The organism is Streptomyces sp. NPDC004111 (genome assembly GCF_042874215.1).
In the GTDB taxonomy this organism is placed as follows: domain Bacteria; phylum Actinomycetota; class Actinomycetes; order Streptomycetales; family Streptomycetaceae; genus Streptomyces.
The window spans coordinates 223,816-280,548 of record NZ_JBIAMU010000011.1; the positions used below are offsets into that span (position 1 = coordinate 223,816).

At 72.3% G+C, this 56,733-nt stretch carries 47 protein-coding genes, 1 tRNA gene and 1 other RNA gene (2 of these 49 cut by a window edge); 13 read left to right on the plus strand and 36 right to left on the minus strand.

Going from position 1 to position 56,733, the window contains the following annotated elements; translation table 11 throughout:
- On the plus strand, window positions 1-906 hold the 3' portion of the coding sequence (locus ACFYVL_RS22650) for a tetratricopeptide repeat protein (protein ID WP_389247514.1). The gene continues 702 nt to the left of window position 1, outside the view; the window shows 906 of its 1,608 coding nt (coding positions 703-1,608); the start codon falls outside the window, past its left edge; its stop codon occupies window positions 904-906.
- Here ACFYVL_RS22650 and ACFYVL_RS22655 read toward each other — a convergent pair.
- The gene (locus tag ACFYVL_RS22655; protein ID WP_389247516.1) at window positions 869-2,509 is read right to left on the minus strand and encodes a benzoate/H(+) symporter BenE family transporter; all 1,641 of its coding nucleotides are present in this window, start codon (window positions 2,507-2,509) and stop codon (window positions 869-871) included. The two genes, ACFYVL_RS22650 and ACFYVL_RS22655, sit on opposite strands and share 38 nt — an antisense overlap.
- 87 nt (window positions 2,510-2,596) lie before the next feature.
- On the opposite strand from ACFYVL_RS22655, the gene ACFYVL_RS22660 reads away from it, so the two are divergent.
- Window positions 2,597-3,193, plus strand: coding sequence for a helix-turn-helix domain-containing protein (locus ACFYVL_RS22660; RefSeq protein ID WP_389247518.1), 597 nt, complete (start codon window positions 2,597-2,599; stop codon window positions 3,191-3,193).
- Window positions 3,194-3,350: 157 nt separating this feature from the next.
- On the opposite strand, the gene ACFYVL_RS22665 is transcribed toward ACFYVL_RS22660, so the two are convergent.
- On the minus strand, window positions 3,351-3,881 hold the full coding sequence (locus tag ACFYVL_RS22665; RefSeq protein WP_389247520.1) for a MarR family winged helix-turn-helix transcriptional regulator: 531 nt from the start codon (window positions 3,879-3,881) through the stop codon (window positions 3,351-3,353).
- Between the two features lie 141 nt (window positions 3,882-4,022).
- On the opposite strand from ACFYVL_RS22665, the gene ACFYVL_RS22670 reads away from it, so the two are divergent.
- Entirely contained in the window at window positions 4,023-4,796 is a 774-nt protein-coding gene (locus ACFYVL_RS22670; RefSeq protein WP_389247522.1) for an SDR family NAD(P)-dependent oxidoreductase, read from the plus strand.
- A 133-nt stretch (window positions 4,797-4,929) separates the two neighbouring features.
- Here the strand turns inward: ACFYVL_RS22670 and hppD are convergent, their stop codons facing one another.
- A complete protein-coding gene (gene hppD / locus ACFYVL_RS22675; protein WP_389247524.1) occupies window positions 4,930-6,078 on the minus strand; it encodes a 4-hydroxyphenylpyruvate dioxygenase in 1,149 nt (382 codons plus the stop codon).
- 125 nt (window positions 6,079-6,203) lie between these two features.
- On the opposite strand from hppD, the gene ACFYVL_RS22680 reads away from it, so the two are divergent.
- The 4 genes from ACFYVL_RS22680 (at window position 6,204) to ACFYVL_RS22695 (ending at window position 9,481) form a co-directional block, all read left to right on the plus strand.
- On the plus strand, window positions 6,204-6,674 hold the full coding sequence (locus ACFYVL_RS22680) for an Lrp/AsnC family transcriptional regulator (protein ID WP_389247526.1): 471 nt from the start codon (window positions 6,204-6,206) through the stop codon (window positions 6,672-6,674).
- Between the two features lie 427 nt (window positions 6,675-7,101).
- A complete protein-coding gene (locus tag ACFYVL_RS22685) occupies window positions 7,102-7,632 on the plus strand; it encodes an ArsR/SmtB family transcription factor (protein WP_389247696.1) in 531 nt (176 codons plus the stop codon).
- 257 nt (window positions 7,633-7,889) lie between these two features.
- Window positions 7,890-8,111, plus strand: a complete 222-nt coding sequence (locus tag ACFYVL_RS22690) for a hypothetical protein (RefSeq protein ID WP_389247528.1) — start codon at window positions 7,890-7,892, stop codon at window positions 8,109-8,111.
- Entirely contained in the window at window positions 8,108-9,481 is a 1,374-nt protein-coding gene (locus ACFYVL_RS22695; protein WP_389247530.1) for an MFS transporter, read from the plus strand. Before ACFYVL_RS22690 ends, ACFYVL_RS22695 begins: the two co-directional genes overlap by 4 nt.
- On the opposite strand, the gene ACFYVL_RS22700 is transcribed toward ACFYVL_RS22695, so the two are convergent.
- The 4 genes from ACFYVL_RS22700 to ACFYVL_RS22715 all read right to left on the minus strand — a co-directional run bounded on the left by ACFYVL_RS22700 (window position 9,432) and on the right by ACFYVL_RS22715 (window position 15,128).
- Complete coding sequence (locus ACFYVL_RS22700) at window positions 9,432-10,241, minus strand: hypothetical protein (protein WP_389247532.1); 810 nt, start codon at window positions 10,239-10,241, stop codon at window positions 9,432-9,434. The genes ACFYVL_RS22695 and ACFYVL_RS22700 overlap by 50 nt on opposite strands.
- A 35-nt stretch (window positions 10,242-10,276) precedes the next feature.
- A complete protein-coding gene (locus ACFYVL_RS22705) occupies window positions 10,277-10,918 on the minus strand; it encodes an IclR family transcriptional regulator (RefSeq protein WP_389247534.1) in 642 nt (213 codons plus the stop codon).
- 568 nt (window positions 10,919-11,486) lie between these two features.
- Entirely contained in the window at window positions 11,487-13,268 is a 1,782-nt protein-coding gene (locus ACFYVL_RS22710) for a DEAD/DEAH box helicase (protein WP_389247536.1), read from the minus strand.
- A gap of 249 nt (window positions 13,269-13,517) precedes the next feature.
- Window positions 13,518-15,128, minus strand: a complete 1,611-nt coding sequence (locus tag ACFYVL_RS22715) for an MFS transporter (protein ID WP_389247538.1) — start codon at window positions 15,126-15,128, stop codon at window positions 13,518-13,520.
- A gap of 158 nt (window positions 15,129-15,286) precedes the next feature.
- Here ACFYVL_RS22715 and ACFYVL_RS22720 point away from each other — a divergent pair, with 158 nt between their 5' ends.
- The gene (locus ACFYVL_RS22720; protein WP_389247540.1) at window positions 15,287-16,150 is read left to right on the plus strand and encodes an alpha/beta fold hydrolase; all 864 of its coding nucleotides are present in this window, start codon (window positions 15,287-15,289) and stop codon (window positions 16,148-16,150) included.
- Between the two features lie 252 nt (window positions 16,151-16,402).
- Window positions 16,403-16,474 (plus strand) — tRNA-Cys (locus ACFYVL_RS22725).
- Between the two features lie 195 nt (window positions 16,475-16,669).
- Here ACFYVL_RS22725 and ACFYVL_RS22730 read toward each other — a convergent pair.
- The 11 genes from ACFYVL_RS22730 to ACFYVL_RS22780 form a co-directional block, all read right to left on the minus strand.
- Window positions 16,670-17,944 carry a beta-propeller fold lactonase family protein gene (locus ACFYVL_RS22730; protein WP_389247542.1) on the minus strand — a complete coding sequence of 425 codons (1,275 nt, stop codon included), beginning with the start codon at window positions 17,942-17,944 and terminating at the stop codon, window positions 16,670-16,672.
- A 372-nt stretch (window positions 17,945-18,316) separates the two neighbouring features.
- Window positions 18,317-18,871: an AAA family ATPase gene (locus ACFYVL_RS22735; protein WP_389247544.1), complete on the minus strand. Its 555-nt coding sequence runs from the start codon at window positions 18,869-18,871 to the stop codon at window positions 18,317-18,319.
- A gap of 323 nt (window positions 18,872-19,194) precedes the next feature.
- On the minus strand, window positions 19,195-21,498 hold the full coding sequence (locus ACFYVL_RS22740; RefSeq protein WP_389247546.1) for a xanthine dehydrogenase family protein molybdopterin-binding subunit: 2,304 nt from the start codon (window positions 21,496-21,498) through the stop codon (window positions 19,195-19,197).
- Window positions 21,495-23,555: a 2Fe-2S iron-sulfur cluster-binding protein gene (locus ACFYVL_RS22745; protein WP_389247698.1), complete on the minus strand. Its 2,061-nt coding sequence runs from the start codon at window positions 23,553-23,555 to the stop codon at window positions 21,495-21,497. The genes ACFYVL_RS22740 and ACFYVL_RS22745 overlap by 4 nt, the downstream gene beginning before the upstream one ends.
- 332 nt (window positions 23,556-23,887) lie before the next feature.
- On the minus strand, window positions 23,888-24,781 hold the full coding sequence (locus ACFYVL_RS22750) for an FAD binding domain-containing protein (RefSeq protein ID WP_389247548.1): 894 nt from the start codon (window positions 24,779-24,781) through the stop codon (window positions 23,888-23,890).
- 485 nt (window positions 24,782-25,266) lie between these two features.
- Entirely contained in the window at window positions 25,267-26,904 is a 1,638-nt protein-coding gene (locus ACFYVL_RS22755) for a beta-N-acetylhexosaminidase (RefSeq protein ID WP_389247550.1), read from the minus strand.
- Window positions 26,905-27,086: 182 nt separating this feature from the next.
- Window positions 27,087-27,947: a carbohydrate ABC transporter permease gene (locus ACFYVL_RS22760; protein WP_389247552.1), complete on the minus strand. Its 861-nt coding sequence runs from the start codon at window positions 27,945-27,947 to the stop codon at window positions 27,087-27,089.
- A complete protein-coding gene (locus ACFYVL_RS22765; protein ID WP_389247554.1) occupies window positions 27,944-28,903 on the minus strand; it encodes a carbohydrate ABC transporter permease in 960 nt (319 codons plus the stop codon). The genes ACFYVL_RS22760 and ACFYVL_RS22765 overlap by 4 nt, the downstream gene beginning before the upstream one ends.
- Before the next feature lie 8 nt (window positions 28,904-28,911).
- Complete coding sequence (locus tag ACFYVL_RS22770; protein ID WP_389247556.1) at window positions 28,912-30,222, minus strand: extracellular solute-binding protein; 1,311 nt, start codon at window positions 30,220-30,222, stop codon at window positions 28,912-28,914.
- Window positions 30,223-30,537: 315 nt separating this feature from the next.
- On the minus strand, window positions 30,538-30,837 hold the full coding sequence (locus tag ACFYVL_RS22775; protein WP_185031735.1) for a DUF3039 domain-containing protein: 300 nt from the start codon (window positions 30,835-30,837) through the stop codon (window positions 30,538-30,540).
- A 30-nt stretch (window positions 30,838-30,867) separates the two neighbouring features.
- Window positions 30,868-31,485: a YqgE/AlgH family protein gene (locus ACFYVL_RS22780; RefSeq protein WP_389247558.1), complete on the minus strand. Its 618-nt coding sequence runs from the start codon at window positions 31,483-31,485 to the stop codon at window positions 30,868-30,870.
- Window positions 31,486-31,750: 265 nt separating this feature from the next.
- On the opposite strand from ACFYVL_RS22780, the gene murA reads away from it, so the two are divergent.
- Window positions 31,751-33,091: a UDP-N-acetylglucosamine 1-carboxyvinyltransferase gene (murA, locus tag ACFYVL_RS22785; RefSeq protein WP_389247560.1), complete on the plus strand. Its 1,341-nt coding sequence runs from the start codon at window positions 31,751-31,753 to the stop codon at window positions 33,089-33,091.
- A 75-nt stretch (window positions 33,092-33,166) separates the two neighbouring features.
- Here the strand turns inward: murA and ACFYVL_RS22790 are convergent, their stop codons facing one another.
- Entirely contained in the window at window positions 33,167-34,723 is a 1,557-nt protein-coding gene (locus ACFYVL_RS22790) for a hypothetical protein (protein ID WP_389247562.1), read from the minus strand.
- 1,433 nt (window positions 34,724-36,156) lie between these two features.
- Between ACFYVL_RS22790 and ACFYVL_RS22795 the strand changes: the two genes are divergently transcribed.
- Entirely contained in the window at window positions 36,157-36,792 is a 636-nt protein-coding gene (locus ACFYVL_RS22795) for an HAD family hydrolase (RefSeq protein ID WP_389247564.1), read from the plus strand.
- Between the two features lie 183 nt (window positions 36,793-36,975).
- Here ACFYVL_RS22795 and ACFYVL_RS22800 read toward each other — a convergent pair whose 3' ends face one another.
- The 6 genes from ACFYVL_RS22800 to ACFYVL_RS22825 form a co-directional block, all read right to left on the minus strand.
- Window positions 36,976-37,257 (minus strand): HU family DNA-binding protein, encoded by a 282-nt coding sequence (locus ACFYVL_RS22800; protein ID WP_003954777.1) that lies wholly within the window; start codon window positions 37,255-37,257, stop codon window positions 36,976-36,978.
- A gap of 366 nt (window positions 37,258-37,623) precedes the next feature.
- Window positions 37,624-39,057, minus strand: coding sequence for an NAD-dependent malic enzyme (locus ACFYVL_RS22805; RefSeq protein ID WP_389247566.1), 1,434 nt, complete (start codon window positions 39,055-39,057; stop codon window positions 37,624-37,626).
- Between the two features lie 420 nt (window positions 39,058-39,477).
- Window positions 39,478-41,859 (minus strand): HelD family protein, encoded by a 2,382-nt coding sequence (locus tag ACFYVL_RS22810; protein WP_389247568.1) that lies wholly within the window; start codon window positions 41,857-41,859, stop codon window positions 39,478-39,480.
- A 61-nt stretch (window positions 41,860-41,920) separates the two neighbouring features.
- Window positions 41,921-42,709 (minus strand): zf-HC2 domain-containing protein, encoded by a 789-nt coding sequence (locus tag ACFYVL_RS22815; protein ID WP_389247570.1) that lies wholly within the window; start codon window positions 42,707-42,709, stop codon window positions 41,921-41,923.
- Window positions 42,706-43,329 (minus strand): sigma-70 family RNA polymerase sigma factor, encoded by a 624-nt coding sequence (locus tag ACFYVL_RS22820; protein WP_389247572.1) that lies wholly within the window; start codon window positions 43,327-43,329, stop codon window positions 42,706-42,708. Before ACFYVL_RS22820 ends, ACFYVL_RS22815 begins: the two co-directional genes overlap by 4 nt.
- Before the next feature lie 146 nt (window positions 43,330-43,475).
- Entirely contained in the window at window positions 43,476-44,060 is a 585-nt protein-coding gene (locus ACFYVL_RS22825) for a CGNR zinc finger domain-containing protein (protein ID WP_389247700.1), read from the minus strand.
- A gap of 89 nt (window positions 44,061-44,149) precedes the next feature.
- Here ACFYVL_RS22825 and ACFYVL_RS22830 point away from each other — a divergent pair, with 89 nt between their 5' ends.
- Complete coding sequence (locus ACFYVL_RS22830; protein ID WP_389247574.1) at window positions 44,150-44,710, plus strand: GNAT family N-acetyltransferase; 561 nt, start codon at window positions 44,150-44,152, stop codon at window positions 44,708-44,710.
- Window positions 44,711-44,739: 29 nt separating this feature from the next.
- On the opposite strand, the gene ACFYVL_RS22835 is transcribed toward ACFYVL_RS22830, so the two are convergent.
- The 9 genes from ACFYVL_RS22835 to ftsE all read right to left on the minus strand — a co-directional run bounded on the left by ACFYVL_RS22835 (window position 44,740) and on the right by ftsE (window position 54,511).
- Window positions 44,740-45,279 (minus strand): GNAT family N-acetyltransferase, encoded by a 540-nt coding sequence (locus ACFYVL_RS22835; protein ID WP_389247576.1) that lies wholly within the window; start codon window positions 45,277-45,279, stop codon window positions 44,740-44,742.
- Between the two features lie 91 nt (window positions 45,280-45,370).
- Window positions 45,371-47,083: an acyltransferase gene (locus ACFYVL_RS22840; RefSeq protein ID WP_389247578.1), complete on the minus strand. Its 1,713-nt coding sequence runs from the start codon at window positions 47,081-47,083 to the stop codon at window positions 45,371-45,373.
- Entirely contained in the window at window positions 47,080-49,293 is a 2,214-nt protein-coding gene (locus tag ACFYVL_RS22845; protein WP_389247580.1) for a bifunctional polysaccharide deacetylase/glycosyltransferase family 2 protein, read from the minus strand. Before ACFYVL_RS22845 ends, ACFYVL_RS22840 begins: the two co-directional genes overlap by 4 nt.
- 16 nt (window positions 49,294-49,309) lie before the next feature.
- Complete coding sequence (locus ACFYVL_RS22850) at window positions 49,310-50,164, minus strand: hypothetical protein (protein ID WP_389247582.1); 855 nt, start codon at window positions 50,162-50,164, stop codon at window positions 49,310-49,312.
- A gap of 397 nt (window positions 50,165-50,561) precedes the next feature.
- Window positions 50,562-50,931: a transfer-messenger RNA gene (ssrA, locus tag ACFYVL_RS22855) on the minus strand.
- Window positions 50,932-51,085: 154 nt separating this feature from the next.
- A complete protein-coding gene (gene smpB, locus ACFYVL_RS22860) occupies window positions 51,086-51,577 on the minus strand; it encodes an SsrA-binding protein SmpB (RefSeq protein WP_389247584.1) in 492 nt (163 codons plus the stop codon).
- An 18-nt stretch (window positions 51,578-51,595) separates the two neighbouring features.
- A complete protein-coding gene (locus tag ACFYVL_RS22865) occupies window positions 51,596-52,792 on the minus strand; it encodes a S41 family peptidase (RefSeq protein ID WP_389247586.1) in 1,197 nt (398 codons plus the stop codon).
- A gap of 98 nt (window positions 52,793-52,890) precedes the next feature.
- A complete protein-coding gene (gene ftsX, locus ACFYVL_RS22870) occupies window positions 52,891-53,811 on the minus strand; it encodes a permease-like cell division protein FtsX (RefSeq protein ID WP_389247588.1) in 921 nt (306 codons plus the stop codon).
- 10 nt (window positions 53,812-53,821) lie between these two features.
- Window positions 53,822-54,511, minus strand: a complete 690-nt coding sequence (gene ftsE / locus ACFYVL_RS22875) for a cell division ATP-binding protein FtsE (protein ID WP_266653284.1) — start codon at window positions 54,509-54,511, stop codon at window positions 53,822-53,824.
- A 271-nt stretch (window positions 54,512-54,782) separates the two neighbouring features.
- Here ftsE and ACFYVL_RS22880 point away from each other — a divergent pair, with 271 nt between their 5' ends.
- The gene (locus tag ACFYVL_RS22880) at window positions 54,783-54,977 is read left to right on the plus strand and encodes a hypothetical protein (RefSeq protein WP_389247590.1); all 195 of its coding nucleotides are present in this window, start codon (window positions 54,783-54,785) and stop codon (window positions 54,975-54,977) included.
- Window positions 54,978-55,086: 109 nt separating this feature from the next.
- On the opposite strand, the gene ACFYVL_RS22885 is transcribed toward ACFYVL_RS22880, so the two are convergent.
- Window positions 55,087-55,881: a hypothetical protein gene (locus ACFYVL_RS22885; protein ID WP_389247592.1), complete on the minus strand. Its 795-nt coding sequence runs from the start codon at window positions 55,879-55,881 to the stop codon at window positions 55,087-55,089.
- Window positions 55,882-56,258: 377 nt separating this feature from the next.
- On the minus strand, window positions 56,259-56,733 hold the 3' end of the coding sequence (gene prfB / locus ACFYVL_RS22890; protein WP_389247594.1) for a peptide chain release factor 2. Its footprint extends 632 nt past the window's final position; only the last 475 of its 1,107 coding nucleotides appear in the window; its start codon lies beyond the right edge, outside the window; its stop codon occupies window positions 56,259-56,261.

The following is a 56,733-nucleotide window of genomic DNA, read 5'->3' on the forward strand; positions in this document are numbered from 1 at the left end:
CAGGCGGCGGTGGCGGCCGAGGAGGCCCCGGAGAAGGCCGAGCAGCTGCGGCGCTCGGCCGAACTCGCCTGGGAGCGGGGCGACTTCACCGAGTCGCTGGGTTACTTCGACGCCTCGCTCGCCCTGGACCGCAGGTCCGGCGCCGCGACGGCGGGCCGGGCCGGGGTGCTGGCCGCGGTGGGGCGTACGGCGGAGGCGGTGAAGGCGTACCGGGTGGCCCTGACGCTCGCTCCGCGGCCCGAGTACTCGCTGGAGCTGGGCGAGTTGGCGGAGGCGACCCGTGGGGAGGGTGCGGGGGCGGCGCAGTTCGGGGTGGTGCGGGCGCAGGTCGCCCACGACCGGGAGCAGGGGGTGCGCGACGACCTCGTACTGGGGCGGCTGGAGGCGGACCACGGCGACGCCGAGGAGGCCGTGGAGCTGCTGCGCGGGGAGTGGTCGCGGCGGCCGGGCGCGGAGGTGGCGGACGCGCTGGGCTGGGCGCTGCACCGCACCGGGGACAACGAGGCGGCGCAGGAGTACGCGCGGCGGGCGATGAAGGAGGGGGTGCGCAGCGCGCTGTTCCTGTTCCACCGGGGCGAGATCGAGCGCGGGCTCGGCGACTACGGGGCGGCGCGCCGCTACCTGTCGGAGGCGCTGCGGGTCAATCCGGCGTTCTCGCCGCTGTGGGCGCCGCGTGCGCGGGAGGTGCTGGACCGGCTGGGCGAGCCGCCGGAGGGCGGCCCGCGCAACGTGTGGGGCTACCGGCCGAAGGTGCGCGCGAACGCGGACTCCGGCGGGGGTTCGCGGTCGGGGAGCACCCGTGCGAGCGGCTCGCGCGGCGAGTCCCGCAGCGCGTCGTCGGCGCCGTCGGCGAGCAAGCGGGAGCCGGTCAGGAAGCAGGAGCCGACGGGCCGGAGGGGCCGCTGAACGGGGGCGGAGCGGGGGCCCCTTCCGGTGCGGGGGCGGTGGTCGCTGCCGGTGCGGGTGCGGTGGCCGCTGCCGGTTCGGGGGCGGTGGCCGCGTGCGGTGCGAGGGCAGTCGTCTCCTCGTGTACGGGGGTCGTGGTCGCTTCCGGTGCGGGAGCCGGCACGGGTGGCGTGGCCCCTTCCCGTACGGGGATCGTGGTCGCTACCCGTGCGGGAGCCGGTACGGGGGCTGGCTTCGCTTCCGGTGCCGCATTGGGCTTCCGGGGCAGCAGCAGGTGCAGGGCCAGGCCCGCGAGCAGGCCCCACAGGGCGGCGCCGATGCCGAACGGGGCGATGCCGGACGCGGTCACCACGAGGGTGAGGACCGCGGGCTCCCGGGCCGTGGCGTCCGCGACGGCGCCCTGGAGCGCGGCGGCCAGGGTGGACAGCAGGGCGAGACCTGCGACCGTTTCGATGAGCAGCGGCGGGGCCCCCGCGATGAGCGAGAGGGTCAGCCCGGTGGTGAGGCCCAGGACGAGATAGCCGACGCCCCCGGTGACGGAGGCGATCCAGCGGCGCCCGGGGTCGGGGTGCGCGTCGGGGCTCGCGGCCAGTGCGGTGGTGAGGGCGGCCAGGTTCACGGCGTGCGCGCCGAACGGGGCGCCCGCCATCGTCGCCAGCCCGGTGGAGGCGAGCGCGGGCCGCAGCGGCGCCCGGTAGCCGTAGGTGGCGAGCATGCTCATGCCCGCGACGTTCTGGGAGACCATCGTGACGATGTACAGCGGGACCGCGATGCCGACGATCGCGCCCGCGGTGAAGGTCGGCGCGGTCAGGGTGAGCGTCGGCAGCAGCGGGGCGCCCGACCCGCCGCCCGGGTGGGCGAACAGGATGACGGCCACGGTCACGGCGAGCGCCCCGGGCACCGCCCAGCGCCTGGCCAGCCGGAAGAGCACCGCCCAGCAGACGACCACGGGTGTCGCCTCGGCCGGGAACCGCACCACCGCGTGGACGGGGGCCAGGCACAGCGGCAGCAGGACGCCCGCGAGCATGGCACTGGCCAGCGGGGCGGGGATCGCCCGGAGCAGCCGTACGAGGTGCGGGGAGAGGCCGGTCAGCAGGATCAGCGCACCGGCGACCAGGAAGGCCCCCAGGGCGGCCCGGTAGTCGGGGTGCTGCGCGCCGACGGCCGCGAGGAGCGCCGCACCGGGGGTGGACCAGGCGACGCTCATGGGTATCCGGTGGCGCAGCCCGAGGCCGATGCCGACGAGTCCCATCGCCACGCACAGCACGAACAGCCCGGAGGCGGCCTGCGCCTCGCTCGCGCCGACCGCGCGCAGTCCGGCGAGGACGACGGCGAAGGAACTGGAGAAGCCGACGATCGCGAGGACGACTCCGGCGAGGACGGGCTGCAGGAGGCCGCCACGGGCACGGGCGCCGTCGGACGTCCGCCCGGCGTCGTGCCTCGGGACCACGTCGGGTCCCTGGGCCCCGTCGGGCGCCTGGGCTTGGTCGCGCGCCTGGGTGTCGTCGGGCCGTCGGCCGTCGTCGGGTGCCCGGCCGGGTGCGGCGACGTGCGGGTGGTCGGCGGCCGGCTGTCGGCCGGGCCGTGAGCTGCGGGTGTTCATGGAGCGCCCCCGTGCGTCGTTCCGTTTACGGAACGAGGATAGGCGGGCCCGTTCCGTAAAGGGAACAGCATTTCGGATACTGGACCCATGAGAGACGACCCGGCCCCGCGCCCCGCAGCGACCATCCCCGCCCGTGGTGAGGCGTCCGCCGCCCACGGCGGAGCCCATTCGGCGGCCTTCGTCACGGGCATCGGCGGGCGCATCCGCGAGCTGCGCGCCGAGCGCGGCCTGACCCTCTCGGAGCTGGCACTGCGCGCGGGCATCGGCAAGGCCACCCTCTCCGGCCTGGAGGCGGGCACCCGCAACCCGACGCTGGAGACGCTGTACGCGGTGGCCGGGCGGCTCGGCGTACCGCTGGCCGCGCTGCTGACCGGCGGGCCGCGCGAGCCGATGCACGGCGACTCGGTCACCGGCGAGCTTCTGGAGGTGTTCGCCGACCCGGCCGCCACCACCGAGCTCTACCGGCTGCGCATCCGCCCCGGCCGCCGCCAGACCTCCCCCGCGCACCCGCCGGGCACCACCGAGTACCTGACGGTGTACGAGGGGGTGGCCCGGGTCGGCCCGAAGGACGCGGCCTTCCTGGTGGCGGCCGGCGAGCACGTGAGCTGGGTGGCGGACGTTCCCCATGTGTACGAGGCGACCGGGGACGTCGAGGTGCTCGCTTCGCTGGTGATCAGGTACTGACGGCGGGCCGCCCTTCGCCTGGGAGCGGGCCGCCCTTCCGCCGGGAGCGGGTCGCCTTTCCGCCGGGAGCGGGCCGCCTCCCCGACAGGGTGCGGCCCCGCTGCCGATGCCGCTCGCCCCGCCCGCGCCCCGCCCGGCCCGCCCCGCCCGTGCCCCGTCAGGCGTCGCCCACCTGTCCCAGCCGGTCGTCGCCCAGCCGCTGCTGGACGTCCTGGAGCAGCACGCGCAGCAGCTCGGCGAGCCGGCTCTGCTGCTCGGGCGTGAGGCTGTCGATCAGTTCGGCCTCCCTGCCGAGTACCTGGTCGACCGCTTCCTCCACCAGTGCGTGGCCCGCCGCGGTGAGCGTGACCTCGACGGTGCGCGGGCGGCCCCCGCCGGGGCTGCGGGTGACCAGTCCCTCGCGCTCCGCCCTGGCCACCCGCTGGGAGACCGCGCCCGCGGTGACCAGGGAACGGACACCGAGTTCCCGGGTGCTGAGGGTGTACGGGTCCCCGCTGCGGCGCAGCACGCTCAGCAGGTCGAGGGTGGCGACGTCGATCCCGGCGCGGGCCAGCACCCGGCGGCGGTCGTCCCCCAGCAGCTTGGCCAGCCGCCAGATGGGGGTGACGATGCCGATCGACCCGACGGGGGTGCCGGGACGCTCCCGTTCCCAGGCGTCGGCGATCTCCTGCACCGGGTAACTCGGCACGCCCGAAACGGGGGTTGACTGCTCGTCACGCGCGGGGCGGTGCTCGCCTGTCGTTCTGTCGTCGCTTGCCACGGAGGGCCTCCCGAGTGCTACGTTTAGATCTAAATATAGACCTTGACGACGAGCGCAGGGAGTCACCACATGGAACGCGACATCCTCGTCACCGGCGGTGCGACCGGCATCGGCCGCGCGGTCGCCCGGCACTTCGCGGCACTCGGCGACCGCGTCGTGATCACCGGCAGGCGGCCGGGGCCGCTCAAGGAGACGGCCGAGGCCCTCGGCGTACGGGCCGAGACGTGCGACCACACGGATCCGGCGGCACTGCTGCGCCTGGTGGCCGCGCTGCCCGGCAGCATCGACGTACTGGTCAACAACGCGGGCGGGAACACGGACTTCGACGCGGTACCCCTCAAGGGCACCGAGGACGCCGGGGACGCCCCGGACTCCGATGGCACCGCCCACGCCCGTGAACTCGCCGCCTACGCCCGGGACTTCCGCGCCAATCTGGACGCCAACCTGGTGAGCGCGGCGCTGACGACCAAGGCGTTGGCGGACCGCCTCGCCGACGGCGGGGCAGTCGTGCAGATCGGCTCCATCGCCGCCGACCAGGGCGCGGGCTCCTACGGCGCGGCCAAGGCGGGCCTCGCCTCCTGGAACGTCGACCTGGCCGGCATCCTCGGCGCGCGCGGCATCACGGCGAACGTGGTCTCCCCCGGCTACATCGCCGACACGGAGTTCTTCCGCGACCGCCTGGCCGACTCCCGCCGGGAGTTCCTGATCGCCTCGACGGCCGTGGGACGGCCGGGCGTGCCGGACGACATCGCGGAGGCGGTGGCCTTCCTGGCGTCCCCGGCGGCCCGGCACATCACCGGCCAGGTGCTGAACGTCAACGGCGGTGCGTACCGCACCCGTTGACGTACGGGACGCGGGTGCGCCGCCGGACGCACCGCGACCCCACGGCCGGTCAGGTTCCGTGGGGTCGCGGTGCGTGCGGTGCCGGCGGCGACTGGGGAGGAAGGCCGCCGGCAGGCTCAGGCGGTGCGGGGGCTCACAGGTTGCCGCGCTTCTCCTGCTCGCGCTCGATGGCCTCGAAGAGGGCCTTGAAGTTGCCCTTGCCGAAGCCCATCGAGCCGTGCCGCTCGATCATCTCGAAGAAGACGGTCGGACGGTCCTGGACCGGCTTGGTGAAGATCTGCAGCAGGTAGCCGTCCTCGTCGCGGTCGACCAGGATCTTCTCCTCGCGGAGGATCTCCACGGGCACGCGGGTCTCGCCCGCCCACTCGCCGAGGGTGTCGTAGTACGAGTCGGGGGTGTCGAGGAACTGGACACCAGCAGCCCGCATCGCGCGCACCGAGGCGACGATGTCGTTCGTGGCGAGCGCGATGTGCTGGACACCGGCGCTGCCGTAGAACTCCAGGTACTCGTCGATCTGCGACTTCTTCTTCGCGATGGCGGGCTCGTTGATCGGGAACTTCACCTTGAGGGTGCCGTCCGCGACGACCTTCGACATGAGCGCGGAGTACTCGGTGGCGATGTCGTCGCCCACGAACTCCTTCATGTTGGTGAAGCCCATGACCTTGTTGTAGAAGGCCACCCACTCGTTCATCCGGCCGAGCTCGACGTTGCCCACGCAGTGGTCGATGGCCTGGAAGATGCGCTTGGCCGGCGGCTCGACGATCGGGGCGGCGGCGACGTAACCGGGCAGGTAGGGGCCCTCGTAGCCCTTGCGCTCGACGAGGGTGTGGCGGGTCTTGCCGTACGTGGCGATGGCGGCCAGCACCACGGTGCCGTGGTCGTCCTTGACCTCGTGCGGCTCGACGAGGCCGGTGGCGCCCTGCGAGGTGGCGTACTCGTACGCGGCGCGGGCGTCCGGGACCTCGATGGCGAGGTCGACGACACCGTCGCCGTGCTCGGCCACATGGGCCTCCAGGAAGCGGCCGTGGTCGGTGGTGGCCCTGATGACGGAGGTGAAGACGAAGCGGGCGGCGCCGGTCTCCAGGACGTAACTGGCGGTCTCGCGGCTGCCGTTCTCCGGTCCGGAGTAGGCGACCAGCTTCATGCCGAACGCGGTCGAGTAGAAGTGCGCGGCCTGCTTGGCGTTGCCGACGGCGAAGACGACCGCGTCCATCCCCTTCACCGGGAAGGGATCGGCCTCACGCGCGGTGGTGGGAGTGGTGTGCTCAGTGGTCTCAGTCATGGGGCGAGCGTCTCCCCGCATCGCAAGGTGCGCAATAGTTCGCGCAAAAGCTGGTCAATGTGCCCAGTGGAAGGTGAGGATGGCCGGACTATCTGTACAGGATGACCAGCCTTCGGGGAGTGCGTATGGCAGTGGACGAACTGGACGGGCGGCTGATCGTGCTGCTGGCCCGGGAGCCCCGGATCGGGGTGCTGGAGGCCTCGCGGCGGCTGGGCGTGGCGCGCGGGACGGTCCAGGCGCGGATGGACCGGCTTCAGTCGCATGGCGTCATCCGGGGGTTCGGTCCCGACGTGGATCCGGCGGCGCTCGGCTACCCGGTGACGGCGTTCGCGACGCTGGAGATCAAACAAGGTCAGGGCGCGGACGTACGGGCGCATCTGAGCGGGGTTCCCGAGGTGCTGGAGCTGCACACGACGACCGGTCACGGCGACATGCTGTGCCGGCTGGTCGCCCGGTCGAACGCCGACCTCCAACGCGTGATCGACCGGGTTGTGGGCTTTGACGGCATCGTCCGGGCCTCCACCGCGATCGTCATGGAGAACCCCGTCCCGCTGCGGATCATCCCGCTGGTGGAACAGGCGTCCGGGCTGACCTGACGGAGAAGGCGTACGGGACGGGGATTCCGGCGGCCAACCTCATCACGATGGACACCGGGGCCATCTCCACCAAGGACGTGGGCGGCGAGGATCCGCACGCGGTGGCGAAGGAGTGGCTGATGAGGGAGGGTCTCATCAAGGAGGCCCAGGGCGGGCGGGGTTGGCGCCACCGGACACGCAAAGAAGTAGTTGCAAAGAAACCCTTGCAACGTAGCCTTTGCAACTCTACGGTGAGGTCATGCCCGCACGCGACGCCTCGAACGACCCGACCCCGCCGACGGCTCCCGCGGCTCCGGCACCGCCCGTTCCGCCCACCCCGCCGACGGCACCTGTTCCACCCACCGCGCCCACTCCGCCGACCGCCCCACGGCCGGCGGACCAGGACGGGGCCGACGAGCGGACCGTGCAGCAGCTCGACGCCCGGACCATGCGCGGGCTCGCGCACCCGCTGCGGATGAACCTGCTGCGCACCCTGCGGGACTTCGGCCCCGCAACCGCCTCCCAACTGGCGGCACGGCTGGGCGAGTCGAGCGGCGCGACCAGCTACCACCTGCGCCAGCTGGCGTCGTACGGCTTCGTGGAGGACGCCCCCGAGCACGGCAAGGGCCGTGAGCGGTGGTGGCGGTCCGCCCACGACGGCACCACGTACGACGGCTCGCTCGCCGACAGCCCCGACCCGTCGGTACGCGGCGCGGCGGACCTGTTCATCCACGAGGTCGCCAACCAGCACACCCGCGACCTCGCCACCTGGATCGGCACCTTCCGCGACTGGCCCCAGGAGTGGCGCGAGACCTCCACCCTGAGCGACTTCACCATGTCCCTCACCCCGGAACTCGCCGTCGAACTCGGTTCCCGCATCGCCGAATTGATCGAGAGCTACCGCCCCCTGGGCAAGGACGCCGAGGACACCGCGAAGTACCGCTTCCACCTGCACGGCTTCCCCATGTCCAAGGACTGACCCCCTCCCGCCACCCACCACCGGAGCCCCCTCCCGGGCCCGACTCCCACCCTCGGCGCAGCACCCAGCGCCCAGCACCCAGCACCGGCGCAGCACCCAGCACCGCGCGCCGTACCTCCGGCACGTCCCCGCCTCCCGGGCACGGCCCTCCCCGGCACGTCCCCGTCTCCCGGGCACGGCCCTCCCCGCCATGCCCTCGGGCAGGCACGCCCCAGCGCGATTCCCAGGTACGACCACGACCGAGAGGAAGCACCGCCATGCACCCCGAGACCTTCCGGCACCTGCACGCCGCCCGCTCCACCGACCTCCGGCGCGAGGCCGCCGCCCACAACCGGGCCCGCGCCTGCGGCCCCGACTCCGCCCGCCGCACCCTGCGCACCCAACTGGGCTGGACCCTGGTCGAGTTGGGGCTGCGCCTCGTCCGCACCACCGGTTCCGGCACGGCCGAGACCCGGCTCCGTACGGCCGGCGCACGGTGAGCGACCGCAGGGGCCCGCACACGGGCGGACCGACGGAGCGGCCGTACGACCGGCGCCCGCTCGCCGCCGCACTGTCCGCCCAGACCATCTCCACCATCGGCAACTCGCTCACCCTGATCGGTGTCCCCTGGTTCGTGCTGGAGACGACCGGCAGTGCGAGCCGGGCGGGGGTCGTGGCGTTCTGCGCGACGCTTCCGGTGGCGGTGTCGGCGCTGGTGGGCGGGCCGCTTATCGACCGGTTCGGCCGCCGCAGGACCAGCGTCCTCACCGACCTGGTCTGCGGCGCCTCGGTCGCCGCGATCCCGCTGCTGCACTACACCGGGCTGCTGGAGTTCTGGATGCTGTGCGCCCTGATGGCGCTCGGCGGCCTGGTCGCCACTCCCGGCATGACCGCCCGGTCTGTGCTGGTCCCCGACCTCGCCGAACGGGCCGGCACCACCCTGACCCGGGCGGCGAGCCTCGCCGAGGCCGCGTCCAGCGGCGCCAGGATGGCCGGCGCTTCCCTGGCCGGCGTACTGATCGCACTGCTCGGCGCCGAGGCGGTGCTACTGCTCGACGCGGTGTCGTTCGCGCTCGCGGCGGCCCTGGTCGCGGCGGGGGTGCGCGGGGTGCGGGCCGCGGAGCCCATGAAGTCCGCGGCCCCGGTCTCCTTCGCCACGTACCGCCGCGACCTGCGCGAGGGCTACTCGTACGTGGCGGGCGGCGGACTCATCCTCGCCGTCATCCTCATGGTGATGTTCACCAACGGCCTGAACCAGTCCTGGAGCGCGGTCCTGCTGCCCGTGCACGCCCGGGAGAACCTGGGCGGCGCCACCCAACTCGGCCTCCTCAGCGCCCTGTTCGGCGGCGCGGCACTGCTCGGTGCACTGCTGTACGGAGTGGTCGGCCACCACTTCCCGCGCCGGGCGGTCTTCACCGCCGCGTTCATGATCGGCGGGATGCCGCGCTTCCTGGTCGCGGCCCTCACGGACGACACGCTGCCACTGGCGGTCACCATGGTGCTCGGCGGTCTGGCGTCCGGCACCCTGAACCCGATCCTGACCACGGTCACCTTCGAGCGCGTACCGCTGGAGCTGCGCAGCCGGGTCACCGGCATCCTCTCCGCGGGCTGCCAGCTGACCATCCCCCTCGGCGGCCTCGCCGCGGGGTTCCTGGTGGACGGAACGGGCCTGCACACCGCCCTCCTCACCGTCGGCGGCCTCTACCTCCTGGCCACCCTGAGCCCCCTGGTCTTCCCGGCCTGGCGCACCATGAACGACCCCCCGGAAGCGACACCCGAACCGGAAGCATCGACCGAGCCGACCCCGGACAGGGGCGCGGTCAGCAGCTCGGGACCTTCCCGCCCCCGCCCTTCTTCCCCAGCTCCGTAAGGGCGGACACGGCGTCGGTGAGGTTGCTGACGGGCACCAGCCGCATCCCGTCCGGCAGTCCGGACTTCGCCTGCGCGCACTCGCTCTTCGGGACGAGGAACACCGTCGCCCCGTCCGCCCGCGCCCCCTTGATCTTCAACGGCACCCCGCCGACCTGGCCCACGGTCCCGTCCTCGTCGATCGTCCCCGTACCCGCGATGTCGAGGCCGCCGGTCAGATCGCCGCCCGCGCCGTTGCCGTCGATCTTGTCGATGATGCCGAGGGTGAAGAGCAGCCCTGCGCTGGGGCCGCCGATGTCGGCGAGGTGGAGATCGACCTTGGCGCCCTTGCCCTTGTCACCGAGGTAACCGAGGGCGGCCGAGACGGCCGCGTTCTGCGACTTGACCATCTCTCCCTGGTTGTACTCGGAGACCTCCTTGTCGCCACCGCCCGTCGGGTAGACCACGTCGTGCCGCATGACGGCCCGGTCGTCCCGGAACCAGGCGTCGGCCAGCTCACCGATCCGGTGGTCGATGGTGGGACCGGTGGCGACGATCGTGGTCATCCGCAGCTTCCCCGTGGTCGGCCGGGTCGGCACCCCGGAGACGCTGATGACCGGCCGGCCCTCCTTGTCCTTGCCCAGGACGTCGGTCGCCGAGCCGGGCTGGGCCACCGCGAAGGGGAGCGGCGCGAAGGCCGCCACCCCGAGCAGCGCGACGACGGGCAGGGCCAGGACGGTGAGACGGCTGTTGCGGGAGAGCCGAGAGTAAAGAGGGAGCACGCAACCAATCTAACGGCCCACCCGCGAGCCCCTCCTCAGCGCAGCGCGTCGGCGACCTCCTTGGCCGCGTCGACCACCCGTGCCCCCACCCGGTCCGGCACCGAGTCGGACAGCATGACGACACCGACGCTGCCCTCCACCCCGGTGACCCCGATCAGCGGTGCGGCGGCCCCGCTCGCCCCTGCCTCCAGCTCCCCGTGGGTGAGGGTGTACCCGGGCTCGCTCAGTACGCTCTGCCGCGCGGCCAGTATCGCCCGCCCCGCGGCCCCGCGGTCGAGCGGATGCCGGAAGCCCGCCCGGTAGGCGACGTGGTAGTCCGTCCAGGTCGGCTCGACCACCGCGACGGCGAGGGCCTCGGCACCGTCGACCAGGGTGAGGTGGGCCGTCGCCCCGATGTCCTCGGCGAGCGACCTGAGCGCGGGCAGCGCCGCCTCCCGCACCAGGGGGTGGACCTGTCGCCCCAGCCGCAGCACCCCGAGCCCGACCCGGGCGCGGCCACCCAGGTCCCGGCGTACGAGCGCGTGCTGTTCCAGCGTGGCGAGCAGCCGGTAGACCACTGTCCTGTTCACGCCGAGCTTGTTGGACAGCTCGGTGACGGTGAGGCCGTGGTCGGTATCGGCGAGCAGCTTGAGGACGCGCAGTCCTCTGTCGAGCGTCTGGGAAGTCTCCGCGGTCACGACGCCCACTCCTCCGTGGTGAGTGCGGGCGGTCCTCCTGCGCATCGTGCACATCACCGGTCCCGTCGGCGACGCGCGCAGAGGCCGCCGGCATGTCCTAACACCGGCTGCGCTCCGAGGCGACGCTGCCACGGCGCGTATGCGTTGCCGGAAAGGTAGCGATCCACTCCGCTCAGCGGAAGACCTCGTCCAGAATCCGGGCGCAGGAAGGAAGTTGATCTCCGCGTCCGCCCCGCGCACCCTTCGGGGACCAAAGCCTCGAAGGGGCGGGACTTTTGGGCATATACCCGCGCTGACCAGCGCAATAATCTGGCAGACACGCCGAGGGCCGACCGTGGGGGCCGTCCTTCGGACGTGATCCGTCCTCGCGGGACGGCGGGGCGGGACCCGGGCCGCACGGTCCCGGATCCCGCCCTGATGCGTTCCCGGCCCCACCCTGCGCATCAACTCCGCACGCGGGAAGGGGAATTGCCGCTCCCAACCCCTGACATCACGCGCGGACAGCGGTCAGGACTCCTGCCCCCGGACATCACGCTCGATCAGCCGGGCATCGTGCGCGATCACCCGGTCACCGCATCCGGGTCGCCCACTCCTGCACCTTCTTGATCCGCTCCTTGAGCTGCCCGGCGGTCGCCTCCGCGCTCGGCGGGCCGCCGCAGACCCGGCGCAGTTCGGTGTGGATGACGCCGTGCGGCTTGCCGCTCTGGTGGACGTACGCCCCGACCATCGTGTTCAGCGACTTCCGCAGCTCCAGGAGCTGCTTGTGGGTGACGACCGGCCGGGCCTCGGCGGCCTTCTCCAGCAGGTCGGCCTCGGCGGCCGGCTTCTGGCGGCTGTGCGCGATCTGCCGGGTCTGCCGCTTCTGGAGGAGCAGCTGCACCTGGTCGGGCTCCAGCAGCCCGGGAATGCCCAGGTAGTCCTGCTCCTCCTCGCTGCCCGGGTGGGCCTGCATCCCGAACTCGGCACCGTCGTAGAGCACCCGGTCGAAGACCGCGTCGGACTCCAGCGCCTCGAACGGCAACTGCTCCTCGGTCTCCTCGTCCTCCAGCCGCTCGGCGTCGGCGAGCAGCTTGTCCTCCTCCGAGAAGGGGTTCTCCTCGTCACTCCCCTTCTTGGGCTTGTCGAGGACGTGGTCCCGCTCGACCTCCATCTCGTTCGCGAAGTCCAGCAGCATCGGGATCGTCGGCACGAACACCGAGGCCGTCTCGCCCCGCCTGCGGGACCGCACGAAGCGCCCGACCGCCTGCGCGAAGAACAGCGGCGTGGAGATCGTCGTCGCGTACACGCCGACCGCGAGACGCGGCACGTCGACGCCCTCCGACACCATGCGGACGGCAACCATCCACCGCGAACCGTCCGCGCTGAACTGGTCGATCTTCTTCGACGCCGCCTTCTCGTCGGAGAGGACCACGGTGGCCTTCTCCCCCGTCACCCGCTTGAGGATCTTTGCGTACTCGCGGGCCGAGTCCTGGTCGGTGGCGATGACCAGCGCACCCGCGTCGGGGATGCCCTTGCGGACCTCGGTCAACCGCTTGTCGGCGGCGGCCAGCACATTGGGGATCCACTCCCCCGTCGGCGCCAGCGCGGTACGCCAGGCCTGGCCGATGGCGTCCTTGGTCATCGGTTCGCCGAGCCGTGCCGCGATCTCGTCGCCGGCCTTCGTACGCCACCGCATGTTGCCGCTGTAGCTGAGGAAGATCACGGGCCGGACGACTCCGTCGGCGAGCGCGTTGCCGTAGCCGTAGGTGTAGTCGGCGGACGATCGGCGGATCCCGTCGTTGCCCTCCTCGTACGTCACGAAGGGGATCGGGTTGGTGTCCGACCGGAAGGGCGTACCGGTCAGGGCGAGCCGCCGGGTCGCCGGGTCGAACGCCTCCTGGCACGCCTCGCCCCAGGACTTGGAGTCACCGGCGTGGTGGATCTCGTCGAGGATGACCAGGGTCTTGCGCTGCTCGCACCGGTTGCGGTGCAGCATCGGCCGCACGCCCACACCGGCGTACGTCACCGCGACGCCCTGGTACTCCTTGCTGAGCGGCCCCGCACTGTACTCGGGGTCGAGCTTGATCCCTATCCGGGCGGCGGCCTCCGCCCACTGCTTCTTCAGGTGCTCGGTCGGTGCGACCACGGTGACCTGCTGCACCACGTGGTGGTGCAGCAGCCACGAGGCGAGCGTCAGCGCGAAGGTGGTCTTGCCGGCGCCGGGCGTGGCGACGGCCATGAAGTCGCGGGGCTGGTCCTGGATGTACTTGTCCAGTGCCCCCTGCTGCCAGGCTCGCAGCTTGCTGGCGGTGCCCCACGGGGCACGGCCGGGAAAGGCGGGTGAGAGGTGGTGCGAAGCGGTGGTAGTCACGGTCTCCGGTCGCAGCGTCGGGTACGTGGCGGGGTGCCTACGGAGCGCGATCGCGCCCCGTACGACAACCGGGCCACCTTACCGGCGCCCCACCCGCAACGCGTGTCCGACGACGCCCCGCAGCGACGAGGCGCCCCTCACACCACCGGTTCCCGCAGGTCGGGCAGGGTGTGACCACGCCCTCGCCACGGCAGCCCACCGCGCATCGACCGCCCGTTCGACCACGGAGCGGTCCACCGCACCGCGCCGCTACGCGTCGCGCTCCCGCAGGCGCGTGGCCACCCACGCCCCCACCAGTGCCACGCCCGCCATCGGCAGGAACACCGCGGCGAACGCCGTCGGGTGGGACCCTCCGGCCGCGCCCGCGACGGCCGAGTGCGCGGCGACCGAGCCGCCGCCCAGGGCCGCGAAGACCGCTCCGCCGACGGCCAGCAGCATGACGTTGGAGAGGCCGTCGGAGATCTGCAGGGCGGCCGAGTTGGTTCCCGCCTCCTCGGGGGCCGACAGCTTCAGCAGCAGGACGCTGGTCGAGGCGATGACCATGCCCATGCCGAAGCAGCCGAAGGCCCACGCGACGCCGACGATCCACACCGGCACCGAGGGCAGCAGTACGGTCGGCACGACCGCGATGGCCGCCGCGACCAGCACCATGCCGAGCGAGACCAGGCGCTCGCGGTACGGCTCCATCCGGGGCCGCGACTGCACGAACGAGCCGAACGCCCAGGTCCCGCCGCCGACCGCCAGCGAGAGCCCCGCCATCGTCGGCGACAGCCCGCGCTCGGTGACGAGCATCAGCGGCACGAACGACTCGGCCGCGATGAACGACCCGGCGGCCACGCCCCGCAGCAGCACCACCGAGGGCAGCCCGCGCGCCGCCCGGTAGGTCCCCCGGGGCAGCAGCCCGAGCACCGCGGGCACCAGCAGTGCCGCACCCGCCACCGCCGGCAGCAGCGACAGCCAGCGCAGGTCCTGGCCCGCGTACTGGAGGAGCCCGGCACCCAGCGAGATCCCGAGCGCCAGCCGGATCTGCTTGCGGTCGAAGGGCGGCACCGGTGCTTGCGGGTCGGCGGGTCCGGCGGCCATCCGCCGGGTCGCGGGCAGGGCGAGCGCCAGCGGGAAGACGACCAGTGCGGGGATGCCGATGAACACCCAGCGCCACCCGAGGTTCTCGGTGATCGCCCCGGAGGCGAGCGGTCCCACCACCGAGGGAACCACCCAGCTCGCCGCGAACGCCGCCAGGATCGCCGGCCGCAACCGCTCCGGGTACGCCCGGCTGATCACCACGTACAGCGCGACGATCACCAGCCCGCCGCCCAGCCCCTGGACGGCCCTGCCGAGGATGAACAGCAGCATGGTGCCCGCCGTGCCCGACAGCAGCAGTCCCGCCGCAAAGGCCACGATCCCCGTGGTGAGCGGTGCGAGAGGGCCCCGCCGGTCGGCCCACTGACCGGACAGCACCATCGCGAAGAGGCTGGTGGTGAAGTACGCGGAGAACGCGAAGGCGTACAGGGGGATGCCGTGCAGTTCACGGGCGGCCACCGGCATCGCCGTGCCGACCGCGGTCGCCTCGAAGGCGATCAGCAGCACCACGGAGACGATGCCGATGCTCAGCGCCCGGTGCGTCCTCCCGAGCACCCCTTCCGGAGCCGCGCCGGGGCCCGGGGCGGCGCCACCGCCAGGGACGGGACCGGAGCCCGGGGAGCCCGGCGAGTCCGGGGATTCGTGGGCGCCGCCGGTGTCCGAGGAGCCCTTCATGGCCCAGGAGTCCGCAGGCGTGGGCGGAGGCACGGATATGCCGGTCGGTACGACATCCAGGTCGGGGGGTGCGACATCGGCGTCGCGGGGCTCCAGGGTGGTCATAGGCTCAGAGTAAGGGCCAAAACCGGGGTGGGCCCCTGTCTCTCGGCGGGACATTTCTCCGCCCTTGGTCGTACGACCGATGCCCGCGCGAACCGGGGCCGCGGACCGGATGCATGGTGAAACCGGTGGCCGGACCAGGACGGGGCAGGCGTACCCCCATGCCCTTCTACCGCTCGTACGACGACACGGCCCTCGCCTACCGGGTGCTGGGTCCCTCCAGCACGCCCCTCGTCTGTCTGGCCGGCGGCCCCGGCCGGGACGCCGCCTACCTGGGGGACCTCGGCGGTCTGGACCGTTCGTACCGTCTCCTGGTCCCGGACGCCCGGGGCACGGGCCAGTCTCCGCCCGCCGACGACCCCGACCGTTACTCCTTCCCCGCGCTCGCCCAGGACCTCGAATCGCTGCGCAGGGAGCTGGGGCTGGAACGCTTCGTGCTGCTCGCCCACGGCGCGGCGGCGGCCACCGCGCAGTGCTACGCCGCCGCGCACCCCGGACGCCTGAGCCGGCTGGTCCTCGTCTGCCCGGAGGGCCGTGTCCAGGCGGCCCGGAGCGAACTCCCCTCCGACACCTTGGAGATCTTCGAGTCCCGCAGCGCCGAACCCTGGTGGCCCGAGGCCTCGGCGGCCGTACAGCAACTCGCCACGACGTCCGACCCCGAGCGGATCCGGACGCTGCTGGCGCAGGCGGCACCGATGGCCTACGCCCGGTGGGACGCCCCGCAGCGCGCCCATGCGGCGGCGGCCCCCTCCCAGGACAATCCGGTCCCCCGGGCCGGCTTTCCCCAGGGCGTGGACGACCTGGCCCGGCTGGCCGTCCTCAAGAACCTGCGAGAGGTGCCCTGCCCGGTGCTCGTGGTGACGGGCGAGCTGGACACGATCACAGGTGTACGTGTGGGGGAACTGGTCGCCGATTCCTTCCCCCGTGGCGAATGGCGGCGGCTTTCCGGTGTGGGGCACTACCCGTGGGTGGACGACCCCGAACTCTTCCGGGCAGCGGTGACCTCGTTCCTCGGAGCGCTGTGAGGGTGCACGGTGCCAACTCCTCGCGATCCGCGCGGTGGTCCGCGAACCGCGCGGTGATCCCTGAATCGGACGGCGATCCCTGAACCGGGCGGTGATTCGTCGCGGATTCGTCGCGCGGCTGGTGGTCCGTAAACCGGAATGGCGCTCTGTGAACGGGGTGTGGCAGTCGCATTGCGGCGCTGCGGAATCCCTTGAGTGGGATCTCTGTTCCGTTCTACCGTTCTGGAGTTGCCAAGGAACAATCAAGCACACGGCCGTGTGCCCGAGTGGCTCAGGGGCTCGCCTGCAAAGCGAGTTACGTCGGTTCGATTCCGATCACGGCCTCTTCTCCTACCCTTTCTTCCTCGCTCTTCCGGTCCCCCTTTCCCTCCGGACCCATTCGCTCTGGATCTCCCTCCGGGCCCGCCCCGTTGGGTATTTCCCGTCGGACCGTCACCCGGTCCCGCGCGCTGATCCGACGTGAGAACGAGAGTAGACCCCGCCACTGACAATCGGCCTTGAGCAGGCCAATTCGCCTGATCAGAGGGGTAGTACGCACACCGGGACCGGCACCGCGAGAGGTGCTCCCGCCGAAGTGAGTCGGCCCGTTCGACGGTCGATCCGGAACGTGGTGACCGCTCCGGATTTCTGGTTGGCCGCGAACAGCAGCGTGCCGGCCGGGTCGAGCACGATGTGCCGGGGATACGCACCGCCCGACTGCGTCACCCAAAGCAGCCGCAGCTCGGCACCGCCGCGTTGGACGGCGAAGTGCGCGATGCTGTTGTGCCCGCGATTCGACACGTAAACGAAGCGCCCGTCGGCCGAAACGATCACGCCCGCCGGGTAGTTGCGCTCACTCAATTCCGTCCCGGAAGGCAGTGTGGCCTGCGGAGTTCCTGGTTCCAGAGCGCCGGTGCGTGCGTCGTATCCGCACACCACGAGCGTGTTGTCGAGCTCGTTGACCAGGTACGCGTACTTCCCCGACGGGTGGAAGGCCAGATGCCGAGGACCCGCGCCGGGGCGCGTCGCCGCCCTCCCGCACTCCCGGAGCTTCCCCTTCCGTTCGTCCAGCCGGTAGGTGTACACGGAGTCGGTGCCGAGGTCGACGGCCAGGACGTACCGCCCGGCCGGATCGGGGAGGACCATGTGCGCGTGCGGCCCCTGCTGCCGCTCCGGATCCGGGCCCGAACCGGTGTGCCGTACGACGTCGGCGACCTCGCCCGGTGCACCGTCCCGCCCGATGGGGTGCACGGCGACGCTGCCACCCGTGTAGTTGGCGCTCAGCAGGAACCTTCCGCCGGGGTGCACCGACACATGACACGGGTCGGCCCCGCCGGTGCCACGGCTGCCCAGGCCCCTCGGAGGCTCGCCCGCGTCACCGATCCGGACCGCGGTGACGGCCCCTTCGGCCTGCTCGTTGACCGCGTAGAGGGTCCTTCGGTCCGGCGACAGCGCGAGGTACGACGGGTTCGCGACCCCGCCGAGCACACCGGAGGACGTCAGTCCGCCCTCTCCGGCCCGGTAGGAGGCGAGGCCGATGCCCTTACCGCCGCCGGGATTCGTGGTGTACGTACCGAGATAGGCGGAGCGCAGGGCGGGACCGGCGGCCCGGGAGGCGGGAGCGGATCCGGCCTCCCGGGAGACAGGGGCGGCGGGGGCGGATCCGGTACGGGAGGACCTTGCGGCGGGATCGGCTCCGGTTGCCGGGGCGGAGGCCCCCGGGGCTTGTGCGGGCGCGGCGCAGGCGGTGCTTCCGGGCAGGATCAGGGCTGCGGCGCCCGCACCGGCAAGCGCCCCGAACCCTCTGCGGCTCAAGCCTCGTTCGGGAAGAGTGCGCTGTATCCCGTCGACCTCGTGTGCCTCTTCTGCCTCACGCGCATCGCCCATGAATTCCCTCACGCCTCCTGAGTCACGTCCGTCAGTCGTGTTGCGCCCCGCATGGTGGCCTGGACCACCGTGCGGAGGCAAGAGGGCATCGGCCGGTCGGGCCAGGGGCCAGGACGGCACGGGCCCGTCGAGGGGTGTCCGCGACGCGGGAACCCGATTGTCAGACCCGGGTGCCACACTCGATTCCACTCGCGGATTCCCTGTTCGCGGGGGTAAGTCGCGCTGACGGCCTGTTCCTTGTGAACTGCATAGGGATTGCGATACGGAGAGTGGTACGGGACGGTCGCGGACCGGCCCTTCCTACTGCCTGGCCTCGTCCAGCCCGGCGAGGATCTCCTCGACCGTCTGCTGCGGAGTCTGCCCCGCGGAGTCCAGCCACAGCCCCGTCCTGGGCGTCCCCTCCCGCATCTCCCGGTCCAGGTCGTGCGGGGTCCACCCCTCGCTGTATCCGGTCTTCTCCCGTGCGGCGTCGCGGGCGGCGAGGGTGTCGGGGTCGGGGGCGAGGACCACGACGTACATCGGTCTGGTGCGCACCAGACCGATGTAGTCGTCCAGTTCCTTGCCGATGACGATGTCCTGTACGACGGCGGTGAATCCCTCGGCGGCGTAGGCGTCCGCGGTGGCGGCGGAGAGCCGGTAGCGGAGCCTCAGTTGGGCCAGCGCGTCCTCGTCCGCGCCCGGCGCCATCTCGGAGCGGCCGGAGACGACCATCCGGCGGAAGACGTCCCCGCGCACGTGCGCCGCACGGGGCAGCCGTTCGGCCAGCGCCTGGGCGACGGTGGACTTCCCGGCGGCCATCGCCCCGGTGACAAGCACGACGGCGGAGTTCAGTTCTGCGACCTTGTTGTCGACCATGGAAGGAGCGTAGGCAGAACTTCCTTTTACGTCCTGCGAGTTACCCCGGAGGGGTGGCCGGTCATCACCCCCGGGGAGCGCCACAGTCACACCCCGGGGAGTGTGTTCGCGCGGGGCCCGAAGGCGGCGGGCGCAACCATGCGGGGGTACGTCCGTGCAGGCCCGAGCCCCCACGCACCGAGAGACCACGCGGGACTCCCCGGCACCCCTTCGCGGCACGGGGCAGCCTCCGTGCGGGGCAGCCGGCCCGCGCAGTTCCGGACTCGGCCGGAGCGGTGCGGGCCCGGCCCGCACGGGGTCGGACCCGGCCCGCACGGATCCGTTCAGGACGTGCTGACCGCCGCCTGCGGCCGGATGGGCAGCCGGTTGACCGGCCGCCCGGTCGCCGCCCGCACCGCCGAGGCGACGGCCGCGGGCGAGGTGACGACCGGTACCGCGCTCGCCGCCTTGGCACCGAAGGGGGCGACCACGTCGCGCTCCTCGACCAGCTTGACGATGTGGATGTCCGGGGCGTCCAGGGCCGTCGGCAGGGCGTAGTGCGTCAGGTTGGGGTGGCGGACCAGGCCGCCCGGGGCGCGGAGGTTCTCCGTGAGGGCCGCCCCGACGCCCTGGGTGACTCCGGCCTCGATACGGGCGGCCAGCTGGGCCGGGTTGAGGACCCGGCCGACGTCCTGGGCGACCGCCATCTCCACGACCCGGATCGATCCCAGCTCGATGTCGACGTCCACGATCGCGCGCACGGCGCAGAAGGCGAGTCCGACGAAGGCATCGCCCTGCCCGGTCTCGTCCAGGGGCTCGGTGGGGTGCGGGCGGCACTGGGCGGTGGCCCACAGTTCCTTGCCGTCCATGGCCTCGGTGACGGTGGTGCTCAGAACGCCGTCGTACGAGGTGATCTTGCCGTCGGCGATCGACAGCAGTTCGGTCGACATGCCGAACTTGTGCGCCAGCGGCTGGAGGAGCTGGGTGCGGACCATCTTCGCGGCGCGCTCGACGGCGCCGCCGGAAACCCAGGTGTGGCGGCCGTGGGTGGCGGGTCCGGCCGGGGGCTGGTCGGTGTCGACGGAGGCGACGTGCACCTCGTCGATGCCCAGGGTCTCCTGGACGATCTGGCGGGCGAGGGTCGTGAAGCCCTGGCCGGTCTCGACGGCCGCGCAGATGACGGTGGCGACCCCGTCGTGGACCTTGACCGTGGCGGTGGAGACCTCGTCGGTGCCCTCCGCGCCGAGCATGTGGACCATGCCGAGGGCGTAGCCGACACCGCGGCGCACGGCGCTGGGCTCGCCGGCACCCTCCGGGCCGCCGGGCAGCAGCCAGCCCTCCTCCGGGGAGTCCTTGGGGAGGGTCGGAAGCGGGAAGTCTCTTACGGCGCGCAGGAGTTCCGCGACCGGGGCGGGGCAGGTGACGGTCTGGCCGGTGGGCAGCAGGTCGCCGGTCGCCAGCACATTGCGCATGCGCAACTCGGCGGGCTCCAGGCCGAGTTTGTCGGCCAGCTTGTCCATCTGCCCCTCGTACGCGGCGCACACCTGAAGGGCGCCCTCGCCGCGGACGTGGCCGGACGGGGGGTTGTTGGTACGGACGGCCCAGCCCTCGACGAAAGCGTGCGGGACGACGTAGGGGCCGCACGCGAAGGAGACCGCGGCGGCGAGGGACTCGGAGGAGGCGTCGGCGTACGCGCCCGCGTCGAGCAGGATCTGCGCCTCGACCTTGACCAGGCGGCCCTCGGCGTCCGCGTGGTGGCGGTAGCGCAGCAGGGTCGGGTGACGGTGGGCGTGCCCGAGGAAGGACTCCTCGCGGGTGGCGGCCAGCTTGACCGGGCAGCCGGTGCGCAACGCGAGCAGGCCGAGCGGGAGTTGGAAACCCGCGTCCTCGCGGTCGCCGGTGGCGCCGGGCACACCGGTGACGACGATCTTCACGCGTTCGCGTTCCAGGCCGAAGCTGGCCGCGGCCAGGTCGCGGTCGGTGTGCGGGTCGGTGGAGGCGGTGTAGATCTCCACGCCGCCGTCCGGGCGCGGCACGGCGAGGCCGGCTTCGGCGCCGATGGGGGCGGGGTCCTGGCGGCCGATCCGGTACAGGCCCTCGACCACGACCTCCCCGGTGATCTCGGGGTCGCCGAAGCTGAGCGGGATGTGCCGGATCAGGTTGCCGTCGGGGTGCAGCGGCTCGGCCTCGAAGGCCCGCTCCGGGTCGGTGACCGGTTCGAGCAGCTCGTACTCGACGGCGATGGCAGCGGCGGCCAGCCGGGCGGTGTCGGGGTGATCGGCGGCGACGGCGGCGATCGGCTCGCCGTGATGCCGTACGACGGTGGAGGCGAAGACGGGCCGGTCGACGACCTTGCGCCCGTAGTTCGGGTCGCCGGGGACGTCGGCGTGGGTGACGACGGCACGGACCCCGGGCATCGCGGCCGCGGCGGAGGTGTCGATGGAGACGATGCGGGCGTGCGCGTGCGGGGAGCGCAGGATCGAGGCCCACAGCAGGCCCTCGGCCCACAGGTCGGCCGCGTAGGGGAAGGTGCCCTCGGTCTTGGCGCGCGCGTCGGCAGCGGGGAGCGAGGCGCCGATGCCGTGGGCGGGGGGCTCCTGCTGCGTGCCGCCGACCGCTGCGGTCGAGGTGGCCGCGTCGTTGCTCACGCCATGCCTCCGTCATGCGGGTGGTGAAGGGTGTGCTGGGCGCTGCCCGCGCCCGGGGGTGCCTGGTGCGGGATGCGGGCCTCGTCGGCGGTATGGCCGGTGGCCGCCGCCTCCGCGCTCGCCTCGCGCTCGGTGACGACCTCGCGGACGGCTTCCAGGACGCCGCGGTAGCCGGAGCAGCGGCAGAGGTTGCCGCACAGGGCCTGCCGGGTCTCCAGATCGGTCGGCGCGTGGTTGCCTTCGAGCAGGTCGTGGACGGTCATCGCCATGCCGGGGATGCAGAAGCCGCACTGCACGGCCCCGCAGTTGGCCAGGGCGCGCTGCACGTCGGAGGGTTCGCCGTCGGTGGCCAGGCCCTCGACCGTACGGACCTCGGAGCCCGCGGTGGTCGCGGCGGGCACCAGGCAGGAGGCGACGAGGCGGCCGTCGACCTGGACCGCGCAGGCTCCGCACTCGCCCTGGGAGCAACCGTCCTTGGCTCCGGCGAGGCCGAGGCGCTCTCGGAGCACGTACAGGAGCGACTCGCCGATCCAGGCGTCGGTGACGGGGCGGTCGGCACCGTTGACCCGCAACACGTAGGAGGCGTGCGGGTGTTCGCTGGGCTCGTTGCGGTAGGGGGCGGCCTGGTGCGGGGCGGCGTAGGACGGTTCGACTCCGGCGGCGGTGCCGAAGTCGAGCGGGTACCCGGGGTCCGCGCCGGGGGTGCCGTCCGCGCCGACGATGCCGTCCGTTCCGGGGGCGGCACTCGCGCCGGGGGCGGAGTCCGGTCCAGGGGCGGAGTCCGGGCCGTCCTCGGTGTTCGCGGCGTCCGGGGTGCCGTCGGAGGAGGACGTGAGGTCGTCGGACGTGGCGTCGGTGGCCGGGCCCTGTGGGACGACCGTGCCTTCCGCGGGGGTGTGGTTCGGCGCCGGGGCCGACACCTGGGCGGGGTCCGGGTCCGTTGCCGGACCCGGGGTCGTGTCGCTGCGCGAGTCCGTGGGGGCGTCCAGGTGCGTGTCCGGTTCGCCGCTCCGGGCCGCAGGGATCGCCGAGCCGAGCGCCTGGTCACCGCCGTGGGACAGCTCGGCGGCTCCGGCCGCTCCGGGTCCTGCGGGCACGTCGGAGCCGTCAGCCACGTCGGTGTCGTCAGCCGCGTCGGTGTCATCAGGCGCGTCGCTGCCCGAGACCGCGTCGGGGCCTGGGGTCACGTCGGTGTCCGTGGCCGCGTCCGTGCCGTCGGCGGTCCCGGAGTCCTCGGGCGTTCCGGGGCCCGCTGCCGGGGCGGAGGCGCCGGGAGTTCCGGTCGTCGCGCCCTCCGCCGGGGCTCCGGGTGCTCCTTCGTGGGCCAGGGATCCGAGGTACGTGCCGTCCGCGGGAGTGCCGGTCGGCGGGACCTGGGGTGCGTCGGCGGTCGCGGCGGGTTCCGTGGTGCCGGCGGGCTCGGCGGGGTGCGTGGGGTGGAGTGCCCAGGGGGCGGGGGCGCCGCCCGGAAGGGTCGCCGGAGCGCCCGGCGAGTGCCAGGGGGCGGCTTGGGCGACGGGGTACTCGCCGGAGTCGTCCGGTGCGTCGTCCTCGGCGACCGGGATGGTCCACTGCCCGGTGGGCGGGCCGGAGGAGGGGGCCGGAGCCGGTTCCGGGGCGGGGGACGGGGCGGGTGCCGCGTCGAGGGCCTCGGAAAAGTTCCACTGGCTGGTGGCCCCCGCGTCGTGGCCCGCCGTCGGCCAGCCCGTCGCGGGCTGGTGCGCCTGCGGATGGTGGGGCCGCGCGTCGTGCGTTTGGCGGTCGTGGGGCTGCGTCTCGTGCGGCTGCGGCGCGTGGGGCTGGGCGTCGTGCCGTACGTCCTGCTGTGCGTCGTGCGTGCCGTACGGCGACGGCTCGTGCGGCGCGGGGCCGGGCTGGGACGGCTGGTGGGTGTCGTGGGGCTGGTAGGGCTGCGGCGGGTAGGCCTGCGGGTCCTGGTGGAGGTGGACGTTCCAGGTCCCGGTCTCCAGGGGGGTCGTGATGTGCGGGGGCACGTAGTCGTGGCCGGGCGCGGCGAGCGGGTCGCCGGTGCCGGAGAAGTCGAAGCCCGCCGGCAGCTGGACGAAGGCCGTGGCGTCGGCGTCGTACTCGCCGCCCTGCGGGGTCGGCTGCCAGCCGGTCGGCCCGAGACCGGGCGCCGGGAAGTGCGCGGGTCCGGTACCGGGACCGCCCTGGCCCGCAACGGTCCCGTGGCCCTCGCGCCCGCCGCCCTCGCCGTGCCCGCTGTTCACGCCGTGCCCGGTGTTCACGTCATGCCCGGCGCTCGTGGAGTCCCCCGTGTTCGCGGCGGCGGTGTTCGTGGAGCCGCCCGTGTGTGCGGCGTTCTCCGTGCCCGGGGTGTTGCCGTTCTCGTCGGCGTTGTCGGCGGTGGTGCCGTGCGTGTGGTCGGTCATGACAGCGCCCTCCCCAGTGCTCGTCGGGCCAGCGCGGCTACCGTGCGCCGCAGGTGCAGTACGGCCGGGGAGAGCGGCGGAGCCTCTCCCCCGTCGGCGGGCTGGGGCGGGTCCGGGATGCAGGCGGCGGCGACGTACTCGCCGAACGCCTCGCAGGCCTCCGGGGCGAGCCGGCGCTCGCCGTCCCAGTCGATCAGCGACGCGATCCAGGCCTCGGCCTCCAACGGGCGCAACGGCATCTGCGCGATGGCGCCCACGGCACAGCGCACTCCGCGCCGGGCCGGGTCCAGCACCAGGGCGACGGACGCGGTGGCGCGGCCGGGGCCGGTGCGGCCGGTGGCCTTGAGGAAGACCTGCGGGGCGTGCAGCAGCGGTGCGCGGACGAAGGCGACGAGTTCGCCGGCCTCCAGCATCGCGCGGCCCGCCAGGAGGTGGGAGACCGGAATGTCGCGCTGTCCGGCGGGGCCCGCGACCACCAGAGTGGCCTCCAGGGCGGCCAGGACGGGCAGCGAGTCGCCGGTGGGGGCGGCGGTGACGATGTTGCCGCCGAGGGTGCCCGCGTTGCGGATCTGTGGCGGTCCGGCGGCGCGGGAGGCTGCCGCCAGGGCGGGGATGAGCGCCGCGAAGTCGGGGCGGCCCATCCGCGCGTGCGTGAGCCCGGCGCCGAGGAGGGCGTGGCCGTCCTGGTACTGCCAGCCGCGGATCTCGCTGATCCGGCCGAGGCCGACCAGCCCCGAGGGCCTGAGATGGCCGGAGTTCACGGCGGCCATCAGGTCGGTGCCGCCCGCGACGGGCACGGCGGCGGGCATGGCGGTGAGCGCCGCCACTGCTTCGTCGAGCGAGGCAGGCAGCGTCACGGACTGCGCCGCCTGCGGTGCGTGCGTGGTCAACCCAGCTGCCCCTTCCCGGTGTCCCGCCTTGTTGCGCCGTACGGTACGTGCTCCCGGCCCGGACGTGGCAACTCTGGCACATCTTCGGATCCGCCCGACGCGAGGGTCCGCCCTGGGGACTTCCCGCCCGGACCCGGCCCGGGTTCCGCTTTCGCCCCTCACCCCCGATAGAGCCTGAATGACCTTATTCGACACTTTTGAGGGTTCGGTGAGATCCGGCGAGATCCGATGCGGTCCGGTGCGGTACGGGAAGTCCCGCGGGGCGGACGGCGCTCGTCGTTCAACTCTGCACGATCAACTCTGCACGATTCCCGGCGACCTTGTGCGTCGGTCGCCCACAGCCGGTCGCCGCGCCGGGCACCACGGCGTACCGGCCCCCGTTGCCGGACACCCACTCCGGCCCCCCGGCGGCGCCAACGCGAGAGCCCCGGCCCGGGGAACGGTCCCAGGGCCGGGGCGGCGGCACACGCATCTCCTCGCGCGGCTCACACGTTCGGGGGCGCCCCCTCGATCGGGCGTCCGAGCACGCCCGGCCGCTGCTGCCGGGGCAGCGGGCCGGTGGGCCGCCGGTAGTCCACGCCGAGGGCGTCCAGCCGCTGGAAGTGGGCTCCCAGCCGGGACTCGAAGCCGGCGAAGTCCCGTTCGGCCGGGGCGGGCAGGGTGGTGGACCAGGCGACCTCCGCGAACGCCACGAGGCGGGGGAAGACCTGGTAGTCGACGCGGCTCCGGTTCTCCATGACCTCGGTCCAGACGTTGGCCTGGGTGCCCAGGACGTGCCGGGCCTCCTCCTCGGTCAGCTCCGGGGGAACGGGTTCGAAGCGGTAGACGTCCTCCAGGGTGCGGACGTACCCGATGGGCACCGGCTCGTCGGGGCCGCCGTGCTGACGGTGGTCCAGGTACACCTGCTGCTCGGGGCACATGACGACGTCGTGGCCGGCCTTGGCGGCGGCGATGCCTCCCGCGTAGCCCCGCCAGGACGAGACGGCGGCACCGGGGGCGAGGCCGCCCTCCAGGATCTCGTCCCAGCCGATCAGGCGGCGGCCCCGTTCGGTGAGCCAGGTGTCGAAGTGGCGGATGAACCAGGACTGGAGCTCGTCCTCGCCGGACAGGCCGAGTTCGGCGATGCGGGCCTGCGCGGTCGCGGACTCCTTCCACTGGTCCTTGGGTGCCTCGTCGCCGCCGATGTGCACGAAGCGGGACGGGAAGAGGTCGAGGAGTTCCTCGAAGACGCCCTCGTAGAAGCGCAGGACGTTCTCGGTGGGGGCGAGGATGTTGGGGTTGACGCCCCAGGTCTCCCACACGCCGAGCGAGGCCGTGTCGACGACGTCGGTGTTGCCGAGTTCGGGGTAGGCGGCGATGGCGGCCTGGGAGTGGCCGGGGATGTCGATCTCGGGGACGACGGTGATGTGCCGGGCAGCGGCGTACGCGACGATCTCCCGGATGTCGTCCTGGGTGTAGTGGCCGCCGTGCGGGGTCTCGTTCCACAGGTCCGAGGCCCGGTGGCCCCACTTGCTGCGGGGCCGCCAGGAGCCGACCTCGGTGAGCCGGGGGTAGCGCTTGATCTCGATGCGCCAGCCCTGGTCGTCGGTGAGGTGGAAGTGGAAGACGTTCAGCTTGTGCGCGGCCAGCAGGTCGAGGTAGCGCAGCACGTCGTGCTTGGGCATGAAGTGGCGGGCTACGTCCAGCATCAGACCGCGCCAGCCGAACCGGGGCGCGTCCTCGATCACCTGGGCCGGTACGTTCCACCCGCCCCCGTCCTCGCCGTGTCCCACCGGGGCGCTGCGGAACGCCTCGGCGCCGAGCAGCTGACGCAGGGTCTGGGCGGCCCAGAAGACGCCCGCGCCGCTGCCGCCGCGCAGTTCGATGCCCCGCGTCCCGTCGACGCTCAGCCGGTACGCCTCGGCCGCGAGCGTGTCGTCGAGCACCAGCCGCAGCGCGCTGCCGTCGTCCGCGCCGCCGGGTGCCAGCGGCAGTCCGAGAGCCGGTCCGACGGTGGTGCGGAGCCAGTTCGCGGTGGTCTCGGTGCCCGGAGCGGCGTACAGCGTGGTCTCCGCGTCCAGCCGGACCGCGCCGCCGCCTCGCGGTGCGTCGACGGCGGCGGGGGCCGGTATCAGATCGGTCATGTCGATCGATTCCCTTCGGTTCTTCGGTCGTGCGGTCCAGCGGGTCGTGCGGTCGAGCTGCCCTGCGGTCGTGCGGGTCGTGCGAGTCGTGCGGTCCAGCGGTCGTACGGTCGGGTCGGGCTGCCGTGCACCCCAACGGCCCCGGCAGCTGCCCAGAGCCCCGTACGAGACCCCGCCGTCCCTCAGTCCTTCACCGCCCCTCCGAGCCCGGAGACCAGGCGCCGCTGGACGATGACGAAGAAGACCAGCACCGGGATGGTCATCACCGTCGACGCTGCCATGATCCCTCCCCAGTCGTTCTCGTCCGGCTTGAAGAAGACCAGCAGCGCCATCGGCAGCGTCGACTGCGAGGTGTCGCTGATCAGGAAGGTCTTCGCGAACAGGAAGTCGTTCCAGGTCGAGATGAAGGAGAAGACGCTCGTCGCCACGAGCCCCGGGAAGACCAGCGGGAAGAGGATCTGCCACAGGAACCGGGTGCGGCTCGCGCCGTCGATGTACGCCGCCTCCTCCAGCGCCTCCGGCACCGCCTTGACGAAGCCGCGCAGCATCCAGATCGCGAACGGCAGCGAGAAGGCGATGTGCGGCAGGATCAGCGAGCCCAGCGTGTTGAGCTGTCCGAAGTCGCGCATCAGGAAGAACAGCGGAATGGTCAGCGCCTCGACCGGCACCATCTGCGCCACCAGGAACATGATCAGCAGCGTGGTGCGGAACTTGAACCGGAAGCGGGTCACCGCGGTCGCCGCGAGGAAGGCGATCAGCGCGGAGGCGAGGACCACCGTCCCGGCGACCAGCAGGCTGTTGACGAAGTACCGGCCGAAGTCCTGCTGTTCGAAGACCCGCCGGAAGGAGTCCAGCGAGGGCGCCAGCGTCCACGGCTTGGCGTCCGTCGACTGGATCTCCCCGGCCGGCTTCAGCGCCGAGAGCACCATCCAGTACAGCGGGAAGGCCACCACCACCGCGATGAGCAGCGCGGACGCCTCCGCGAGCAGCCGTCCGGGACGGCGCACCCGCAGTGCGGAGGCAACGGAACCAAGTGCGCTCACAGCTCTTCTCCCTGACGTCGCATCAGCCGCAGGTACACGAGCGTGACCGCCAGCAGGATCAGCAGCATCACGATGCCGATCGCGGAGCCGAGGCTGTACTGCGAGGACGCGAACGCCTTCTGGTACGCGTACACGTTGAGGACGAGGTTCTGGCCGGCGATACCGCCGCCGTTGGTCATCACGAAGATCTGGGTGAACACCTTGAAGTCCCAGATGATCGACTGGATGGTCACGACCACCAGGATCGGCCGCAGCATCGGGGCCATGACCGAGCGCCAGATCTTCCACTGCGACGCCCCGTCCAGCGACGCCGCCTCCAGCACCTCGGCCGGGATGGCGCGGATCCCGGCGTACACCGTGACCATCACGAACGGGAAGGAGCACCAGACCACTTCGAACAGCACCAGCGCGAAGGCGCTGTACTTCTCGTACGTCCAGGAGAAGTCGCCGAGCCCCAGGATCCGGTTGACCGGTCCGTAGTCGGCGTCGAACAGGAACACCCAGACCGTGGACCCGGTGATCGCGGGCGTCGCCCACGCCCCGAGCGAGGCCATCATCAGCACGAGGCGGGGCAGTGCCCGCACCCGGGTGAGCAGCACGGCCAGCGCGCAGCCCACCCCGAGGGTGGCCACCACGCAGGCGGCGGCGAAGCCGACGGTGGTCAGCAGCACCTGCCAGAACTGCGGGTCGGAGAAGAGTGCCTGGTAGTTCCCCAGCCCCTGGAAGCTGGTCGCCTCGCCGCCGCTGACCTGGGCCTGCGTGTATTCGAGGAAGGAGATCAGGCCGAGCTGGTAGATCGGGTAGACGAGCAGTCCGGCGAGCACGACGAGTGCCGGAGCGAGGTAGAGCCACGGCGTCCAGCCGCGCCCGCGCGTCGCCGGGCTGCCGCCCCGGGTGGCGGAGGGGCGGCGCGGATCCCGCTTCGGGGCCCCGGCCCCGGGTTTCCGCGCCGTCATCAGGGAGCTCACTTGTTGTACGTCCCGAATGCCGCGTCCATCTTCGCCGCCGCGTCGTCGGACGCCTTGGCGACGTCCTTACGGCCGCTGACGATCTCCTGGAACATCGTCGGCAGCACCAGCGAGGCGTCGATCTGCGCCCAGCCCGGCGACGCCGGGACGAACTTGGGGCCGGATTCGAGCGTCTTCACGAAGGGCGCCACGAACGGCTGCTTCTTGGCCGCCTCGGCCCGCACGTCGGTGTAGGTGGGCATCAGGCCCATCGCGTCGAAGAGTTCGCCCTGCGTCTGCTTGCCGGTCAGGGACTTCATCAGCTCGACGGCGAGCGTCTTGCGCGGGGTGCTCTTGAGGACGCCGATGTTGTTGCCGCCCGCGAACGCGGGGGCCACCGAGCCCTTTTCGAGGCCGGGCAGCGGGACGACGGCGTACTTGCCCTTGGCCGCGCCCGCCTCGACGGCGGCGTGGCTGAAGTCGCCGCCGATGGCCATGGCGGCCTTTCCGGAGGCGAAGGCGGTGATGGTGGCGTTGCCGCCCATCTCGGCGCACTTGGCGGCCGGGCAGTTGTCGTCGCCGAAGAGCGAGGTGTACGCGGTGATGCCCTTGCGGGCGGCCGGGCTGTTGATGGCCGCCTTGTACGAGGTGCCGCCGCCGGTGGCCAGCTCACCGCCGTTCGACCAGACGAACGGCATCGCGCCGTAGGTGTACGCGCCGCCGACCGCGAGCCCGTACATCTCCGGCTTCGCCTTGTGCAGCTTCTTGGCGGCGGCGATCAGTTCGTCCTGGCTGGTGGGCACCGCGACACCGGCCGCCTTGAGGACGTCGGTGCGGTAGTAGAGGGCGCGTACGCCGACGAAGAGCGGCGAGCCGTACACCTTGCCGTCGACCGTGACGGACTGCTTGGCGGTGGCGTCCGCGTCCTTGGCGTCCGCCCAGGCACCGAACTCGGCGGTGACGTCGGCGAGTCCGCCGTCCTTGACGTACCCGGCGGTGTCGGTGTTGCCGTACTCGATGAGGTCGGGGGCGCTCTTCGGGTCGTTGAAGGCGGCCTTGATCTTCTGGGCGCGGGTGTCGATCGGTATGTAGTCGACCTGCACCTTCGTCCCGGCGTGGGCCTTCTCGAAGGCGGCGACCGCCTTGTCGACGACCTGCTCCTTGGGCTTGTTGCCGACCTCCTGGAACAGCCACACCCGCAGCGTGCCGCTCTTCTCGTCCTTCTTGGAGCTGGCGCCGTCGGAGGTCTGGGGGGCACAGGCGGTGGCGGTCAGCCCGGCGAGGACAAGTGCCGCCAGGGGGAGGGAAGTTCGGGCTTTGAGCCTCATGGAAGGGGACCCCTGTCGTAGGAGCGTTGCAACATGCGCAACGAGCGTTTCGTACTGCACAACACAACAGGCAGGAGACTAGAGGGCGCCCTCGCCCCGGACAAGAGCTGAAGAGCAACCGAAACCTCGCCGGGACCTGGGAGCGCCCGACTTCCGGAAACGCGAAACGGCCCCCGCGGCACGCCGAAGCGCACCGCGGGGGCCGTCCCCACTACCGCTGTCACGGGGGTCTCCGGAGCACCGGAGCCGCCCGGACCGCCGGTGGCGCCGGGCTACCGGCACCACCGGAGAAAACCGCCAACGGGCGGCGAGGGACTACTTCTTGTCGCCCTTGCCGTCCTTGCCACCCTTGCCGCCCTTGTCGCCGAGAGACTCGAAGATCTCCTTGCACATCGGGCAGACCGGGTACTTCTTGGGATCGCGCCCCGGCACCCACACCTTGCCGCAGAGCGCCACGACGGGAGTGCCCTCCAGGGCACTCGCCATGATCTTGTCCTTCTGGACGTAGTGGGCGTACCGCTCGTGGTCCCCGTCGCCACGCGACGTCTGCGGAACCGGCTCTACAAGTGTCCCCGTACCTGCCCCGCGCTCGGGCTCGGGCTCAAGAGTGCTCATACGAGCCAAGGGTACAAGGCCCCGTTGCGATCAGTTCAGCGACGGATCGTCCGGATACGTCGCGATCATCGCCAGCCCGCTGCGCTGCCGCCGCAGCACCGCCCGCCACAGCCCCTCCGGGCGCGGCGAGGAGACGTCCCCCGGCTCGGACTCGACGACGTACCAGGCCCCTTCGGACAACTCGTCCTCCAGTTGCCCCGGCCCCCACCCCGCGTACCCGGCGAAGATCCGCAGCGAGCCGAGGGCCGCGCCCAGCAGCTCCGGCGGCGCGTCCAGGTCCACCAGTCCGATCGCCCCGTGCACCCGGCGCCACCCCACCGGGCAGTCCGCGCCGGCCGCCGGACGCGGGCCCCGGACCGCCGGGGAGACCGACGACGACGCGCCGGCCCCCGGCACCACCGCCACGCCCAGCGCCGAGTCCTGCCCGACCGGACCGCCCCGGAAGACCACCCCGGGCGCTCCGGCCAGCTCCGCCCAGGGGGCCAGGATCTGGTCCACCCCCACGGCGGTCGGCCGGTTGAGGACCACGCCGAGCGTGCCCGCCCCGTCGTGGTCGATGACCAGCACCACGGCCCGGTCGAAGTTCGGGTCCGCGAGCGCCGGGGTCGCCACCAGCAGTCGGCCTGTGAGCGAGGACACCTCCGTCATGGGCCACATGATCCCGCAGATTCGCTCTCCGGGGGGAGTCCGTGACAGCCGGAAATGGTCCGCAGCTCAGGGCGCACAGCAGCAACGGGAGCGCGCACCGGCGGACACAACCGGACCGTAACCCTCCGCCGATGACCGCCGGACAGAGCGTGTTGTGTCGAATTCATGACGTACGTCCACCCGCCTCGCCCTTACGGAACGGGGGTACCGGCCCATTACCCTTTCCTCTTGGCCCCCTGTCCGACGATTCCGGAACGCGAGATACATGACCGGCACTGACGATGTACTGCTTGTCCACGGCGGCACTCCGCTGGAGGGCGAGATCCGCGTCCGCGGCGCCAAGAACCTCGTCCCCAAGGCGATGGTGGCGGCCCTCCTCGGCAGCGGCCCGAGCAGACTGCGCAATGTGCCCGACATCCGCGACGTACGCGTCGTACGCGGGCTCCTGCAACTGCACGGTGTGACCGTCCGCCCCGGCGACGAGCCCGGCGAGCTGGTCCTCGACCCCTCCCACGTCGAGTCCGCGAACGTCGCCGACATCGACGCGCACGCGGGCTCCTCCCGCATCCCGATCCTGTTCTGCGGCCCGCTGCTGCACCGCCTCGGCCACGCGTTCATCCCGGGCCTGGGCGGCTGCGACATCGGCGGCCGGCCGATCGACTTCCACTTCGAGGTGCTCCGCCAGTTCGGCGCGACCATCGAGAAGCGGGCCGACGGCCAGTACCTGGAGGCCCCGCAGCGGCTGCGCGGCTGCAAGATCCGCCTCCCGTACCCCTCGGTCGGCTCGACCGAGCAGGTGCTGCTCACCGCCGTCCTCGCCGAGGGCGTCACCGAACTGTCCAACGCGGCCGTCGAGCCGGAGATCGAAGACCTCATCTGCGTCCTGCAGAAGATGGGCGCGATCATCTCGATGGACACCGACCGCACCATCCGCGTCACCGGTGTGGACAAGCTGGACGGCTACACCCACCGCGCCCTCCCGGACCGCCTGGAGGCGGCCTCCTGGGCGTCGGCGGCCCTGGCCACCGAGGGCAACATCTACGTGCGCGGCGCCCAGCAGCGCTCGATGATGACCTTCCTCAACACCTACCGCAAGGTCGGCGGCGCCTTCGAGATCGACGACGAGGGCATCCGCTTCTGGCACCCGGGCGGCGCGCTGAAGTCCATCGCGCTGGAGACCGACGTCCACCCCGGCTTCCAGACCGACTGGCAGCAGCCGCTGGTCGTGGCGCTGACCCAGGCCACCGGCCTGTCCATCGTCCACGAGACGGTCTACGAGTCGCGGCTCGGCTTCACCTCCGCGCTCAACCAGATGGGCGCGCAGATCCAGCTCTACCGCGAGTGCCTGGGCGGCTCCGACTGCCGCTTCGGCCAGCGCAACTTCCTGCACTCGGCGGTCGTCTCCGGCCCCACCAAGCTCCAGGGCGCCGACCTGGTCATCCCCGACCTGCGCGGCGGCTTCTCGTACCTGATCGCGGCCCTCGCCGCCCAGGGCACCAGCCGGGTGCACGGCATCGACCTGATCAACCGCGGCTACGAGAACTTCATGGAGAAGCTCGAAAAGCTCGGCGCGAAGGTCGAGCTGCCGGGCGGCGCGCTCGTCTAGCCCCGCCCGTACGCCACGAAGGGGCGGTCCTCCGGTCAGCTGCCGGACGGCCGCCCCTTCGGCGTCGCGCCCCGGCTACGGGGTGTGGCTCGTCCGGGTCCCCGGCGGCTGCGGCAGATCGATCCCGAACGGGTTCACGCTGTACGTGCACTGGGTGTACGTGTAGCCCGGCCTGACCGTCCCCTCGATGTTGCCCTGGTTGGGCCGCGCGCCGACACCCGAGGGCTTGGACAGGAAGTAGTACTTCCCCGCGGGCAGCGAGAGCCGGTGCTCGGGGTACTTCTTCCCGCTGTCCTTGCAGGCCGTGCCGCGCGCGGCGGCCTCGCTGCGGTAGGACCGGCAGCCCGCGCAGCCCGGCATGCTGAAGCTCCCGGTGATCGGCCCGGTGTACAGGATCACGGTGGGGCTCGGCGAGTCGTTGCTGATCACGTAGCTCATCCGGTCCCCGCCGGGCGCGGAGGCGGCCGGCAGCCCCGCCCCGGCCTCCGGCCGGGTCACCGCGATCTCCGCCGCGATGGCGATGGTGCGGGCCCGGCCCGCGTTGGCGTTGCCGCGGTACTTGTCGGCGAAACCGGCCAGCGTGCCGCGGGCCTCGGCGAACTTCTTGTCCCGGTACTGGTCGAGGCCGCAGGACCAGACGCCGCTCTCGACCGCCCCGTCGGCGTCCGTGCGCAGGGTGGCCGCCGCGGGGCCGGGCAGCCCGGAGGCGGTCGTTCCGATGCGGCGCAGCTCCTCGGTGACCGGGCAGGGGTCGCTGCCGTCGAGCGCCTTCGTGCGCGCGACGATCCTGGCGCGCACCGCGGGCTCGACCTTGCCGGCCTGTTCGGTGCCGGGGAAGGTGCGCATCAGTTCGCCCAGTTCACCGCCGCCGCCGGTGGCGGCCCCGAGTCCCTGCATCCCGCACTCGTACAGCGAGGTCGCCAGCCGCGCGTCCGGCCAGCCCGCCAGCTTCCCCGCGGTCTTTGCGCCGATCGTGCCGGGCACGCCGCGCAGATACGTGAGCGGGCCGACGGCCGCGCAGTACTCGCCCCGCTCGTAGGGCGCGCCGACCGCCCGGTAGTACGCCTCCAGCCGCTCCGGCACCTGCCGGGCGGCCCGCGAGTCCCCGTGCTCGCGCACCAGGCCCGCGTACTGGGCGAGGGCTGCCCGGTAGTCCGGCTCCGCGGCGTTGAAGGGGGCCGCCTTGGCCCGCGCCACCACCGCGTCGGTCTCCGCGAGCCGCCCGAGCAGCATCTTCTCGACCGCCTCGTCCTGCGCGCCCCGGTACAGCACCGTCCCGCCCGCCGGAACCGCGAGCAGGACGACGCCCAGCACCACCGCCACGGACGACCGCACCGCCATCGCGTTTCGCGTACGCAATCCACGCCGCGCCCCGTCGAGTGCCGCCAGCACCAGCAGGGCGAGGTACCCGAGCACCACCCAGCCGGACACCCCGTCGACGTCGGCGGGCAGCGCGTACACCAGCAGCGCGGCGGTCGCGGTCAGGCACACGGCCGCCCCGATCCACTGCCGCAGCAGCACGTAGCCGAGCCCGAGCCCGGAGAGGTTGAGCAGCCCGGCCCCGACCGCCCGCGCGGCGTCGGCCTCGGGCGGCGGCCCCACGGTGGGCGGCCGGGCCGGCGGCGGAGGCATCACCCCGGCCACCCCACCCGGGGGCATCCCGGGCGGCGGGCCCTGGGGCAGCGGTCCCTGGGCCGACCCCGGCGGAGGCGCCTGGGGCGCTCCCGGCGGCTGTCCCTGGGGCGCTCCCGGCGGCTGTCCCTGGGGCGTCCCTGGCAGCGGGCCCTGGGCCGGCCCCGGCGGCGGTGCCTGGGACGCTCCCGGCGGCGCTCCCGGCGGAGGCCCCTGGAACGCTCCCGACGGCTGTCCCTGGGGCGTCCCAGGCGGCGGGCCCTGGGAAGTCCCCGGCGGCGGGCCGAAGCCACCACCCGCGCCGGGCACCCCGTAGGGACCGGCGGACGGTGGCGGACCGTACTGCCCACCGGAGTGCGCCGAAGCCCCGCTGCCGCCGGACGGGCCCCCGCCCTCACGGCCGGACGCAATCCCACTCCGACTGCCGGTCGCGACCCCGCCGCCACCACCAGGCGCCACCCCGCCACCACCGCCGGGCGCGAGCCCACCGTCATAGCCGGACGGGACCCCACCACCACCGCCGGACGGGACCCCACCATGACCGCCGGGCGCCACCCCGCCACCACCGGGCACGACCCCACCACCGCCAGTCAGGGCCACGCCCTCACCGCCGGGCGCCACACCGCCACCACCGGGCGCCCCCGCGGACTGCTGTGCCCCGTACTCCCCCGCCCCGGCCCCCGAGGCCCCGGCGTGCGACTCCACGGACTGCGCGGCCCCCGAAGGCCGCTCCCGCCCCGACGCCGGCCCGGAAGCCCCGGACCGCGGCTCCCGCACCCTGTCCTCCGGCGCCGACGGCGGCCTGTCCTGCGGCTCACGGGGGTCCCGGGCCCTTCGCGCGTCCGAAGCCGCAAGCCCGCCCGGCAACTCCCGCTCGCCGGAATCCCATGGCTCCCGCGCACCGGAGTCCCCCGGCCCGTCCTGCGGCTCCCTCGCCCGCCGGTCGGCCGACCCGTCCCGCGGCTCCCGTTCTCCCGCAGGCCCCCGCGCGTCCCGCGTGTCCTCGCTGTCCCGCGGTTCCTCGCGTCGGTCCCTGTCCCCCATGCCGACCCCCGTCGCTCGGCGGGCACCGCGTGGCCCGCCCCGGTTCGGCGGCGCCCGGACGAAGGGCGCGAGAACCGCACGACCAGCCACGACGCACCCGCGGGTGAAGTAGCGGACTCCGGCCGGGTCCCGGTGCGCGGGGAATCCCGCGATCCCGGCGACCGGCCCGGCGCAGCCCGGTCCCGCCCACGATCCGGCACCCCGCGAAGGGCGTCAACGGCCGTGACGTGCGTACCCCGTGGCGTTGTTTCCGCAGGTCACCCCAGTACTCACTCCGCCCCCGCCCGCCCCACGGACCCCACCGTGCGGGCCACCCCCCTTGGCTCGCACACCCGTCCAGTGATCAACTAATCGGCAGCAGCTCCACCGGCCCGCCCCGAAAGGCCCCCATGCCCGTCACGCTCCCCGCACCCGCCGCCCTCCTCTGCGACATGGACGGCACCCTCGTCGACACCGAGCACCAGTGGCTGGAGGTCGTCGCAGCCCTGCTGCGGGAGCACGGCGTCACCGCGACACCCGAGGTCCTGGCGCCCTTCGCCGGGGCCGCCATCGACACCGCGGCGGACCTCCTCGCGGACCGGCACGGTCTCACCGGTACGGCGCAACGTCTGGACGCGGAGTTCACCGCCCTGGTGGCGGCGGGGGTCACCGTCCAGCCCGGCGCGCTGCGGCTGCTGGACTCGGCCCGCGCGCTCGGCATACCCGTGGCGCTGGTCACCGCGTCCGAGCGCAAGGTCGCCGACCTGGTACTGAAGGGGCTCGGCACGGAGCGCTTCGCCGCCTCCGTCGCCCAGGGCGACACCGTACGGGGCAAGCCCCACCCGGACCCGTACCTGGCGGCGGCCCAGGCGCTGGGCGTGGACCCCGCCGACTGTCTGGCGGTGGAGGACACCCCGACCGGGGCCGCCGCGGCGCTGGCCGCCGGCTGCCGCCTCCTGGCGGTGCCCTCGGTGCCGGGCATCGAGGCGGGCGCCCGCACGGTCGTGGTGGCGTCCCTCACGGACGTCGGGCTGGCCGGGGCGTAGGGCGGACGTCGGGCCGGCCGGGGCGCAGGGCGTGCTCCGGGCCCCTCGGCCCCCGTATGCAGCCGGGGCGCAGGGCGTGCCCCGGGTCCCGCGGCCCCCGCATGCCGAAAGGGGCGCCCGCCCGGCGTGTTCCGGACGGCCGCCCCTTTCGGTCAAGCCTGGTACTGCTGGTGCCTCGGGGTGTTACTTGCCCTTGGCGGCTTCCTTGAGCTTGGAGCCCGCGGAGACCTTCACGCTGTAACCGGCCGGGATCTGGATCGGGTCGCCGGTCTGCGGGTTACGAGCGGTACGAGCGGCACGGTGGGTGCGCTCGAAGGTCAGGAAGCCGGGGATGGTGACCTTCTCGTCGCCCTTGGCGACGATCTCGCCGACGGTCTCGGCGAGCGCGGCCAGCACGGCGTCGGCGTCCTTGCGGGTCACCTCGGCGCGGTCGGCCAGGGCGGCCACCAGCTCACTGCGGTTCATGTTGTTACTCCCGTGTTCTTCTTGCCTGTGAGGCGTGTGCCACGCGGCGGGGCCGCGTGTGGGGCACAGCGAAGCCGATGCTGCCAGGGCCCTAGGACGGTCCCCGGACCCGGGTCTGACTTGCAGACCCTCGCGCCCGAATACGCATCCTGCCCCCACCAGCGGCGGGAAAGCCAATCCGGCACCCGGCAGAGTCACCCGAAGGCCACTCAGGGCGCGTCACTGCCTCTTGTCGTGACGCTCCGTCGACCCCGCTGCTGCGGACTGTCTACGGGCCGCAGCGCTCCTTCACGGTGCGCTGCCCGGCTCATTGCCCGCCACCCTAGAGGGGTGCCCGAGGCCCGGGGACCCGCGACGCGCCGCGCGTCAGGCAGACGTGGGACCCGTCACAGTCGCCCCGGCGGCCTTGGCGGCCGTGCGGACGGCTCCCGCGACGGCGCCGGCGACCTTGTCGTTGAAGACCGAAGGAATGATGTAGTTCGGGTTCAGCTCGTCCTCGGAGACGACGTCGGCGAGCGCGGTGGCCGCCGCGAGCATCATCTCCGTGTTGACGGTGCGCGACTGGGCGTCGAGCAGGCCGCGGAAGACACCCGGGAAGACCAGCACGTTGTTGATCTGGTTGGGGAAGTCGGAGCGGCCGGTGGCCACGACCGCCGCCGTCCGGCGGGCGACCGCGGGGTCGACCTCGGGGTCCGGGTTCGCGAGCGCGAACACGATGGAGCCCTCCGCCATGGCCGCCACGTCGTCCCCGTTGAGGACGTTGGGGGCGGAGACGCCGATGAAGACGTCGGCGCCGACGACGGCCTGCTTGAGGGTGCCGGTCACCCCTTCGGGGTTGGTGTTGTCGGCGATCCAGCGCAGCGGCGACTCGGGGTCGGCGGAGACCAGGTCCTCGCGGCCCGCGTGCACCACGCCGTGGATGTCGGCGACGACGGCGTGCTTGACGCCGGCCGCGATCAGCAGCTTCAGGATCGCCGTACCGGCGGCTCCCGCACCGGACATGACGACCCGTACGTCGCCAATGGACTTGCCGACCACCCGCAGCGCGTTGGTCAGCGAGGCGAGCACCACGATCGCGGTGCCGTGCTGGTCGTCGTGGAAGACCGGGATGTCCAGGGCCTCGCGCAGCCGGGCCTCGATCTCGAAGCAGCGGGGCGCGGAGATGTCCTCCAGGTTGATGCCCGCGAAGCCGGGGGCGATGGCCTTGACGATCTCGACGATGGCGTCGGTGTCCTGGGTGTCCAGGCAGATCGGCCAGGCGTCGATGTCGGCGAAGCGCTTGAAGAGGGCCGCCTTGCCCTCCATCACGGGCATGGCCGCCATCGGGCCGATGTTGCCGAGGCCGAGCACGGCGGAGCCGTCGGTGACGACCGCGACGGTGTTGCGCTTGATGGTGAGGCGACGGGCGTCCTCGGGGTTCTCCGCGATGGCCATGCAGACGCGGGCGACGCCCGGCGTGTAGATCATCGAGAGGTCGTCACGGTTGCGGATGGGGTGCTTGGCCGCCATCTCGATCTTGCCGCCGAGGTGCATCAGGAACGTACGGTCGGAGACCTTCCCGAGCACGACGCCCTCGACGCCGCGGAGCTTTTCGACGATCTCGTCCGCGTGCGAGGTCGAGGAAGCGGCGATCGTGACGTCGATCCGCAGCTTCTCGTGACCGGATGCGGTGACGTCGAGGCCGGTCACGGAGCCGCCGGAGGCTTCGACGGCCGAGGTGAGCTGGCTGACCGAGGTCCCGCTGGCGGGTACCTCCAGTCGGACCGTCATCGAGTACGAGACGCTGGGCGCCGTTGCCATGGCCGACTTCCTCTGCTTTCCCTAGCTTCATTGCTACGCCGACGGGCCGGGAGGCCGTGCGGCGCAGTCCGATCGTCGCACCTACCCGCGGGTAGCGGGTAATGAGCACTTCGTTTTCGGAAACTGTTTTCCACCATACGAGAACCTTGGGTCTCAGCGGAAGCCCCAAAATTCCGCCGGGCCCCTTGGACCTCCGGCAGAACGGCACCCGGCAAAACGAAGAGGTCCGGAGCGCCGCGGCGGCGCTCCGGACCTCTTGCTCTTCAAGTTGGCGACACCGACCCGCCATGCTCGCCTCGCGGCAAGTGGTCGCTCGTAGCGACTAAGGTTGGGCCCGGGGGCTTGGATCGAGCCGGTGTCACATTCGAGACTAACAAACCCTCCCGGGAAGTGATTCCCCGTGGGCCAGTTGACTCGAAATCAGTCCCGCAACAGCGCCGGAACCCCGTCCGCGCCGGCGCCGTCCCGCTTCCCCGACACCACCGTGAGCTGCTGCGTCGCCCGGGTGAGCGCCACGTACAGCACCCGCAGCCCGGCCGGGGACTCCTCCGCGATCTCCGCGGGCGACACCACGACCGTCGCGTCGTACTCCAGCCCCTTCGCCTCCAGGCTGCCGAGCGCGACCACCCGCTCCCCCAGCTCCGCGAGCCAACGCCTGGCCTGCACCCGCCGGTTCATGGCCACGACGACGCCCACGGTGCCGTCCACCTGCTCCAGCAGCCGCCGCGCCTCGTCCCGTACGGCCGTCTCCAGATCGTCCGCCGCGACGGCGAAGCGCGGCACCACCCCCGTCGAGCGCACCGCGCGCGGCGCCTCCATGTCCGGGGCGGCCAGCGCGAGCACCTTCGCCGCCAGCTCGGCGATCTCCGCCGGGTTGCGGTAGTTGACGGTCAGCTCGAACGTGCGGCGCGGGCGCGTGCCCAGTGCCTCGTCGCGGGCCTCGGCGGCCTCCGCCGGGTCGGTCCAGGACGACTGGGCCGCGTCCCCGACCACCGTCCAGGTGGCGGTGCGCCCGCGCCGGCCGACCATCCGCCACTGCATGGGGGTGAGGTCCTGCGCCTCGTCGACGATGACGTGCGCGTACTCGGTGCGCTCGGCGGCGAGCCGCTCCGCGCGCTCCCACTGGGTCTCCTCGCGCTGCGGCATCAGCTCCTCCAGGCCGGTGAGCGCGTCCAGCGGGTCGTACTCGCGCTTGCGCTTCGGCTTCGCGGGGGTGCCGAGCAGCAGCTGGAGTTCGTCGAGGAGGGCCACGTCGTGGACGGACAGCTCCTCGCGCGCCAGCGAGCGGGCCAGCTGCCGCACCTCGCGCGGGTTCAGCACCCGCCGCGCCCACCGGCCGAGCCGCTTCTCGTCGGCCATCGAGGCGAGCACCCCGCGCGGGGTCAGCTCGGGCCACCAGGCGTCCAGGAACTCCAGGAAGGAGTCCTCCGAGGACACGTCGTCGTCGAAGGAGGAGCGCAGTTCGGCGGCCAGCTCCGGGTCGGTGTGCCGGCCGCGCCCGCCCGAGCGGGACCACAGGGCGTCCAGTAGCAGCCTGCGGGCGCGCGGGCGCAGCAGGTTGACCGGCGCGGTGCCGCCGAGGACGGTGTTGCGGATGCGCTGGAGGTCGGCGGCCTCCAGCTCGATGCGGGAGCCGAAGGCGACGACCCGCAGCAGGTCGGTGCGCACGGCGGGCCGCACCTCCTCGGTGTCGTCCGCGTCCCCGAAGTCCCCGAAGGACAGCTGGCCCGCTTCCTCGGCCCGCTCCGCCGCGGGCGCGACGGGCGTCTCCAGCGCCCCGCGGGCCGCCTTGCGCAGCACCTTCAGCATCCGCGAGGAGCCCTTGATGCGGGCGATGTTCGGTTCGTCGTACGTGGTCGCCTCGGCACCGTCGACCAGCGAGCCCAGCGCCCGGATCGCCACCTGGCCCTCCTCGCCGAGCGAGGGCAGCACGCCCTCGGTGTACGAGACCAGCAGCGGCGTCGGCGAGACGATCAGGATGCCGCCCGCGTAGCGGCGCCGGTCCTGGTAGAGGAGGTAGGCGGCGCGGTGCAGCGCGACCGCCGTCTTGCCGGTGCCGGGGCCGCCCGCGACCTCGGTGACGGAGGCGGCGGGGGCCCGGATGACGAGGTCCTGCTCGGCCTGGATGGAGGAGACGATGTCGCGCATGGTGTGGCTGCGGGCCTGGCCGAGCGCGGCCATCAGGGCGCCGTCGCCGAGCACCGCGAGCTGCTCGCCGTTCAGGAACGCGGTCAGCTCGGGCCGCATCAGGTCGTCCTCGACGCCCAGCACCCGGCGGCCCTTGGAACGGATCACCCGGCGGCGCACCACCCGGCCCGGGTCCTTGGGGGTGGAGCGGTAGAACGGGGCGGCGGCCGGTGCCCGCCAGTCGATGACCAGCGGGGCGTAGTCGGCGTCCAGGACGCCGATCCGCCCGATGTGCAGGGTCTCGCCGATGTCGGCGCTCACCGCGCCCGCGGCGTCCTGCCGCACGGCGTCGTCGGCGGGCTCGATCGACGTGAAGGCGCCGTCCGGTCCCTTCTTGCCGTCCTTGCCGTGCAGCAGGTCGATCCGGCCGAAGAGGAAGTCCTCGAACTCGTTGTTGAGGCGGTTGAGGTGCACCCCCGCCCGGAAGACCTGCGCGTCGCGCTCGGCGAGCGCGCCGGGCGTACCCACCTGGCCGCGCTGGGCGGCGTCGTTCATCAGGAACTCGGCCTCGTGGATCTTCTCCTCAAGACGGCGGTACACCCGATCCAGATGATCCTGTTCCGCGCCGATCTCCCGGTCGCGGACCGAATCGACAGCGGCATCCTGCGCGGCCACCGAGGCCCCCTTCTGACGTGCACTGGGCAGCCGTCAACCGTACGCGAAGGGGACCGTTATGTCAGGCCTCGACTTTCACCAGGGGTTTGCCGTCGAATGTCCGGACCTCGAAGCGGTCGATGTCGGAGGCCGCCATGGCCGCGCCGCCGTGGATGTACAGCGGGTTCCTGGCGCTCGGATGGGTGCTGGTGGGGATTCCGTACCCCCACGCGGGCACGGACCAGCTGGAGACAACCTCCTCCTCGCCGGTCCTGGAGACGGCGACCAGGCTGCACTTGAGGGGGCCGCGGACGTTCTTCAGCTCCAGGACGGCGTGAGTGCCCCAGCCCTTGGCCTCGGTGCCGACGGTGGCGGTGACCCCGGTGGTGGGGTCGGTGGCCCCGGTCTTCCTCGTCATGTGGTGGAAGAAGGCGTCCTCGGCGGGGCCGGTGGGGTGCGGGTCGGGCCGGGCGGTGACGCCGGGCCGCTCGCCGCCGGTCGACGCGACGACGACCGCGCCGGAGCCCCCGATGACCACCGCCGCCGCCGCGGCCACCAGGTAGAGCCCGCGCCGCTTGCGGCGGGCGCGCTGGGCGGCGACCTCGTCCACCAGCGCGGGCAGCAGGGCGGGGCCCGGCGGCACCGGCTCCTTGGGCGGGCCGGGCGGCTGGGCCAGGGCGGCCAGCATCGGCTCCAGGCCCGCGAAGCCGTCGAGCTGGGCGGCGCAGTGGTTGCAGCCGGCCAGGTGCTCCTCGAACGCGGCGCTCTCGTGCTCGTCCAGAATGCCGAGGGAGTACGCGGCGACGGCCTCGTGGACGGGTTCGAGGTCGGCGTGCTCCCGGTCCGGCGGCGGGAAGTCCGGTGGGGTCATGCCGTCACTCCTCGTTCCTCAAGTGCCAGCTTCATCGAGCGGAGCGCGTAGAAGACCCGGGAGCGCACCGTCCCGCTGGGTACGCCGAGGACTTCGGCCGCCTCGCCGACCGTACGCCCCTTGAAGTAGGTCTCGACGAGCGCCTCCCGGTGGGCCGGTGTCAGATCGTCGAGCGCGTCCGAGAGGGTCATCAGCCACAACGCCTTGTCGATCTCGTCCTCCGCGGGCATGACCTCCAGCGGTGACGGTTCGACTTCCTGCGGCCGGGCCTGCCGGCTGCGGTGGTTGTCGATGACGATGCGCCGGGCGACCGTCACCAGCCAGGGGCGGACGGAGCCGGTCGCCCGGTTGAGCGAGCCGGCGTTCTTCCAGGCACGGATGAGCGTCTCCTGCACGACGTCCTCGGCACGCTGGCGGTCACCGGCGACGAGACGCAACACGAAGGCGAGCAGCGGGCCGGCATGTTCGCGATAGAGAGCACGCATCAACTCCTCTTCTCCGCATGCGGAGTTGACGCTCTCTCTGCTGCTGCGATGCCGGGCCCGTCGCGGACGGTCATCGGCCACGGCGGCATCCTCGCGCACCTTGGACCTCCCGGTCGAGACCCTCTGGGTATTCATCGACCTTCCATACGCGCGGTGGATGCGCCACGCTCAACAGGAGCGCAAGATTCTTTTGTACGACGCCGGAGCGCGCCCCCGCGCGCCCGCCCCGCGGCCTCCTGCCGCCCGCCCAGCCGCCGCCGGGAGTTCGCCCCGTACCGGCTCTACGCCTGCGCGGCCACGGCCGCCCTGCGGCGGTGTCTGGCGACGCGCTCGCGGTTTCCGCAGACCTCGCTGGAGCACCAGCGGCGGCGGTGCCCGCGGGAGGTGTCGAGGTACAGCCGGGCGCAGTTGTCGCCCTCGCAGCGGCGCAGCGCGGCGCGGGCCGCGGGGTCGGTGAGGAGGCCGACGGCGTCCCGGGCGACGGCCGCGAGGAGCTGTTCGCAGCGCGGTTCGGCGGCCAGCACGCAGACCAGCGAGCCGTCGGCGGCGCGGACCGCCCGGGGTGCGGGCGGGGCGACCGCGGCGAGCGCGTTGATCTGCTCCAGCGCGGCGTCGGAGCCCCGCCCACCGCCGAACAACTCCCTTACGCATTCGCGCAGTTGGCGAAAGCGCAGCACCCACTCGTCGTCCACGCCGCGCAGCCGGGTACCGGCGGGCACCAGTCCGGAGCCGGCCAGCCACTCCCCCAACCGCACCGGCCGGCCCAGCAGTTCCTCGCCCCGGGCCCGGGTCGCGAGCAGGTCCAGACACACCCGTCCGGAGTCGAACCACCATGCGTGCGTGCCGCCCACACCGCCCGAGCCCATGCCGATGCCCTCCGGGGTCGCCGTACCCACCAGAGTGCCCGCCCCCGCCCCGCACCGGAACCCCCGGTACCGCGCCGTACCGTGATCACATGACGACCACCGAACCCACCGTGTCCGCGGACGGCCTGACCCTGCGCCCCTGGCGCGCCGCTGACGCCGCCGGGCTGACCGCGCTCTGCCGCGCCTCCGACATGAGCACGGTCAGCATCGAGGTGGCGACGGAGGCGGACGCGCGGAGGTGGCTGGCGGACCAGCGGCGGGCCTGGGCGACCGGCACCCGGCTGTCCTTCGCCGTCACGGCCGACGCCGTCACGGCGGACGCCGTCACGGCCGACGGCACGGGCGAGGTGGTGGGCCAGGTGGTCCTCAAGGGCCTGGCGCCGGGCGGAACGACGGCGGAGGTCGGCTACTGGACGGCGGGCCCGCAGCGCGGACGCGGGGTGGCCACCCGGGCGGTCTCCGCGCTGGCCCGCTGGGCGTTCGCGACGTACGGGGCGAACGGGCTGGTCCGGCTGGAGCTCTTCCACGCGGTCGCCAACACGGGCTCCTGCCGCGTCGCCGAGAAGGCCGGCTTCGCCTTCGTGCGCGAGCTGCCCCCGCACCCGCTCCACGACAACAAGGGCCACCTGCACGCCCTGACCCGCGGCTGAACCACCCCCGTCCCCCTACCCCCGGCCCGCTACTCCGGCGGGCCGTCGTGCAGCACCCGCTGGAACAGCCGGTGGTCCCGCCACTGCCCGTCGATGTGCACATACCGCCCGGCCACCCCGATGGCCTCGAACCCGCACTTCTCCAGCACCCGCTGCGAGCCCGCGTTCGTCAGCAGCGTCGCCGCCTCCACCCGGTGCAGCCCCACCTCGGTGCGGGCCAGTTCGCACACCCGCCGCACCGCGGCCGTGGCCAGCCCGCGACCGCCGTACGCGGCATCGATCCAGTAGCCCAGCTGCGCGCTGCGGAACGGGCCGAGCGCCACGTTGGTCAGCGTGAGGCCGCCGACCACCCGCTCGCCGTCCACCAGCAGCCAGGGCACCGCCCGCCCGGCCTCGCGCTCCGCGAGCAGGGCCGCCTGCCGGGTGCGCTGGCCCTCCTCGGTGAAGAAGCTCTCGGGGCGCCTGGGCTCCCAGGGCCGCATGTGGGCGCGGTTGCGCCGCAGCGCCGCAGCCAGCGCCGGGGCGTCGTCCAGGGTCGAGGGGCGGAGTTCGATGCCGTCGCGAATCATCCCCGTACCGTACGAAAGGCAGCGGCGCCGCACACGCGAACGCCCGCCCGCCCCGGCGGAGGGGCGGACGGGCGGGGCGCAGCGCACCGCGCTAGCGGGCGGCGGGCTGCTTCTTGGGGTTCTTCGCGCCGTTGGGCCAGAGTCTCGGTTTGCGCTTGGCCGCGAAGTCCTCCGTCCAGCCGAAGCTCGCGATGAACAGCGCGATCAGCGGCCAGGCGAGGACGAACATCAGCACCTGGTAGAGCTTGCCCAGGTACGGGCTGATCAGCTCGCCGATGCCCAGCGGCAGGCTCCACATCTGGTCGATGATCGGCACCGCCAGCATGATCGCCATCTCGTGCCAGAGATAGATCGTCACGGCCCGGTTGTTGGCCAGGGTGATCGGGGTGTCGAAGCCCTTGAGCTTGTCCGGGAACTCCTGCCAGGACGGCGAGTAGTGCAGCAGGATCGCGCAGAAGCCCAGCGACCACAGGGCGTTGGCGGTCGGGATCTCGTCGAAGTTCCAGCCCGCCTCGCCGATGTGCGTGGCCGCCCACCAGAGCCCCAGCGCCATCACGAACGCCGAGAACGTCGGGATCATGTACGCCTTGAGCTTCTTCAGCGTGCCCTCGTTGTGGGCGAAGCCGAGGATCCAGCAGGACGCGAAGGTGGTGAAGTCCTGGACCGCGTTGCCGGTCTCGCCGGGGATCTCGATCAGCTTGAGACCGAGGACGGCGGAGAGCGCGAGCGGCGCCAGCATCGTCACCCAGGGCAGCTTGCGGAACGCCTTGAGCATCAGCGGGGACAGCACCACGAACCACAGGTACGCGCGGATGTACCAGAGCGGACCGGAGGCCTGCGCGGCCCAGTCCAGCCCCAGCAGACCGCCCTCGGATCCCGCCTCCCAGGGCGCCTGGGGCGCCCCGATCGGCACGAACCACCAGATGAGCTTGATCCACCACCACATGATCGGCTCTTCGTCGGCGTTGGGCTTCCACCCGCCGTGGAAGAGCGACACCAGCATGAAGACCGAGAACAGCCAGAACGGGATCAGCAGTCGCCGGATACGGCTCTTGATGACGCTCATCGCGGGCCGGGCCAGCGAACGCGCCATCAGCGAGCCGGCCAGCGCGAACATCACACCCATGGACGGGAAGATGATCGTCAGCCAGGCCCAGCCGAAGACGTGGAAGAACACGACGCGGACGAGCGCGATGGCGCGCAGCAGGTCGAGGTAGCGGTCGCGCCCCGGCTTCTTGGGCGCCTCCTTCTTCTCCCCGTCCCCCTCCTCGCCCCGGCCGGAGTCGGCGCGGGGGCGGGGCGGGTCCTGGACCGCGGTGCGGGCGAAGGCAGGGGTCTGCTCCTGCTCCTCCTCCTGCTGCGGGAAGGCGGTGGTGGTGCCGAAACCGTCGTTGCCGGGCCGGCCGTCGTCGTAGGCGTCCGCGCCCTGGCGGCCGTTCCCGTAGTGGCCGTCGCCGTGGGCGTACGGGTCCGGGGCGTACCCGTCGTTCCCGTACGCCTCCCGGCCGTAGGCGTCCCTGCCGTACGCGTCGTTGCCGTAGGGCTCGGGGGCGTACGGCTCGGGGACGTAGGCGTCCGGGGCGTAGCCGCCCTGCTGCGGGTGGGCCTGCTGCTGGGGGTGCGCCTGCTGCTGGGGGTAGCCGCCGGCCTGCGGGTAGCCGTTGGAGGCCTGCCCGTACATCGAGGGTCCCGGGTTGTTGCGCACCCTGGGCCAGCCACCGCCCTGCGGGGGCGGCGGCGGGGGTATGGAGCCCTCCTCGTCGCCGTACGCGTCTCCGTTCGCCCCCGGATATCCGTGGCTCATCCGACCGGCCACCTCTCCTGGGACTGGTCGCGCCGCTGGCCCGGCAGGGCCCCCGGCGCCTCGACCGCGCCGGTCCGGCGCAGCTTCTGCCAGCGGAGCCGGCCACCGGTGAGGGCGGTGATCCAGGACTGCAGCAGCACGACGTACATGATCTGGCGGTACAGGATCTGCTGGAGCGGCAGCGTCACGAGATGGGTCATCTTCTCCTTGTCCAGGCGGAACGCGTAGGCCGCGCAGATGCCCTGGAGCGCCAGTACGCCGAACCAGGCGATGACCGTCTTGACGGTCGGGCCGAAGATCAGGCCGTACAGCAGGAAGATGTCGATCAGCGGGGCGAGCAGCGGGAAGAGCACCATGAACAGCGACACGATCGGCAGGCCGACCCGGCCGAAGCGGCCCGAGGGGCCCTTCTCGATGATCGAGCGGCGGTGCTTCCAGATGGCCTGCATGGTGCCGTACGACCAGCGGTAGCGCTGGGACCACAGCTGCTGCACGGACTCCGGCGCCTCGGTCCAGGCGCGCGCGTCCTCCGCGTAGACGACCTTCCAGCCGTCGCGGTGGAACGCCATGGTGATGTCGGTGTCCTCGGCGAGGGTGTCCTCGCTCATGCCGCCCACGCGGTGCAGTGCGTCCGCGCGGAAGGCGCCGACCGCGCCGGGGATGGTCGGCATGATGCCGAGCATGTCGTACAGACGGCGGTCCAGGTTGAAGCCCATCACGTACTCGATGTGCTGCCAGGCGCCGATCAGCGAGTCGCGGTTGCCGACCTTCGCGTTGCCCGCGACCGCGCCGACGCGCGGGTCGCCGAACGGCTGGACCAGTTCGCGGACGGTGGACGGCTCGAAGACCGTGTCGCCGTCCATCATCACGATGATGTCGTAACGGGCGTGCCGGATGCCGTTGTTGAGGGCGGCGGGCTTGCCCGAGTTCAGCTGGCGCACGACGCGGACGTTGGGCAGTCGCATCTGCTCGACGATGTCGGCGGTGCCGTCCGTCGAGCCGTCGTCGATGACGATGACCTCGATCGGGTGGTCGCTGGACATCAGCGAGCGGACGGTGTTGGCGATGCACTCGCGCTCGTTGTACGCGGGGACCAGCACGGTGACCGGGCGGGTGACCTGCGGCCCCCACCGGAAGCCGCGCTTCCTGACCTTTCTGGCGTGCGCGAAGGACAGCACCAGCATCATCACGAAGCGGGCGATGACCAGCGAGCCGACGATGGCCAGGCCGACGGTCAGCACGTCGGTGATGTGGTCGGAGACGTAGATCGCGGCGATGAACGCCTTGCTCTTCCACAGTTCCAGGCCGGTGATCTGGGTGTGCGCGGACGGCGCGCCGAGGGCCTGGGTGAGGTTGGTGAACTTGAAGCCGCGCTTCTGCATGTCCGGCAGGAACTGGTCCAGCGCGGCCACGGTCTGCGAGCGGTCGCCACCGGAGTCGTGCATCAGGACGATGGTGCCCTTGGTGGTCTTGGGCGTCGCGCGCTTGATGATCTCCTTGACGCCCGGCCGCTTCCAGTCCTCACTGTCGGTGTCGTTGACGACGGTGAGGTAGCCCAGCTCGCCGACGTACTTGGCGACCGGCCAGCTCGCGTCGTCCATCGCGCTGGACGTGGAGGAGTACGGCGGCCGGAACAGCGAGGTGTGCACCCCGGCGGCACCGGCGATGGCCAGCTGGTTCTGGGAGAACTGCCAGTCGATGCCGTTCTTGGTCTTGTACGAGAGGTCGGGGTGGTTGAACGTGTGCAGCCCCAGCTCGTGGCCCTCGTCGACGATTCGCTTGACCAGTTCCGGGTAACGGGTGGCCATGGTGCCGGTGACGAAGAAGACGCCCTTGGCGTCGTACTGCTTCAGCTTGTCCAGGACGCGCGGCGTCCAGGTGGGGTCCGGACCGTCGTCGAAGGTGATGACGACGTGCTTGTCCCGGACGTGCAGCGCCTCGGGCTTCTTGTTCTTGGGGTCCCGGGCGTCGATGACCGGTCCGCCCTCAAGGATGTTCTTGGGGACGGTGAACGAGTCGATCGACTGGCGCACGCGCTGGTCGGACTCGATCTCGCTGTGTACGTAGCCGCGCAGCATCAGCATCGCCATCAGCGCGCCGAGCACCAGCAGCGGCAGCAGGTACCGCATGGGGAACCAGCGCCGCCGGGAGCGTGTGCGCGCGGCTGAGCGGCGGGCGCCCTGGGAGGAACGCCTGCGAGGGTTGGACATCTACGTGCCGTGCCTTCTACTGAGCCGGGTTGGGGTCCACGGGAGGTTCGGGGTCTGTGGTGGGCTCACCGGCCGCACCGCCTGGGGTCGCGCCGCCGTCGGCCGCACCACCGGGGGCCGCGCCGCCGTCGGCGGCCCCGCCGTTGTTCGCTGCGCCGCCGTTGTTCGCCGCGCCGCCGTTGTTCGCCGCGCCGCCGGCCGCCGCGCCACCGCCCGCGGCAGCACCGCCACCGGCCGCCGCGCCGCCCGCGGCAGCACCGCCGGCGGCTGCTCCGCCACCGGCCGCGGCACCGCCGCCGGCCGCCGCGGCAGCGGCGCCGCCGGGCTTGTCGGGCGGGGTGACGGGGGGCTTGGTGCCCGCCGGGGTGTTCTTGGGGTCGGGTCCCTTGCTGCCGCCGGCGGGCACCTTGCCGTTGGTGCCGGGCGTCTGGGCGGCGTCGTTGCCGGGGAGCTGGTTGCCACCGACCGGGGGGAGGTCACCGGCCTTGGGAACCGAAGGGGTGGGGCTGGGTTCGGACTTGACCTTCTCGGCCTTCTCCTCGGACTTCTCGCCCGGGATCAGCCCCAGCGAGGGGGCGAAGGAGTTTCCTCCGATGAGGGAGGCGACGAGCATCGCCGCGTACACGGCGCATATCGCACCGAGCACCCAGCCGAGCCTGCGGAACTTCTTTCCGCGGCGACCGCTCTCGTCGACGAACACCGGGCCGTCGCCGTCGTCCGTGGACAGCTCGGGAAGCACGGGTGCGGGGCGGCCTCGGCGGGCGAACTCGGATCCCAGCGAATCGAGCTGCATCGTCCGGTCGTCCACGTCGCGTATCTGACGTATCTGTCGGGTCTGCCCGGTCTCGGCACCCTTTTGCATATTGTTCACAGCTGTCCGCACATCCCCCACTGACTGATTCATCGGTGGGCGCGCGCGACTCACTGGTCGACATCGTTGGACCGGCCCCCACCCGTCCAAGAGCCCCTATCACACTGCACCCGGACGATGAATGTAGCGCACGCGGGTGACAGCGCTTCTCCCGAGTGCGCTGTTGTCACACATCAATGACATATCGAGAGCCGGAACGTGGCCTTCCGCGTCCGTTTTGCCCGATTAAAGGGGGCTTTATGGTGTGCATAAGACATCACGTGACGCATACGACAACGACGCCGTACAACCATCGCCCCCTCTCGACCGTCGGGGAGTACAGCGGCGTACGACCGCCGGAGTGTACGACGAAGGCCCGACTGCCGGTGGCAGTCGGGCCTTCGCTCAACCATGGGAATTGTGGAGATGGCGGGAATCGAACCCGCGTCCAACGGTGCAGAACCAGGGCTTCTCCGTGTGCAGTCTGCTGCGATTTTCTCGGCCCCGGAGATCACGCAGACAAGTCTCCGACGGGCTCAGTCACTGTTTGATTTCCTCCCAGGCCCCGTGACCGGGTCTAGGAGTTTAGATCCCTTGATGATGCCAGGATCCGGGTCGGGATCACCCCCGGGCTGACACTTCGCAAGTCGCTACTTAGGCAGCGAGGGCGAAGGAATCGCGCTTGGTGTTGGCGATTATTGGTTGCGACATATGGTTAACGAGATCATTGCCGCTTCCTCGACACGCTTCCCCTGCTTCGACATCCGCTGTCGAAACCGATCATCCCCATGTTGATTTTTCAAAGTGGATCCGGCGGCCTGCGCCACCTTCTCCGTCGCCTGACCCATCACCATGTGGGGTGCGATGCGTCCATCGTACGTGACCAACGTCCGACGATGCCAGCCAATTCCCGCGTGGCCGGCCCGGTCCGCGTGACGGCGCCTACAGGTGGCCGCGCTCCTTGCGCTTGACCGCCGCGATGGCGCGGTTGGTCTCCCGCGTGTCCTGCTTCTCGCGCAGCGTCTGGCGCTTGTCGTACTCCTTCTTGCCCTTGGCGAGCGCGATCTCGCACTTGACCCGGCCGTCCTTGAAGTACAGCGCGAGCGGCACGATCGTGTGGCCCGTCTCGCCGGACTTCGACTCCAGCTTGTCGATCTCCGCCCGGTGCATCAGCAGCTTGCGCTTGCGCCTGGCCGCGTGGTTGGTCCAGGTGCCCTGCGAGTACAGCGGTACGTGGATGTTGTGCAGCCACGCCTCGCCGCCGTCGATCTGCACGAAGCCGTCCACCAGCGACGCCCTGCCGAGCCGCAGGGACTTCACCTCGGTGCCCATGAGCACGAGTCCGCACTCGTAGGTGTCGAGGACGGTGTAGTCGTGCCGGGCCTTCTTGTTCTGCGCGATGATCTTGCGCTTGGGGTCCTTTTCCTTAGCCATAGTGCGGTCATTTTCGCACTACGAGCCCCCCTGAAGGCCACTCAATACTGTCTGCGCCCGCTCCTTGGCCCCCTGGGTGACGGCGAGGTCGGGGGTGATGCCCCGGCCGTCGAGGAGATGGCCCGCGGGAGTGCGGTAGTGGCCGACGGTCAGCTCGGCGACCGAGCCGTCCGCCAGGGTGCTCGGCTTCTGCACCGAGCCCTTGCCGAAGGTGCGCGAGCCGACCGTCAGGGCCCGGCCCCGGTCCTGGAGCGCGCCCACCGCCAGCTCGGCGGCGCTCATCGTCCCGCCGTCGACGAGCGCGACCACCGGTCTCGCGGTGTCCCCGCCCGGCTCCGCGTGCAGGGCCCGCTGTCTGCCCCGGTCGTCGTACGTCGCCACCAGTCCGCCGTCGAGGAAGGCCGAGACGGCGGTGACCGCCTCGCCCACCAGTCCGCCCGGGTTGCCCCGCAGGTCGAGCAGGATGCCCTTGCCCCGGGGGGCGGCGCGCACCGCGTCACGGACCCGGCCGCCGGTGCCCTTGGTGAACGAGGCGACCTTGATCAGCCGGGCGCCGTCGGGGAGGTCCTCGACGGTGACGGCCTCGGTGGCGAGGGTGGCCCGGCGCAGCTTCTCGGTCCACTCCCGGTCGCCGCGCCCGAGGCCGAGGGCCACCTGGGTGCCCGCCCGGTCCGCGGGCCGGCCGGCCCGGTCGCCGCGCAGCAGCGAGACGACCTCGGTGACGGGGCGGCCCTCCACGCGGTGGCCGTCGACGCTGCGCAGCCGGTCGCCGCGGCGCACTCCCGCCCTGGCCGCGGGCGAGCCCGGCTGGACCCTGGCCACGTCGACCCGGCCGTCGGCGCCCTGCTTGGCCCACAGGCCGACGCCGGTGTACTCGCCGTCCAGGGACTGCTCGAACTCCCGGTACTCCGCCGGGTCGTAGACCGCGCCCCAGCGGTCGCCGCTGCGGCTGACGGCCTCCTCGGCCGCCTCCTTGCCGGACTTGCCGTCGGCGACCGCCTCGGCGGCTGCCCTGGCGACGGCGTCCTCGGTGGCCTTGGCGGCGACGGTGGCCCGCGCGGGGGCGGGACGGGCGGCCGCGGCGGGGTCGGCGCCGTCGTCGTACGACCAGGAACCGGTCGCCGAGACGGTCGCCAGCGCGCCCGCGAGGACCAATGACAGGGCCGCCCCGCGGCACAGTCCGCGGGGCCGGACACCGAATTCCGGTCCAGGCATGGCGTGCAGTCTAGGACAAACACCGTGCCCCGTACGGCTTGTTGCCGTACGGGGCACGTGGGACGCGCGAGGCGTCGATCACAACGGGGCTGCCGCCGTCACACCTTCAGGTACTTGCGCAGGGCGAAGAAGGCGGCGAGCGCGGGCATCAGCAGACTGATCGCGAGCACCAGCGGGAGCTTGGTGAGGACCGCGTCCCAGCCGATGAACTGCACCAGCTCCATCTTGTCGGCGAGCGCGAGGCCGTGGTCGATCAGGAAGTACCGGCCCAGCACCAGCAGCACACAGGCGAGGGCGCCGCCGATGAGGCCGGCGACCGCGGCCTCCATGATGAAGGGCGCCTGGATGTAGAAGCTGGACGCGCCGACCAGGCGCATGATGCCGGTCTCCCGCCGTCTGCTGAACGCGGACACCCGGACGGTGTTCACGATCAGCATCAGCGCGATGACGAGCATCAGTCCCATCAGGAAGAGGGCGGCGATGTTCATGCCGTTCATCAGCTCGAAGAGCTGGTCGAGGATGCTGCGCTGGTCCTCGACGGACTGCACCCCGTCCCGGCCGGCGAAGGCGGTGGCCACCACCTTGTACTTCTGCGGGTCCTTGAGCTTGACGCGGAAGGACTCCTGCATCTGGTCCGGCGTGATGACGTTGGCCATCGGGGTGTCGCCGAACTGCTCCTTGTAGTGCTTGAACGCCTGGTCCGCGTTCTCGTAGAAGACGCTCTCGACGACGTCCATCTTCTTCAGGTCGGCCTCGACCTGCTTCTTCTGGTCGGCGGTGACCGCGCCCTTGCCGCACTGCGGGACGCCGGTCTCCGCGTCGTTCTTGTTGCAGAAGTAGATCGAGATGTTGACCTTGTCGTACCAGAAGCTCTTCATCTCGCTGACCTGGTTGCGCATCAGCAGAGCGCCGCCGAAGAGGGCGAGGGAGAGAGCCACGGAGACGATGACGGCAAAGGTCATCGTGAGATTCCGGCGGAGACCGACACCGATCTCCGACAGGACGAACTGGGCGCGCATCGGCGTCCTTTCAGTGCTGGTAGCCGTAGACGCCGCGAGACTGGTCGCGTACGAGACGGCCCTTCTCGAGTTCGATGACGCGCTTGCGCATCTGGTCGACGATCTGCTGGTCGTGGGTCGCCATCACCACAGTGGTGCCGGTGCGGTTGATGCGGTCCAGCAGCTTCATGATGCCGACGGAGGTCTGCGGGTCGAGGTTGCCGGTCGGCTCGTCCGCGATCAGCAGCATGGGGCGGTTGACGAAGGCCCGCGCGATGGCCACGCGCTGCTGCTCACCACCGGAGAGCTCGCCGGGCATCCGGTCCTCCTTGCCGCCGAGGCCGACCAGGTCGAGCACCTGGGGGACGGCCTTGCGGATCTCGCCCTTCGGCTTGCCGATGACCTCCTGCGCGAAGGCGACGTTCTCGGCGACCGTCTTGTTGGGCAGCAGCCGGAAGTCCTGGAAGACGGTGCCGAGCTGGCGGCGCATCTGCGGCACCTTCCAGTTGGACAGGCGCGCGAGGTCCTTGCCCAGGACGTGCACCTGGCCCTGGCTGGCGCGCTCCTCGCGCAGCAGCAGCCTCAGGAAGGTGGACTTGCCGGAGCCGGAGGAACCGACCAGGAAGACGAACTCGCCCTTCTCGACCTCCAGGGAGACGTCCCGCAGCGCGGGCCGGTTCTGCTTCGGGTAGGACTTGGACACGTTGTCGAATCGGATCACAGGTGCACCACGGTCGCCGGGGGTAGGTGAGCGTGACCATACGCGACCCGGCCACGACCTCGCAGGCTGCTGCCCACGGGTGAGGGGTTTGCTCCGGTTTGCCGGGGGCCTTGGGACCCGGGCCGCGCGAATGCGGCGCGCGGCTGGCACAGTGGAGGGGAACGGATGTGTTTCTCCAGGCGTTGTACGGAGCGAACGCGGGGAAAACGCGGGAGAACGATGCGTACGGCCCCGGGGCCGGCGTACGGCCTGTAGCCGAGGAGGAGAGCGCATGACCTATGACAGGTTGGTGTGCGCGAACTGCGCGGGGCCGGTGGCCGAGGGCCGCTGCCCCACGTGCCGGGCGAGCAGGCAGCGTCTGGAGCAGCAGGAGAGCCCCTTCGCCCAGCTGAGCCCGGCGGCACTGCTGGCGCTGCTGGTGGTCCTGGTGGCGGCGATGGCGCTGGTGGCGCACCAGGCCGCGTAGCGGCTTCCACGGGTACGAGGAACGGCAGGGACACGGAAGAGGGGCCCGGAGCGCCGATGTGCGCTCCGGGCCCCTCTTCGCGTGCGTGCGGTGCCCGCTGCGGCGTGCGTCAGGCCGCGCTGCCGCCGTTGCCGGTGAGGCGGGGCAGGAAGCGGAAGCCGATGCCGCCCGCGATCATCGTCGCGGCGCCGACCAGCAGGAGCGTGGTGTCGCCCGCGCCGGTCGCGGCCAGCTCGTCCTTGGGCTTGGCCTGCTCGACGGGACGGTTGGCGACGGAGTCGACGTCCGTGTTGTCGCCGGCGCCACCGCTCTGCCCGGTGTTGTTGTTGCCGCCCGTGGCGTCACCGGGGGTCGACGGGGTGCCGGTGGGCGGCTTCGTCGGGTCGGTGGGCGGCGTGGTCGGCGGCTTCGGATCGCTCGGGTCCGAGGGGTCCGTCGGGTCCGTGGGCGGCTTCGGGTCCGACGGGTCCGAGGGGTCCGTCGGGTCGGTCGGCGGCTTCGGGTCGCTCGGGTCCGAGGGGTCCGTCGGGTCGGTCGGCGGCTTCGGGTCCGACGGGTCCGAGGGATCCGTCGGGTCCGTGGGCGGCTTCGGGTCGGCCGGGTCCGCCGGGTCGGCGGGGTCCGCGGGATCGGCCGGGTCGGCCGGATCGGCGGGGTCCGCCGGGTCGGTCGGCGGCTTCGGGTCGGCCGGGTCCGCCGGGTCGGCGGGGTCCTTGCCCGGGTCGCCCGGGTCGGCCGCGTCGATCCCGGCCTTGACCTGGAGGGCGCCGGCGTCGACCTGCACGCCCGCACCCGTGTCGGGGCCGACGGCCTGGGCGACGCCCGCGGCGGTCAGCGACGCACCGGCGGCGATCACCGCTCCGGCGGCGATCCGCGCGACGCGGACCCGCATCTTGTTGGTCATCTGGTTGCTACCCCCAGTAGCTGAGCCCGCCCGTGGGCGGGCTCTTCGGCTGGCTCTACGAATTCGTGCGTCGATGGAGCAGCTATGCAGGGGCAACGGCCTTGGCGGGGATGTCAGTTCACGGGACCACTTCTCAAGAGGCCGCCTGCTCGCCCCCGTTCACACCCGCCCCAGACATACGCATGCTGCCCGCCACATTCCCCCAGGGTGAAGATTTACGTCAAGGTCGTTCCGACCGCGATGCCGCTTTTCCGATCACTTGCCCGCCCGATGTGCACAGCCCTGTGACATATCCGGGCCCGGGTTCCGGAACGGAAGAGCGCCGGAACCCCTCCGGGGTCCGGCGCTCACCTCTGCTCTGCGCGACGTCGTGCGCGTTACTTCTCCTGCTGCTTGCGCCAGCGGATGCCGGCCTCGAGGAAGCCGTCGATCTCGCCGTCGAGCACCGACTGCGGGTTGCCGACCTCGAACTCGGTGCGCAGGTCCTTGACCATCTGGTACGGGTGCAGGACGTATGAACGCATCTGGTTGCCCCAGGAGTTGCCGCCGTCGCCCTTGAGGGCGTCCATCGCGGCCTGCTCCTCCTGGCGGCGGCGCTCGAGGAGCTTCGCCTGGAGGACGTTCATGGCGCTCGCCTTGTTCTGGATCTGGGAGCGCTCGTTCTGGCAGGAGACGACGATGCCGGTCGGGATGTGCGTCAGGCGGACCGCGGAGTCGGTCGTGTTGACGCCCTGGCCGCCGGGGCCCGACGCGCGGTACACGTCGACGCGCAGCTCGGACTCGTCGATCTCGACGTGGTCGGTCTTCTCGACGACCGGGAGGACCTCGACACCGGCGAAGGACGTCTGGCGG

Bases quoted from the DNA above. Each gene is read 5' to 3' on its own strand.
- smpB (WP_389247584.1), bottom strand. From the start codon at position 51,577: ATGGCTAAGGAAAAGGACCCCAAGCGCAAGATCATCGCGCAGAACAAG.
- ACFYVL_RS22825 (WP_389247700.1), bottom strand. From the start codon at position 44,060: ATGGGCTCGGGCGGTGTGGGCGGCACGCACGCATGGTGGTTCGACTCC.
- ACFYVL_RS22670 (WP_389247522.1), top strand. From the start codon at position 4,023: ATGGAACGCGACATCCTCGTCACCGGCGGTGCGACCGGCATCGGCCGC.
- ftsX (WP_389247588.1), bottom strand. From the start codon at position 53,811: ATGCGCGCCCAGTTCGTCCTGTCGGAGATCGGTGTCGGTCTCCGCCGG.
- ACFYVL_RS22755 (WP_389247550.1), bottom strand. From the start codon at position 26,904: ATGACCGATCTGATACCGGCCCCCGCCGCCGTCGACGCACCGCGAGGC.
- ACFYVL_RS22790 (WP_389247562.1), bottom strand. From the start codon at position 34,723: ATGCCTCCGCCGCCGGCCCGGCCGCCCACCGTGGGGCCGCCGCCCGAG.
- ACFYVL_RS22770 (WP_389247556.1), bottom strand. From the start codon at position 30,222: ATGAGGCTCAAAGCCCGAACTTCCCTCCCCCTGGCGGCACTTGTCCTC.
- ACFYVL_RS22715 (WP_389247538.1), bottom strand. From the start codon at position 15,128: ATGACCACCCTGGAGCCCCGCGACGCCGATGTCGCACCCCCCGACCTG.
- ACFYVL_RS22865 (WP_389247586.1), bottom strand. From the start codon at position 52,792: ATGCCTGGACCGGAATTCGGTGTCCGGCCCCGCGGACTGTGCCGCGGG.
- murA (WP_389247560.1), top strand. From the start codon at position 31,751: ATGACCGGCACTGACGATGTACTGCTTGTCCACGGCGGCACTCCGCTG.
- ACFYVL_RS22690 (WP_389247528.1), top strand. From the start codon at position 7,890: ATGCACCCCGAGACCTTCCGGCACCTGCACGCCGCCCGCTCCACCGAC.
- ACFYVL_RS22655 (WP_389247516.1), bottom strand. From the start codon at position 2,509: ATGAACACCCGCAGCTCACGGCCCGGCCGACAGCCGGCCGCCGACCAC.
- ACFYVL_RS22685 (WP_389247696.1), top strand. From the start codon at position 7,102: ATGCGCGGGCTCGCGCACCCGCTGCGGATGAACCTGCTGCGCACCCTG.
- ACFYVL_RS22815 (WP_389247570.1), bottom strand. From the start codon at position 42,709: ATGACCCCACCGGACTTCCCGCCGCCGGACCGGGAGCACGCCGACCTC.
- ACFYVL_RS22720 (WP_389247540.1), top strand. From the start codon at position 15,287: ATGCCCTTCTACCGCTCGTACGACGACACGGCCCTCGCCTACCGGGTG.
- ACFYVL_RS22775 (WP_185031735.1), bottom strand. From the start codon at position 30,837: ATGAGCACTCTTGAGCCCGAGCCCGAGCGCGGGGCAGGTACGGGGACA.
- hppD (WP_389247524.1), bottom strand. From the start codon at position 6,078: ATGACTGAGACCACTGAGCACACCACTCCCACCACCGCGCGTGAGGCC.
- ACFYVL_RS22880 (WP_389247590.1), top strand. From the start codon at position 54,783: ATGACCTATGACAGGTTGGTGTGCGCGAACTGCGCGGGGCCGGTGGCC.
- ACFYVL_RS22800 (WP_003954777.1), bottom strand. From the start codon at position 37,257: ATGAACCGCAGTGAGCTGGTGGCCGCCCTGGCCGACCGCGCCGAGGTG.
- ACFYVL_RS22885 (WP_389247592.1), bottom strand. From the start codon at position 55,881: ATGACCAACAAGATGCGGGTCCGCGTCGCGCGGATCGCCGCCGGAGCG.
- ACFYVL_RS22765 (WP_389247554.1), bottom strand. From the start codon at position 28,903: ATGACGGCGCGGAAACCCGGGGCCGGGGCCCCGAAGCGGGATCCGCGC.
- ACFYVL_RS22845 (WP_389247580.1), bottom strand. From the start codon at position 49,293: ATGTCCAACCCTCGCAGGCGTTCCTCCCAGGGCGCCCGCCGCTCAGCC.
- ACFYVL_RS22840 (WP_389247578.1), bottom strand. From the start codon at position 47,083: ATGAGCCACGGATATCCGGGGGCGAACGGAGACGCGTACGGCGACGAG.
- ACFYVL_RS22820 (WP_389247572.1), bottom strand. From the start codon at position 43,329: ATGAATACCCAGAGGGTCTCGACCGGGAGGTCCAAGGTGCGCGAGGAT.
- ACFYVL_RS22830 (WP_389247574.1), top strand. From the start codon at position 44,150: ATGACGACCACCGAACCCACCGTGTCCGCGGACGGCCTGACCCTGCGC.
- ACFYVL_RS22795 (WP_389247564.1), top strand. From the start codon at position 36,157: ATGCCCGTCACGCTCCCCGCACCCGCCGCCCTCCTCTGCGACATGGAC.
- ACFYVL_RS22735 (WP_389247544.1), bottom strand. From the start codon at position 18,871: ATGGTCGACAACAAGGTCGCAGAACTGAACTCCGCCGTCGTGCTTGTC.
- ACFYVL_RS22835 (WP_389247576.1), bottom strand. From the start codon at position 45,279: ATGATTCGCGACGGCATCGAACTCCGCCCCTCGACCCTGGACGACGCC.
- ACFYVL_RS22660 (WP_389247518.1), top strand. From the start codon at position 2,597: ATGAGAGACGACCCGGCCCCGCGCCCCGCAGCGACCATCCCCGCCCGT.
- ACFYVL_RS22680 (WP_389247526.1), top strand. From the start codon at position 6,204: ATGGCAGTGGACGAACTGGACGGGCGGCTGATCGTGCTGCTGGCCCGG.
- ACFYVL_RS22805 (WP_389247566.1), bottom strand. From the start codon at position 39,057: ATGGCAACGGCGCCCAGCGTCTCGTACTCGATGACGGTCCGACTGGAG.
- ACFYVL_RS22780 (WP_389247558.1), bottom strand. From the start codon at position 31,485: ATGACGGAGGTGTCCTCGCTCACAGGCCGACTGCTGGTGGCGACCCCG.